General features: G+C 59.9%; 59 protein-coding genes and 1 pseudogene (1 of these 60 only partly in view). 45 read left to right on the top strand and 15 right to left on the bottom strand.

Annotation, left to right across the window (positions count from 1 at the left end; all coding sequences use genetic code 11):
- Window positions 1–261: 261 nt before the first annotated feature.
- The 10 genes and pseudogenes from MHJ63_RS08680 to MHJ63_RS08720 all read left to right on the top strand — a co-directional run bounded on the left by MHJ63_RS08680 (window position 262) and on the right by MHJ63_RS08720 (window position 7,182).
- Window positions 262–540: a hypothetical protein gene (locus MHJ63_RS08680; protein ID WP_239447185.1), complete on the top strand. Its 279-nt coding sequence runs from the start codon at window positions 262–264 to the stop codon at window positions 538–540.
- A 468-nt stretch (window positions 541–1,008) separates the two neighbouring features.
- The gene (locus tag MHJ63_RS08685) at window positions 1,009–1,701 is read left to right on the top strand and encodes a Rossmann-fold NAD(P)-binding domain-containing protein (protein WP_239447186.1); all 693 of its coding nucleotides are present in this window, start codon (window positions 1,009–1,011) and stop codon (window positions 1,699–1,701) included.
- A gap of 172 nt (window positions 1,702–1,873) precedes the next feature.
- Window positions 1,874–2,134, top strand: a complete 261-nt coding sequence (locus tag MHJ63_RS08690; protein WP_239447187.1) for a type II toxin-antitoxin system Phd/YefM family antitoxin — start codon at window positions 1,874–1,876, stop codon at window positions 2,132–2,134.
- Window positions 2,135–2,389: a Txe/YoeB family addiction module toxin gene (locus MHJ63_RS08695; RefSeq protein WP_035755506.1), complete on the top strand. Its 255-nt coding sequence runs from the start codon at window positions 2,135–2,137 to the stop codon at window positions 2,387–2,389.
- Between the two features lie 504 nt (window positions 2,390–2,893).
- Window positions 2,894–3,022, top strand: coding sequence for a hypothetical protein (locus tag MHJ63_RS09980; protein ID WP_275436180.1), 129 nt, complete (start codon window positions 2,894–2,896; stop codon window positions 3,020–3,022).
- Window positions 3,023–3,385, top strand: a pseudogene (locus MHJ63_RS08700) (transposase); the annotation flags it as partial.
- Between the two features lie 186 nt (window positions 3,386–3,571).
- A complete protein-coding gene (locus tag MHJ63_RS08705) occupies window positions 3,572–4,114 on the top strand; it encodes a hypothetical protein (protein ID WP_035755505.1) in 543 nt (180 codons plus the stop codon).
- A gap of 366 nt (window positions 4,115–4,480) precedes the next feature.
- A complete protein-coding gene (locus MHJ63_RS08710; protein WP_035755498.1) occupies window positions 4,481–4,723 on the top strand; it encodes a type II toxin-antitoxin system Phd/YefM family antitoxin in 243 nt (80 codons plus the stop codon).
- Window positions 4,720–4,986 (top strand): Txe/YoeB family addiction module toxin, encoded by a 267-nt coding sequence (locus tag MHJ63_RS08715; protein ID WP_035755496.1) that lies wholly within the window; start codon window positions 4,720–4,722, stop codon window positions 4,984–4,986. Before MHJ63_RS08710 ends, MHJ63_RS08715 begins: the two co-directional genes overlap by 4 nt.
- A 249-nt stretch (window positions 4,987–5,235) precedes the next feature.
- Window positions 5,236–7,182, top strand: coding sequence for a heavy metal translocating P-type ATPase (locus tag MHJ63_RS08720; RefSeq protein ID WP_239447189.1), 1,947 nt, complete (start codon window positions 5,236–5,238; stop codon window positions 7,180–7,182).
- Between the two features lie 40 nt (window positions 7,183–7,222).
- Here MHJ63_RS08720 and MHJ63_RS08725 read toward each other — a convergent pair whose 3' ends face one another.
- Window positions 7,223–7,501 carry an aspartate dehydrogenase domain-containing protein gene (locus MHJ63_RS08725; RefSeq protein WP_239447190.1) on the bottom strand — a complete coding sequence of 93 codons (279 nt, stop codon included), beginning with the start codon at window positions 7,499–7,501 and terminating at the stop codon, window positions 7,223–7,225.
- Between the two features lies 1 nt (window position 7,502).
- The gene (locus tag MHJ63_RS08730; RefSeq protein WP_239447191.1) at window positions 7,503–7,859 is read right to left on the bottom strand and encodes a hypothetical protein; all 357 of its coding nucleotides are present in this window, start codon (window positions 7,857–7,859) and stop codon (window positions 7,503–7,505) included.
- Window positions 7,860–8,078: 219 nt separating this feature from the next.
- Between MHJ63_RS08730 and MHJ63_RS08735 the strand changes: the two genes are divergently transcribed.
- The 15 genes from MHJ63_RS08735 (at window position 8,079) to MHJ63_RS08805 (ending at window position 20,641) form a co-directional block, all read left to right on the top strand.
- A complete protein-coding gene (locus MHJ63_RS08735; RefSeq protein WP_035755491.1) occupies window positions 8,079–8,447 on the top strand; it encodes a DUF488 domain-containing protein in 369 nt (122 codons plus the stop codon).
- Between the two features lie 36 nt (window positions 8,448–8,483).
- Window positions 8,484–8,882, top strand: a complete 399-nt coding sequence (locus MHJ63_RS08740; protein WP_070492356.1) for a GNAT family N-acetyltransferase — start codon at window positions 8,484–8,486, stop codon at window positions 8,880–8,882.
- 102 nt (window positions 8,883–8,984) lie between these two features.
- Entirely contained in the window at window positions 8,985–9,491 is a 507-nt protein-coding gene (locus tag MHJ63_RS08745; RefSeq protein ID WP_239447192.1) for a 2'-5' RNA ligase family protein, read from the top strand.
- 211 nt (window positions 9,492–9,702) lie between these two features.
- Window positions 9,703–11,070: an ABC transporter permease gene (locus tag MHJ63_RS10070; RefSeq protein ID WP_239447193.1), complete on the top strand. Its 1,368-nt coding sequence runs from the start codon at window positions 9,703–9,705 to the stop codon at window positions 11,068–11,070.
- A complete protein-coding gene (locus MHJ63_RS08755; protein ID WP_239447194.1) occupies window positions 11,067–12,359 on the top strand; it encodes an ABC transporter permease in 1,293 nt (430 codons plus the stop codon). The genes MHJ63_RS10070 and MHJ63_RS08755 overlap by 4 nt, the downstream gene beginning before the upstream one ends.
- Window positions 12,360–12,367: 8 nt before the next feature.
- The gene (locus MHJ63_RS08760) at window positions 12,368–13,009 is read left to right on the top strand and encodes an ABC transporter ATP-binding protein (protein ID WP_239447195.1); all 642 of its coding nucleotides are present in this window, start codon (window positions 12,368–12,370) and stop codon (window positions 13,007–13,009) included.
- 47 nt (window positions 13,010–13,056) lie between these two features.
- Complete coding sequence (locus MHJ63_RS08765) at window positions 13,057–13,401, top strand: non-heme iron oxygenase ferredoxin subunit (RefSeq protein ID WP_239447196.1); 345 nt, start codon at window positions 13,057–13,059, stop codon at window positions 13,399–13,401.
- Complete coding sequence (locus MHJ63_RS08770; RefSeq protein WP_239447197.1) at window positions 13,401–14,744, top strand: NAD(P)/FAD-dependent oxidoreductase; 1,344 nt, start codon at window positions 13,401–13,403, stop codon at window positions 14,742–14,744. Before MHJ63_RS08765 ends, MHJ63_RS08770 begins: the two co-directional genes overlap by 1 nt.
- Before the next feature lie 218 nt (window positions 14,745–14,962).
- Entirely contained in the window at window positions 14,963–15,640 is a 678-nt protein-coding gene (locus MHJ63_RS08775; protein ID WP_239447198.1) for a hypothetical protein, read from the top strand.
- Complete coding sequence (locus MHJ63_RS08780) at window positions 15,637–16,146, top strand: OmpA family protein (protein WP_239447199.1); 510 nt, start codon at window positions 15,637–15,639, stop codon at window positions 16,144–16,146. The genes MHJ63_RS08775 and MHJ63_RS08780 overlap by 4 nt, the downstream gene beginning before the upstream one ends.
- Before the next feature lie 176 nt (window positions 16,147–16,322).
- Window positions 16,323–17,000 (top strand): hypothetical protein, encoded by a 678-nt coding sequence (locus MHJ63_RS08785; RefSeq protein ID WP_239447200.1) that lies wholly within the window; start codon window positions 16,323–16,325, stop codon window positions 16,998–17,000.
- Complete coding sequence (locus MHJ63_RS08790; protein WP_239447201.1) at window positions 16,997–17,542, top strand: OmpA family protein; 546 nt, start codon at window positions 16,997–16,999, stop codon at window positions 17,540–17,542. The genes MHJ63_RS08785 and MHJ63_RS08790 overlap by 4 nt, the downstream gene beginning before the upstream one ends.
- A 75-nt stretch (window positions 17,543–17,617) precedes the next feature.
- The gene (locus MHJ63_RS08795; RefSeq protein ID WP_420876149.1) at window positions 17,618–18,340 is read left to right on the top strand and encodes a response regulator transcription factor; all 723 of its coding nucleotides are present in this window, start codon (window positions 17,618–17,620) and stop codon (window positions 18,338–18,340) included.
- Window positions 18,337–19,341 (top strand): sensor histidine kinase, encoded by a 1,005-nt coding sequence (locus MHJ63_RS08800; protein ID WP_239447203.1) that lies wholly within the window; start codon window positions 18,337–18,339, stop codon window positions 19,339–19,341. The genes MHJ63_RS08795 and MHJ63_RS08800 overlap by 4 nt, the downstream gene beginning before the upstream one ends.
- A gap of 85 nt (window positions 19,342–19,426) precedes the next feature.
- Window positions 19,427–20,641, top strand: coding sequence for a multidrug effflux MFS transporter (locus MHJ63_RS08805; RefSeq protein WP_239447204.1), 1,215 nt, complete (start codon window positions 19,427–19,429; stop codon window positions 20,639–20,641).
- Between the two features lie 46 nt (window positions 20,642–20,687).
- Here the strand turns inward: MHJ63_RS08805 and MHJ63_RS08810 are convergent, their stop codons facing one another.
- Window positions 20,688–20,882, bottom strand: a complete 195-nt coding sequence (locus tag MHJ63_RS08810) for a ZIP family metal transporter (RefSeq protein ID WP_239447205.1) — start codon at window positions 20,880–20,882, stop codon at window positions 20,688–20,690.
- A gap of 287 nt (window positions 20,883–21,169) precedes the next feature.
- Between MHJ63_RS08810 and MHJ63_RS08815 the strand changes: the two genes are divergently transcribed.
- Window positions 21,170–21,973: a patatin-like phospholipase family protein gene (locus MHJ63_RS08815; RefSeq protein ID WP_239447206.1), complete on the top strand. Its 804-nt coding sequence runs from the start codon at window positions 21,170–21,172 to the stop codon at window positions 21,971–21,973.
- A gap of 63 nt (window positions 21,974–22,036) precedes the next feature.
- Here the strand turns inward: MHJ63_RS08815 and MHJ63_RS08820 are convergent, their stop codons facing one another.
- Both MHJ63_RS08820 and MHJ63_RS08825 read right to left on the bottom strand, forming a co-directional pair.
- Window positions 22,037–23,707, bottom strand: a complete 1,671-nt coding sequence (locus MHJ63_RS08820) for an APC family permease (protein WP_239447207.1) — start codon at window positions 23,705–23,707, stop codon at window positions 22,037–22,039.
- Between the two features lie 110 nt (window positions 23,708–23,817).
- A complete protein-coding gene (locus MHJ63_RS08825; protein ID WP_232219256.1) occupies window positions 23,818–24,795 on the bottom strand; it encodes a potassium channel beta subunit family protein in 978 nt (325 codons plus the stop codon).
- Between the two features lie 511 nt (window positions 24,796–25,306).
- Between MHJ63_RS08825 and MHJ63_RS08830 the strand changes: the two genes are divergently transcribed.
- The 6 genes from MHJ63_RS08830 (at window position 25,307) to MHJ63_RS08855 (ending at window position 35,568) form a co-directional block, all read left to right on the top strand.
- The gene (locus MHJ63_RS08830) at window positions 25,307–27,703 is read left to right on the top strand and encodes a hypothetical protein (RefSeq protein WP_239447208.1); all 2,397 of its coding nucleotides are present in this window, start codon (window positions 25,307–25,309) and stop codon (window positions 27,701–27,703) included.
- 39 nt (window positions 27,704–27,742) lie between these two features.
- A complete protein-coding gene (locus MHJ63_RS08835; RefSeq protein WP_239447209.1) occupies window positions 27,743–28,648 on the top strand; it encodes an alpha/beta fold hydrolase in 906 nt (301 codons plus the stop codon).
- Window positions 28,649–28,891: 243 nt separating this feature from the next.
- The gene (locus MHJ63_RS08840; RefSeq protein WP_239447210.1) at window positions 28,892–30,724 is read left to right on the top strand and encodes an ABC transporter family substrate-binding protein; all 1,833 of its coding nucleotides are present in this window, start codon (window positions 28,892–28,894) and stop codon (window positions 30,722–30,724) included.
- 196 nt (window positions 30,725–30,920) lie between these two features.
- On the top strand, window positions 30,921–32,453 hold the full coding sequence (locus MHJ63_RS08845; protein WP_239447211.1) for an ABC transporter permease: 1,533 nt from the start codon (window positions 30,921–30,923) through the stop codon (window positions 32,451–32,453).
- Between the two features lie 80 nt (window positions 32,454–32,533).
- Entirely contained in the window at window positions 32,534–33,742 is a 1,209-nt protein-coding gene (locus tag MHJ63_RS08850; protein WP_052048348.1) for an ABC transporter permease, read from the top strand.
- A complete protein-coding gene (locus tag MHJ63_RS08855; protein ID WP_420876150.1) occupies window positions 33,739–35,568 on the top strand; it encodes an ABC transporter ATP-binding protein in 1,830 nt (609 codons plus the stop codon). Before MHJ63_RS08850 ends, MHJ63_RS08855 begins: the two co-directional genes overlap by 4 nt.
- Before the next feature lie 92 nt (window positions 35,569–35,660).
- Here the strand turns inward: MHJ63_RS08855 and MHJ63_RS08860 are convergent, their stop codons facing one another.
- Window positions 35,661–36,293, bottom strand: a complete 633-nt coding sequence (locus tag MHJ63_RS08860; protein ID WP_239447212.1) for a hypothetical protein — start codon at window positions 36,291–36,293, stop codon at window positions 35,661–35,663.
- Window positions 36,294–36,417: 124 nt separating this feature from the next.
- Here MHJ63_RS08860 and typA point away from each other — a divergent pair, with 124 nt between their 5' ends.
- Entirely contained in the window at window positions 36,418–38,316 is a 1,899-nt protein-coding gene (gene typA / locus MHJ63_RS08865; RefSeq protein ID WP_035755457.1) for a translational GTPase TypA, read from the top strand.
- 43 nt (window positions 38,317–38,359) lie between these two features.
- Complete coding sequence (locus MHJ63_RS08870; protein WP_239447213.1) at window positions 38,360–38,815, top strand: hypothetical protein; 456 nt, start codon at window positions 38,360–38,362, stop codon at window positions 38,813–38,815.
- Here the strand turns inward: MHJ63_RS08870 and MHJ63_RS08875 are convergent.
- A complete protein-coding gene (locus tag MHJ63_RS08875; protein WP_239447214.1) occupies window positions 38,760–39,107 on the bottom strand; it encodes a hypothetical protein in 348 nt (115 codons plus the stop codon). The genes MHJ63_RS08870 and MHJ63_RS08875 overlap by 56 nt on opposite strands.
- A 212-nt stretch (window positions 39,108–39,319) precedes the next feature.
- On the opposite strand from MHJ63_RS08875, the gene MHJ63_RS08880 reads away from it, so the two are divergent.
- The 4 genes from MHJ63_RS08880 (at window position 39,320) to MHJ63_RS08895 (ending at window position 43,584) form a co-directional block, all read left to right on the top strand.
- Window positions 39,320–40,393, top strand: coding sequence for a DUF2332 domain-containing protein (locus MHJ63_RS08880; RefSeq protein WP_239447215.1), 1,074 nt, complete (start codon window positions 39,320–39,322; stop codon window positions 40,391–40,393).
- Between the two features lie 108 nt (window positions 40,394–40,501).
- On the top strand, window positions 40,502–40,825 hold the full coding sequence (gene fdxA / locus MHJ63_RS08885) for a ferredoxin (RefSeq protein WP_035755451.1): 324 nt from the start codon (window positions 40,502–40,504) through the stop codon (window positions 40,823–40,825).
- A 21-nt stretch (window positions 40,826–40,846) separates the two neighbouring features.
- On the top strand, window positions 40,847–42,064 hold the full coding sequence (dapC, locus tag MHJ63_RS08890; RefSeq protein WP_239447216.1) for a succinyldiaminopimelate transaminase: 1,218 nt from the start codon (window positions 40,847–40,849) through the stop codon (window positions 42,062–42,064).
- 242 nt (window positions 42,065–42,306) lie between these two features.
- Entirely contained in the window at window positions 42,307–43,584 is a 1,278-nt protein-coding gene (locus tag MHJ63_RS08895; RefSeq protein WP_035755449.1) for a citrate synthase, read from the top strand.
- Window positions 43,585–43,655: 71 nt separating this feature from the next.
- Here MHJ63_RS08895 and MHJ63_RS08900 read toward each other — a convergent pair whose 3' ends face one another.
- The 5 genes from MHJ63_RS08900 to MHJ63_RS08920 all read right to left on the bottom strand — a co-directional run bounded on the left by MHJ63_RS08900 (window position 43,656) and on the right by MHJ63_RS08920 (window position 48,634).
- Entirely contained in the window at window positions 43,656–45,077 is a 1,422-nt protein-coding gene (locus tag MHJ63_RS08900; RefSeq protein ID WP_239447217.1) for an MFS transporter, read from the bottom strand.
- A gap of 128 nt (window positions 45,078–45,205) precedes the next feature.
- Window positions 45,206–46,060, bottom strand: a complete 855-nt coding sequence (locus MHJ63_RS08905) for an amino acid ABC transporter permease (RefSeq protein WP_052048345.1) — start codon at window positions 46,058–46,060, stop codon at window positions 45,206–45,208.
- 2 nt (window positions 46,061–46,062) lie between these two features.
- Complete coding sequence (locus MHJ63_RS08910; RefSeq protein WP_070491473.1) at window positions 46,063–46,746, bottom strand: amino acid ABC transporter permease; 684 nt, start codon at window positions 46,744–46,746, stop codon at window positions 46,063–46,065.
- Between the two features lie 187 nt (window positions 46,747–46,933).
- On the bottom strand, window positions 46,934–47,839 hold the full coding sequence (locus MHJ63_RS08915) for a glutamate ABC transporter substrate-binding protein (protein ID WP_141742494.1): 906 nt from the start codon (window positions 47,837–47,839) through the stop codon (window positions 46,934–46,936).
- A gap of 33 nt (window positions 47,840–47,872) precedes the next feature.
- Window positions 47,873–48,634, bottom strand: a complete 762-nt coding sequence (locus MHJ63_RS08920; protein ID WP_035755444.1) for an amino acid ABC transporter ATP-binding protein — start codon at window positions 48,632–48,634, stop codon at window positions 47,873–47,875.
- 103 nt (window positions 48,635–48,737) lie between these two features.
- On the opposite strand from MHJ63_RS08920, the gene MHJ63_RS08925 reads away from it, so the two are divergent.
- The 3 genes from MHJ63_RS08925 (at window position 48,738) to MHJ63_RS08935 (ending at window position 50,373) form a co-directional block, all read left to right on the top strand.
- Window positions 48,738–49,601, top strand: coding sequence for an LOG family protein (locus tag MHJ63_RS08925; RefSeq protein ID WP_239447218.1), 864 nt, complete (start codon window positions 48,738–48,740; stop codon window positions 49,599–49,601).
- A gap of 107 nt (window positions 49,602–49,708) precedes the next feature.
- Window positions 49,709–50,050, top strand: coding sequence for a hypothetical protein (locus tag MHJ63_RS08930; protein ID WP_052048344.1), 342 nt, complete (start codon window positions 49,709–49,711; stop codon window positions 50,048–50,050).
- 155 nt (window positions 50,051–50,205) lie between these two features.
- Window positions 50,206–50,373, top strand: a complete 168-nt coding sequence (locus tag MHJ63_RS08935; RefSeq protein ID WP_070491469.1) for a DUF3117 domain-containing protein — start codon at window positions 50,206–50,208, stop codon at window positions 50,371–50,373.
- 203 nt (window positions 50,374–50,576) lie between these two features.
- Here MHJ63_RS08935 and MHJ63_RS08940 read toward each other — a convergent pair whose 3' ends face one another.
- Window positions 50,577–51,212, bottom strand: coding sequence for an O-methyltransferase (locus MHJ63_RS08940; protein ID WP_035755433.1), 636 nt, complete (start codon window positions 51,210–51,212; stop codon window positions 50,577–50,579).
- Window positions 51,213–51,448: 236 nt separating this feature from the next.
- Here MHJ63_RS08940 and MHJ63_RS08945 point away from each other — a divergent pair, with 236 nt between their 5' ends.
- Together MHJ63_RS08945 and MHJ63_RS08950 are read left to right on the top strand one after the other, a co-directional pair.
- Window positions 51,449–52,141 (top strand): hypothetical protein, encoded by a 693-nt coding sequence (locus MHJ63_RS08945; RefSeq protein WP_141742493.1) that lies wholly within the window; start codon window positions 51,449–51,451, stop codon window positions 52,139–52,141.
- A gap of 59 nt (window positions 52,142–52,200) precedes the next feature.
- A complete protein-coding gene (locus MHJ63_RS08950) occupies window positions 52,201–52,599 on the top strand; it encodes a twin-arginine translocase TatA/TatE family subunit (RefSeq protein WP_070491465.1) in 399 nt (132 codons plus the stop codon).
- Between the two features lie 54 nt (window positions 52,600–52,653).
- Here MHJ63_RS08950 and MHJ63_RS08955 read toward each other — a convergent pair whose 3' ends face one another.
- Window positions 52,654–53,808 carry an Mrp/NBP35 family ATP-binding protein gene (locus tag MHJ63_RS08955; RefSeq protein ID WP_239447219.1) on the bottom strand — a complete coding sequence of 385 codons (1,155 nt, stop codon included), beginning with the start codon at window positions 53,806–53,808 and terminating at the stop codon, window positions 52,654–52,656.
- Between the two features lie 54 nt (window positions 53,809–53,862).
- On the opposite strand from MHJ63_RS08955, the gene MHJ63_RS08960 reads away from it, so the two are divergent.
- A complete protein-coding gene (locus tag MHJ63_RS08960) occupies window positions 53,863–54,828 on the top strand; it encodes a YflT domain-containing protein (protein ID WP_239447220.1) in 966 nt (321 codons plus the stop codon).
- A 109-nt stretch (window positions 54,829–54,937) separates the two neighbouring features.
- On the opposite strand, the gene MHJ63_RS08965 is transcribed toward MHJ63_RS08960, so the two are convergent.
- Complete coding sequence (locus tag MHJ63_RS08965) at window positions 54,938–56,509, bottom strand: aminopeptidase P family protein (RefSeq protein ID WP_420876151.1); 1,572 nt, start codon at window positions 56,507–56,509, stop codon at window positions 54,938–54,940.
- An 83-nt stretch (window positions 56,510–56,592) separates the two neighbouring features.
- Here MHJ63_RS08965 and MHJ63_RS08970 point away from each other — a divergent pair, with 83 nt between their 5' ends.
- On the top strand, window positions 56,593–56,877 hold the 5' end (the start) of the coding sequence (locus tag MHJ63_RS08970) for a PHP domain-containing protein (RefSeq protein ID WP_239447221.1). 597 nt of this gene lie beyond the right edge of the window; only the first 285 of its 882 coding nucleotides appear in the window; it begins with the start codon at window positions 56,593–56,595; its stop codon lies off the right edge, out of view.

Here is a 56,877-nt window from a genome sequence, read left to right on the forward strand (position 1 = left end):
TTCGATACGTGTCGACATTGAGACCACACCCTTGTTCATACTTGTTCAGCGTAGGAGTACGCGCTCAAAGTATGTGAGGCACGACTGTAGCTACGCGATCAATATATGTAAGGTACGCCGGGGGCTTGATCTGAAACATGTGCGAAGTGTACACTGGGATCAATACGACAGACTTGTTTCTCGCGATGAGAGGCAAGTCTGTTCTCTTTTCTACTCCTGCCCGGAGTCGTTGAACTCGGGGAACACCAGGATGGTGGGTACATGAAAGATCCGCACAGCACCTATGCGAAACCGTTCTTGATAGTCCCTGAACAGGTACGCCGGCTACGCGAGCGCGGCATGGACTGCGGTGACGTCGGGAGAACAGAGGTTGCTAAGGCGCTCCTTGACTGGTGGCAGGCCCCGCATGTTAGTTCGCTTCGAGGAGAGACAGTCGAATATCGATCACCGCTCGACCTGCTACATGAGCTTTCAGAGAAGGACTTCGAAGAGATTATCGAGAACGGAAACGCGTTGAGTCGGTTCGTCGCACCTGGCTAAGGTCGGTGCCCGTGTCGGCTGGTCGCGGCGGCAGGTTCTCGCGGGGCTGTTAGCGGCTCCTCAAACGAATCCTCAACTGAGAGCCACGAAACTGCCCACCTGTTCCGTTCGCTCACCTGAAATTCTCCCAGCTGTGCCGAAAGCGAAACCGTTCGACGGGGGGGGGAGTAGCATGCAATGCTTTTGGCATGGATATTTTATTGCTTGGCGGTACTGGATTTCGGACAACATATTGCGCAGGAGGCGCTTGAGAGAGGACATAATGTTACTTGCCTGGCTCGCGGCACTAAGCAGCCGCCGGGAGGGGTTGAGTTCATTAGCTCGGACCGGGATCGCACCAATGCGTACGGCACGGTTGAAGGGCGGACCTGGGACACCGTTATTGACCTGACGAGTCAGCCGAAACATGCCTCGGAGGCTGCAGGGAATCTGAAATCTAAGCACTGGGTGTTTGTGTCCTCGAGTAGCGTGTATGAGAACCAGGGAAATGTTTCTTCCGAACTCGACCCCGTGGTTGACCCGCTCGATGGGGACTACATGGAGAACATGAGTCAATACCCGGCAGCCAAATCCGCTTGCGAAGCGACATATCGGGTTGCGGAGGAACCGGTCTTCATTGTCCGTCCCGGGCTCCTCGCAGGCTACGGTGACGAGACCGGGCGCAGCGGCTACTATCCATGGCGCTTCGCACACCCTACAGGCGATGATGTGATTGTCCCTGACCCTACGTTCCCTATCGCTATGATCGATGCGGAAGATTTGGCCGCATGGATAGTCAGCTCCGCAGAGGATCGTAGGGGCGGGACCTACAATGCGACCGGGCACGCCGCCACCTTGGCGGAGGTATTCGCGATCTCACGTGAACTCAGTAGCGCGCAGGCATCGGAACGGCCCGTCGCTGATGAGATGTTGCTGGCATGCGATGTGAACCCCTGGATGGGACCTAAATCATTGCCACTGTGGGTACCGGGTCACCAGTGGCGCAACATGGCGCTACTCGAATGTAGGGCTGCCTACGAAGCGGGACTCCGGATTCGGGCGTTGAAAGAGACGCTAATGGCAGCCTTGCAGTACGAAGAGCAACGGCAGGGAGAAAGGCCAGCTGGACTTCGCGATGAGGAAGAAACTGAGCTTCGCGAGCGCCTAGCTTCTGCTCAATAGACGCCTCGGATGAAGGCAAGATGCGTGGCTGGGGCAGGCACCTCGCACGGGATCCTGCAAAAGGAATGCTCATGCTGTCGAACTCTGTACGGTACGGCGGCACGCTACGCACACCGGCAGTGACTGGTACCGTTAAGCTGTACCATTCATTCCATCGAGGGAGGTCCTCAATATGTCTATCAGTGCAAGCGAGGCACGCAAGAGACTTTTTCCCTTGATCGAGCAGGTCAATGAAGACCGTGACGCTATAGAAATTGCTTCCCGCAAAGGGAACGCCATCCTGATGCCAGCCGACGAGTATGCAGCCTGGCAAGAAACTGCCTACCTGTTCCGTTCACCGGCCAATGCTCGCCGATTGCTTGATGCATATGAACGAGCCCGCAGTGGAAAAGTCGAAGTTCATGAACTGGATCGTACAGACGAGGAGCACTGAGTGCGTCTGGTCTGGGACGAATCGGCGTGGGAGGACTACAAACACTGGCAGATAGCCGACCGGCAGATCTTGAAACGCATCAATAAACTTATTGACGCTTGCCTGCGTGCCCCATTCACCGGGATTGGCAAGCCCGAACAGCTGAAGTACGGAGCGCAGGGTTCATGGTCGCGTCGCATAACCAGCGAGCAGCGACTGGTCTACCTTGTGGATGGCGAGGAACTTATCATCCTTCAGGCCCGATATCACTACTGATCGGCCGGCCACTTGGAATGCCTACACAGCCAGAGTGGCGATTGCCGAGTACCGACACCATGCCCACACCGGACCGAACTTTGCGCCCATCGGAACGTCTTTACTGATGGTTCCGTGGGAAAATCATGTTGCGTTCCAATAAGCCGGTGCGGTTGCACCAGGGAGCGCGCCGTGCAGGCACAAGACTCAAGGCAGATGCCCCATGACTGACATCGAGAACAAACCGGTGACAGTTGTCATCGAAGCCACACTACGCGAACCCCTAGACTACTGTCCCGACTACGGCACTGAAGGCCGCCTGCGTGACGATGTCATCCGTCGCCTGACGGATGTCCCGATCACCGGCCACTCGACCCGCCTGCCCCGCTACCAGTGTGTCCGCCCCCGTGTCGGCGCTCGATCTTCCAGCACCAGCTCGATGCCGCACGATCCCCCGTCTACGCCGATCCCGCGCATCTGGCCGGGGTCCGTGTCCTGGGTATCGATGAGCACAGCTGGAAACACGTGCGCGGACACGGTGAGGACTCCTTCGCGACGATCTTCCTCGACCTGACTCCACTGATCGATGGGACCGGTCGAGCCCGTCTGTTGGATGTGAAAGGCGGACGTTCCACGAATGTCGTGACCACGTGACTGCAGGAACGCTCCCAAGCATTCCGTACCGAGGTCAGGGTCGTCACGATGGGCGGATTCGCCGGCTACCTCACCGCCACCACGAAGGCGCTACCGGACGCGGTACCGGTGATGGATCCGTTCCATGTCGTCCAGCTCGCCAGGCGGAAGCTCACGCAGGCAGTGGTCAACCTGTTGCGCAGAGATCTGCCGGCAGGGCTGGACGAGCTTGCTCAGTTGGGGCGGACGTTGTGGCGGAAACGGGCTCACGTGCTGGCGTACTTCGATCGCGGTGGCGCGTCGAACGGTTCGGTCGAAGCGATCAACGGACGCTTCGAGCACCTGCGCGGTATCGGGCTGGGGTTCAGGAACTTCGGGCACTAAGCGCTGCGCTGCCTGCTCCACTCCGGGCACCTATCAGCCCGACTCAACGCACTCTAAAACCGGAAGAGTGGGTAAAGTGAGGGGAGGGTCAGCAGGCACCAGTCGCTATTCGAGGCGTGTTGCCTGCCAACCTTCCTAGTTTGACACTATTGGCAGAGTGCTAGTCGGGCGGTTTGGATCAAGGTGGTGAAAGCATTGAACATAGGGTCGCTTGCTGAGTGGGTCGGATCAATCGGGGGCATCTTGGCCGTGATTGCTGCGTTTGTCGCGTGGCGTGTGAGCTCGCGGTTGCTGGCGGTTGAGCAAAAACGTGATGAAGATAGGAAGAAAGCAATTGAACGCGAGCAGGCAGAACTTGTCTTCGCGCTCGGGGCGAGGCTGTCTCAACGCGAGAATGAAGAGAGTTGGGCCATCTTCCTGTACAACGGCTCGACCAAGCCAATTTACGATGTCAAGGTCTATAGCCAGCGATTGGACGGCAGTGTCCAGAACCGGCCTCTTGAGCTAGGAGCGCTTCCTCCCGGTAGGTTCGTCGTGCCAAGCCACCCCAAGTACCACTGGGGAGCCCTCATTGATCTTGACCGGTCGAACGAGGCCCCAGACTTCCTTGTTAAGGGCAAAGGTCGGAAGATGATTACAGAAGTTGCGTTCGTAGATTCGGCTGGGAAGGAGTGGTGCCTCAGCGGCGGCACGAAACTGGAGGAGAAGAACACCTCGCTCCAGGGGTGAGTCAAGCGCGCCGGCACCTGTTGGCAACAGCCTGATGAACGCGTCCACGCAGACGTTCGGAAGGCAGGAAATCTCTCGCTCACATCTGCTCCGCACCCGGCTGGGCTGAATTTGCGGCAGGGTTTATGGTGTCTTATCCAGTGCTCAACGCGCTCATCAGTATTGTGAGTGCGGCGTCCAGTCTCATTTTCCTAGCCGCTTGATATCGGTCAAAGAAAATGATCTCGCGCCCTGCATCGCGGAAGGCTAGTGGACCTGATGTGCTGATGTGGCAGTGATGTGCTGAGTTGACAGTGTTGCCTGCAAGAAGCGCCTATTGCCTTCCCGTACGTAAAGGCGTACGGTTGGTCTTGAGGTGATCGACGAATGACTGCTGTAAACGCAACATCGGCACGCAATAATCTGTACCGTTTAATCGATCAAGTGAATGACGAGTCTGAGCCGGTGACCATAACAGGGCAACGCGGCAATGCAGTCCTAGTGGGCGAAGAAGACTGGCGTGCGATTCAGGAAACACTGTTTCTGGCCTCGATCCCAGGAATGACTGAGTCCATCCTTGCTGCCCGGGAGGAAGGGATCGCGTCGGGCTCTGAGGAGCTTGACTGGTGACCAACTGGCGCTTGGTTTACTCGAAGCAGGCTCAGAAAGACGCAAAGAAATTAGCGTCGTCGGGGCTAAAGCCTAAAGCGCGAATGTTGTTGGACTTGCTCTCCGAAGACCCATTCGCCAGTCCACCCCGTTTCGAAAAACTTATCGGCGACTTAGCCGGTTGCTATTCGCGGCGGATCAATATTCAGCATCGCCTCGTTTATGAGGTCAATGCCGAGGCTCGCACCGTCCACGTTTTGCGGATGTGGACTCACTACGAATAAGCAAGCCCCGCTAGGCACCAAAACTCCAGCACCGCACCCCCAAAAACCCTCCTGAAAATCACTGTCATTTTCAGCTACCAAGCGCCCGAAAAAGTAAGTTACACATGTTTCTTACATTGTGGCCCGCATCACGTAAAAATGCCCGTTTCCCGCCTCTGCGGGGCTAGCCTGGAAACAGGTTAACCGGCCATTCATGAACCGGATCCCCGTTCGGTTTCATCAGCCGGTCTCGACAAGGAGAAGGGTCATATGAGCTCAGCGTGCGGTTGCGGCGGCGACATCGTCATGGAAGGCATCGACGTCAAAACAGTCCCGTGGTGGCGGGACATCGAAATCCTCGTGCCACTCACCTCGGGCCTGCTCCTCGTCGCCGGGTTCATCACCGGCCTACTCGGCTACGAAACGGCCGAACAGGTCCTCTACTGGGCCAGCCTCATCATCGGCGCGGCAACCTTCGTACCTGATGCCCTCAAGCGCCTCACCAAAGGCAAAATCGGTGTCGCACTCCTCATGACCATCAGCGCCGTCGGCGCCGTCATCCTCGGCTACGTCGGGGAAGCCGCAGCACTCGCGTTCCTGTTCTCCATCGCTGAAGCCCTCGAAGAAAAAGCGATGGCCAAAGCGCAAGGTAGCCTACGCGCCCTCCTCGACCTCACACCAGACCAAGCGACCATCCGCCGCGGCGACACCACCCACACCATCCCCACCTCCGAACTCACGGTAGGGGACCACATCCTCATCCGCCCAGGTGAACGCGTCCCCACCGACGGCACCCTGATCAGCAGCCGCGTAGACATCGACACCAGCGCCATCACCGGCGAATCCATGCCGTTCACCATAGAACAAGGCGACCACGTCAGCGCCGGCTCCATTGCAACCACAACGCCACTGGAAATCCAGGCCACCGCGCCAGGAACCGATAACTCGCTCACGACCATCGTCTCGCTCGTGCAAGGAGCGCAAAACGAACGCGGGGAACGTGCGCGCATCGCTGACCGCATCGCTACACCGCTCGTGCCGGGCGTCCTCGTCCTAGCGGCACTCATCGCGGTGATCGGTTCGCTGGTGGGCGACCCAGAACTGTGGATCACCCGCGCCCTCACCGTGCTCGTGGCAGCGTCCCCATGTGCACTCGCCATCGCCGTCCCACTCACCGTGATCGCCGCAGTCGGCGGAGCCAGCAAATACGGCGTGATCATCAAATCCGGTGCCGCATTCGAACGGTTCGGAACCATCCGCCACATCGCGATCGACAAGACCGGGACCCTCACCCGCGGCAAACCACAGGTCGCCGCCGTCCGCTCCGTCCCGAACGTCAGCATGGACGTCGCCCTGGAATGGGCCGCCGCCCTCGAACAACACAGCTCCCACCCGATCGCCGCCGCGATCACCACCGCCGCACCCGTGGTCCCCACCGCAACCGACGTCACGGAACAGGCCGGCCACGGCATCGAAGGCTGGGTCGACGGCGACCGCATCGCGATCGGAAGCCCACGATGGCTCAGCCCCGGCCCGCTCAGCGCAGACACCACCGAGCTTGAAGAAAACGGCATGACCACCGTGGTTCTGCACGTCAACGACGAACCAACCGCGGTGATCGGTGTGCGCGATGAGCTCCGCGAAGGAGCGGCCGATGCGGTGGCTGCGTTGAAGAAACAGGGCATCGGGATCACGATGCTGACCGGCGACAACGCACGCACCGCGAACGCGATCGCGGCCCAAGCCGACATCACGGATGTCCGCGCCGAGCTGCGCCCCGAAGACAAAGTCGCCGCGGTCCAAGCGCTCAACCACGTCGCGATGATCGGCGACGGCATCAACGACGCGCCAGCGCTCGCCGTGGCTGACATCGGTATTGCAATGGGCGTGGGCGGAGCCGATGTTGCAATCGAGTCCGCTGACATCGCCTTCACCGGCACGGACATTCGCCTGCTTCCGCGGGCTTTCGCCCACGCACGCCGCGGCCGGCGGATCATGAACCAGAACCTCGCGGTATCGCTTGCGTTGATCGTGCTGTTGTTGCCGCTTTCGTTCTTCGGGGTCATGAGCCTCGCCGCGGTGGTGCTCGCGCACGAACTCATAGAGGTCCTCGTGATCCTCAACGGTCTGCGGGCATCGCACCAGCCCCACATCCACATTCACGCGGGGCACACTCACGCGAGACGGACCGATAGCCACGAGGTCGGCGCGGTTTAGTCGGTGCCGGTTGGTGATGGTGCGGTTTAGTCGGGACGGTCTAGACGGCGACTCCGGACGCCCCTGCGATGGTCCGGATCCCAGTGATCACCGAGTTCACGACGATCCCGCTGGTTGCCAGGGAATCCGGTAGGGGATTGTTGGTGATCTCGAACCGGTAGGTGCCCGATGCGCCACTAGCTGTAATGGTGTGCTTGGTTTGTTGTGCGGCTGGGTCGGCGATGAGTTTCACGACCGTCTCATCCCACATTCCCGTTGTATGCGCGAGCGCGACAGCCACGTTGAGGTTGGCTGGGAACTTGTCGATAGCCCCGGCCACGTCACCCTCGTAGAGCACGCCGCAGCTGCGGGTCAGCCAGCGCGCCAACGCTGGTTATCAGTAGGTCTCTACCGGCCGCGACGATGCGCGGACCATACTCAGCCACGGCAGGAACCCCGGCGGCCTCAACGAACAAGTCCACGGGCCGCCCAGGTGCGCCGTCCGCTGGCACACTGTCCGCCTGCACATCCTCCGCCAACGCATCCTCCAGGTTGAGCTCGGCTACACCGTCGTCGGCTGCTGGCCCTGGTGTGCGCACGATCGCCCCCACGAGCTGGACACCATCCATAGCCAGGACCGCTGTGGCAACACGGGAGGCGATCCCGCCGTATCCGATCAAAGCGATGTTCAGCGCCATGTGGCCTCCTTGTCCATTTGCACTCCTTGCTCGGAGGTTTTCCTCGCGTGGGGTGTAGCTGGTTCGATCCTATGCTGTGCCGCGCCACCCCCTGACGTGGGGGACGGCTACTAAGGTAGATAGTGGCCGGCATAGCGCTGGTTGAAGCCTGTGCCGATACAAGACTGTGCCGGCGTCAACAAAACTGCTCCGGCGTCAAAACACTGCGGGAAGGTGATCATGAGCTCGCTGAGTGCTAAGTGGACGTTTCGTCGTGTCTATGAGGAGTCAGAGCCGACTAAGGGTACCCGCGTTTTGACTGACAGACTGTGGCCTCGCGGGATCAAGAAGGAGGCCCTCGACTATGACGTATGGGCTAAGGACGCGGCCCCGAGCAGTGCCTTACGCACCTGGTTTCATGAGGCGCCGGAAGAGCGTTGGGATGAGTTCAAGAGCCGCTACAGTGCCGAACTTGATGAGAACGATGCGGCCGCTGAACTCGCGGAGGAACTGTCACATAGCGCTCACGTGACGTTACTGACGGCGGCTAAGGATGTTGAGCATTCTCACGTCCCGGTTCTGGCGGCCTGGTTGCAAGAGCATGCGTAGGGAAACCGCAACGCATGAGGAAGGCAGAGCGACCGCATGATTACGTATCGTGATGAGCCAGGCGCGGTTCAAGCCGAGCAGCTTGAGGGGTTCTTCGTCGGCTGGCCCACCCCGCCGAGTGCTCAACAGCTCGTGGATGTCATGGATGGCTCGTTCCGACGCGTGTGGGCGCTCGATGGCGAGCGCGTGGTCGGTTACATCAACGCGATTAGCGACGGTGTTCTCACCGCGTTCATCCCGTGGCTTGAGGTGCTGCCGGAGTATCAGAATCAGGGGATCGGGCAGGAGCTGGTGCGCCGCATCGTAGCCAGCCTCGAGGGCATGTATTCGATCGATCTGGCCTGCGACGATCACCTGATTGGCTACTATGAGCGGCTTGGTTTCTTCAAAGGGACCGCGATGGTGATGCGCAACCGACGCGTGTTGCGCGGCTAGATCGGCGCCGGCGGGTAAGCACCAACAGTTGCTCGGCGTCAACAGTTGCTAGATCCTCAACATTAGCTAGTTTCTCAAAAATGCATGCGTGAGGGGTTTTTCGTGGCGTCACCGCAGAACATTCTGTTGTATTTACCGCCTGAGCAGGAGCGGCAGGTGCGCGAGATTTTCGATGCCCTCGAAGCCCGCGGTTTCCCGCGCCAAAACCAGACCCCACACATCACTATCTCTTTTTCACACGATATGGCGCCGGCAGCCGTGGAACGCGCCGCCGAGGTTTTACCAGCCGTGATCCCCGCGGAGTTTCAACGAGTCGGCACCGTGATATTCGGTACGCGCCGCAAACAGACGGTCGCATGGCTTTTGGAAACGGGGGAGCCGATGCGGCAAGCAGTCCGCGAGATCAGCGTGCTTAACCCGGAGGATCACCGCACGGACTGGATCCCACACCTCACGATGGGCCTGCGGCTGCCGCGCGAAGCCGTGCCTGAATATGTTGCGGCACTGGATGAGGTGACTCCGCGGCATTTCAAAGAACTGCTAGCGCACCGGGCGGGCTTCTGGAAACCAGTAACCCGGGAATATCGGGCGCTCGCCGGGGCTCACTGAAACTTCCTCGCGTTCCCTCAGCTTGGGTGCAGAGGACCTTCAGACTCGTTTCAGAATCGAATTATAAGTTTCTTTCGGACCTTATCGGCGCGCTGCATTCTGCGAATCAGATTTCGCTCACCACTATGCATCCCACTGTGGGTAGCCTCGCGGTTATTCTTGCGATCAGCGCCATGGACGCGCCAACCGTTTTCACCTTGAAAGGGAAACTGTGTCGTTTCTAGGAAGAGCGTGGCGCTACTGTGCCCGAAAACCAGTCAAGACCGTGATTATTCTTGCTGTTCTCGCAGCTATGGGGACCGTGGTGATGTCCGCGGGCGCTGTGACCCGTTCCGCGGACCAGGTCTCGCAAGAGATTGACGCGAAAACCGGTAGTGGCTTCGTGTTGGAGAATAACCCTCACTACAACATGGGTACCCCGCGTGGGGCGGGCAACGTGAAGCCTGCCGATATTGAAAAGCTTGCGAGCTTGGATGGTGTGGTCTCCCATGTCGCCCGCCAGAACGTCACTGCTGATCTTGTGGGTGCGAAGGTTCTCAAGCCTGACCACGCTGACTATGACCAGCAGCGCGAAGCCCAGTTCGGTAATGCCGTGAACGTGTGGGGCGTCAACGAATCTGAGATCGCTAACGCGTTCCGTAGTGGTTCGTTGAAGCTCGTCGAGGGCCGGCACTTGAGGTCTGAAGACAAACACAAGTCCGTGATTCATGAGGACCTTGCGAAAGCGAACAACCTCAAACTTGGTAGCACGCTCACGTTGAAGGGCAATAAATACGACGTCGATAACCAGCAACAGTCCACCAAGGAAGTGAAGACTGAGGTTGTCGGCATCGTATCCGGCAAGAACACCCGTCCAGTCGCGGTGCGTAGCGAACTGTACGCCAACACGGTTTTCACTGACTTGGATACGACGCGGACGCTGTATCAGTTCACACCTCAGACTGAGATTTATCAGGACGCGAACTTCTTTGTGGCCAAGGACGCCAATTTCGAAGACGTCGTCAAGGCCGCTGCAGCTCAGGGGATCGACTGGAATAACTACCAGCTTTCACGTTCCACCCAATATCTTGCTGGTATCACTGGGGCAGTGGATGGTGTCACGAGCATCATGAATAACACGACGGTGGGTGCGACGATCTTCGCCGCCGCCGTTGTAGCGCTCGTGTTGTTCTTGTGGCTTAACGAACGCAAGAAAGAAACCGGGACCTTGCTCGCCATCGGCGTCAATAAGGCCAACATCACCGCTCAGTATTTCGCTGAGCTCATCCTGATCGCTATTCCGGCGTTCATCGCCGCGTATTTCGCGGCGAGCGGTTTCGCTCAATGGATGGGGGACACGACGCTCGCCAGCGTGAATAAGTCCGCTGAACAAGAGATGGCGCAAGCCGGTCAGTTCGGTGCGGACATGGAATCATCCGCATCCGTTCAAACACTGGATAGTCTCGCGGTGGGGCTCTCGACGGCTTCAGTGGTCCAAGCGGTGATCATCTGCGTGGCTGTGGTTGCGGTGGTTGTTGCTATTACCTCGCTACCGATGCTGCGTAGGAGCCCGCGCGCGATCCTCGTGGACACCAAATGAGCAGCCCTTGGCCCCGAGCGGTCCGTAGCGTGATCCGCAAACCGCGGCGCAGCATCCTCATGACACTCATCATGGCGGTCGTGTTCACCGCGCTCGTCGCCCAGTCCGGCGTTCGGTCCTCGATGGCGGAAGTCAAGAACGCGATCGGCACCAACGTTGGCGCTGGCTTCACCGCAACCGCCGCCGCTGTACCCGGCACTAACCCTGATGCTGGTAATGCCCCTAATACTGGCAACGGTACTGCCCAGACGCCTACCGAGCTGCCTGCCGATCAGGCCGGTATTGATGAGTCGGTGCTCAAGCGTTTGGCTGGCTTGCCGCAGATCGCTAAGCACAGTGTGGAAGCGGTGACGATGCCGCAACTTGAGGGTGCTAAGCCGGTCGCTGGTGGGCGTGGGGTCCAGTTGGATCCTGAATTCGCTGGCGCAGTGACCGCAACCGGAGTCAGTGATTCGGAGTTGAACCCGGGGTTTCAGGGCAAGCTGTATCAGCTGGTTGAGGGGTCCCACGTGGGGGAAGGCGCATCGCAGGCGCTAATCCACCGGGAGTTCGCCCAGCTCAACAACCTCAAGCCGGGATCCACTCTCGCCCTCGCTCAAGACACAACGAAAATCACGGTGAAGGTTGCGGGAATCTTTGACGGGAAAACAGAAAACCCAAGCGGGATGCCGGCGGGTGCTTCAGAGAACCAGGTTTTCCTGGACCTCGCCTCAGCCCGGAAGCTCGGAGCACCGCTGACCACCGGCCGGTACTTCACCCATAACGCCCAGGAACTCCCGCAAGCTCTCAAAGCGGCTCAGCATGCCGCGCCAGAGCTTACGTTGGAGGACAATTCCGCACAGTTCACCCCGGTTCTCCAGGCGATCGCGGGCGTGGACAAGCTATTGGCGGTCCTGCTGCTGGGCTTGAGCATCGCGGGTGCGTGCGTGCTCACGCTCGTGAGTACGTTCTGGGCACGGGGCCGCATCCACGAGGTAGGCATCTTGCTTTCGCTCGGGAAATCGAAGAGCAATGTGCTCTCACAGTTCGGGATAGAGGCAAGTATTTTCGCCGCCGTCGCCGCAACCATCTCAACCGTAGCCGGGACGGTCCTATCCGGCTATCTCGGGCGGGCAATCATCGCCCAGGCAGGGGAAGACGCTCTGGCATCAATCCACCTCACGGCCAGCGCAAGCGGCACGGTTGCCGCGCTTGCGTGGGGTTTCGTCATCGTGCTGATCGGCGTTTCGGTAGGCGTTCTGCCTCTCATCATCCAACGCCCCAAACGCATTCTTTCAAAACGTAGTTAGGAAAAATCATGTCCATCATGCAGCTAGACCACGTCGGATACACGTACGGCAGCACAGCCCAGCGGGTCCTGAAAAACGTGAGCTACGAGTTCGAAGTCGGCACGTTCTATGCGATCGTAGGCTCGTCCGGCGCCGGAAAAACCACGATGCTGAGCCTGCTCGCAGGCCTGGACGCACCCACTGATGGTGTTGTGCGTTTCAACGGTAAAGACATAGCCACCACAGGCTACACGCGCCACCGGCGCGACCAGATCGCGTTGGTGTTCCAGAACTACAACTTGATCGACTACCTCACCCCTCTCGAGAACCTGCGGTTGGTCAACTCGAAAGCCACGGTCGAGGACCTGACCCGCCTTGGGGTCGATGCGGCCGCAGCTCAACGGAACGTGTTGGCTTTGTCCGGTGGGCAGCAACAGCGCGTCGCGATCGGACGAGCGCTGGTTTCCTCGGCGCCGGTGATCCTCGCTGATGAGCCGACGGGTAACCTGGATGAAGAAACCGCGGAAGGTGTGATCGAGATTTTGCGTGATGCCGCGCATCAGCAAAATAAATGCGTGATCGTGGTGACTCACTCCAAACAGCTTGCGAAAGCTGCGGATGTCACGTTGCGTCTTGAGCGCCGCAATCTCGTGGAGCAACGCACTGAATAGAGAACCGCACCAAGCTTGAGTCCATCGAGTACAGAGGAGAGGCACTCATGAGCGATACCGTCAAAATCCCTGTCAGCGAGATCCCGGAGGCGGAAGCTTTCTTAGTTCCGGGGGATGAGAATGTAACCGGCGAGGACATCGCGGTGTTCCATGCCGAAGATGGCTCGTTCTATGCGCTCAATGATGAGTGCACTCATGAGGTAGCGAGCCTCGCAGACGGCTGGATCGAGGGAACCGAGGTCGAGTGCCCGGCGCATGCGGCCAGGTTCTGCCTCAAGAACGGTAAGGCGTTGTGCTTGCCGGCCACTGTGGATGCCCGGACGCACAAGGTCGAGGTTGAAGGCGACACCGTGGTCCTGTACCCGGGTGTGCCTGCCATTGACGCTGACTGATGCCAGTGAATTCTGTTGCGATCATCGGCGGTGGCGTCGCCGGTTTCACTGTAGCGCGCCAGCTACGCTCGCGTGGTTTTGAAGGTGAGATCACGATGGTGGAGCCGCAAGGCTTGCCGCATGATAGGCCGCCGCTGTCGAAGGGCTACCTGCTGGGCACACAGACGCTGGAACAGATCCAGTTCGAGCCACAAGAGTGGTTCGACGAGAACCGCGTGAAGCTCATCGAGGCCACAGCCGTCCCGCTCGGCGCAGCGGCCGAGACCGACGGCGCGACTAAGACAGACGGCACGATCAAGACTGACGGCGCGGTCAAAGCCAACGACACGGTCAAGGCCGCCGGCGCAGCGTCAGCTGTGCGGCTGAGCAACGGCGAAGCGGTAGTGGCTGACCGCATCGTGCTAGCAACCGGTGGTAGCGCCCGCAAGCTCCCGGTCCCTGGCGGTGAGTTGGAAGAGGTCCTTCAGTTGCGTACCCGCACGGATGCTGACCTCTTGCGTGAAAGCATCAGCCCAGGTACCCGTGTGGTCATTGTGGGTGCGGGGTTGATCGGTGCGGAAGCGGCATCGACGTTGCTGGAACTCGGCGCTGATGTGACGCTCGTGGAGCCCGCGCTGCCGCCGCTGGTTCCCGCTGTTGGGCCGGTGCTGGCCGAGCATCTGCACGCGATGCACGCTGGGCATGGGATCGACGTCATCCACGATGCACCCGCGCGCATCGACCTGGATGGCACCGAACGCGTTGTGACCCTCACAGATGGCACGCAGGTGAGGGCGGATCAGGTTCTGGTGGGTATCGGGATCACCCCGAATACCGCGCTCGCCGAACGCCTCGGCTTGGAAGTCAACGACGGCGTGCTCGTCGATGAGTGCCAACGCACCTCGAACCCCGCGATCTTCGCGGTGGGGGATGCCGCGCGCATCCGCACCGCGGAGGGCGAACTGCTGCCGCGCGCGGAGCATTGGGAGAACGCGATGAACAGCGGCGCGAGGGCCGCCGCCGCGATTCTGGGGCAAGAGCCTAGCCCGGCCGAATCCGTGCACGCAGCAGCATGGTTCTGGTCCGACCGCCACGGGGTTCACGTCGAAGGCGTCGGTTCGCTGGTCGCCGGTAGTGAGAACGGAACCCAGTTTGTTCACCGTTTCAACGAGGACGGTTCTCCGCAGGCGACGTTCCTCCTCAACCCGGACGGGACCATGGCTGGGTGTGCAGCGGTCGATGGCGGGCTCACGGTGCGTGCCGCGCGCCGGATCATCGATCAAGGGCTTGTTGTCCCGCCCGATGCGCTGGCTGATCCATCTGTTCCGTTACGCAAGCTTGCCCGCCCGGCCCGCAAGAGCTAGGCGAGGACGCTGAACCGCTAGCGGGGAACCTGACCTCTGAGGCAAGCGAAGCTGCCGTCAACGCGTACGAAGGTTTTGCGGCTGTCGCGGATCCGGTACAAAAATCCTGCGGTTAGAGACAACGTTGCGATAGTTTGAGCGCTTTTATCCGTAATGTTGCTAATGACAGGGATGCACACAACTTCCCGTGCAGGTTTTATAGAGGCGAAAGGTTTGCCATGAACAAGTCAACTGCTAGCAAGATGATCCTGGGTTTGGCGCTCGCCTCCTCCATTGGTTTGGCTGGTTGCTCGGTTGGAGTCAGCGATGAGGGCCAGGACAACACCCAGAACGCTGAGCAGGCTTCGACTCAGCGGCAGGGGGCGCAGCCGCAGGACGGTGGCTCGATGACTCAGGAGAGCGAGCCTGCTGAAAGCGCTGAGGCGAGCGCCACCGCCTCGGGCGAGGATCAGGACAGCAACGCTGAGGGTGCTTCATCGGGCGACGGCGTCACGGCTGATTCGTTGGATTCGTTGGCAAGCACTACGGTTCGCACACAAATCGGTGACGATAAGGATGCGGCCCTGACTGTTGAGTTGCTCTCGGTTGAACGGCGAGGCGAACTGATCGAGGCGATGTATGGCTTCACCGCGAACACGGACACAACTGACCTCACGTCTTCGGTATTCGATGTGAATGACAACTCGCAGTTCTGGCCTTACCTGGTTGACCAGAAGAACTTGAACCGCCATTCGCTGGTCCGGGACGCTTCGGATAACGCCGGGAAGATCAAGCTGATGCCGAATAAGCGGGTCACGGGTAAGTTCGTGTTCCCGGCCCCTCCTGAGGATGTTCACGAGATGGACTTCCAGCTGTGGGAGGGCGCTGAGATGGCGAAGGATGTGAAGATCGATTGAAACGCAGGAAGGTAATTGCAGCAGCGGCTGTGGCGTCGATGCTTGCGTTGACGGTCCAGCCGGCGTGGGCGAATGACGGCGAGATCTCGCCTCTCGATATCAACATCACGCCGCTTGATATCAACATCAGCTCGGTAGAAACCAAGAAGAAAGACGGCAACGCGGATGTTGTGGCGTTGTCTTCTGACGTTCTTTTCGACATCGATAAGCATGAGCTTTCGGATAACGCGAAGAAGAAGATCGGGGACTTGGTCAAGGACATCCCGAAGAACGCGAAGATTTCGGTGGGTGGCCACACGGACAACGTGAAGTCGAAGGTCGGGAACAAGAAACTTTCCGAGTTGCGTGCAAAGTCTGTGGCCGATGCGGTCAAGGCCGCCCGCAAGGACCTCAAGGTAGATGCGAAGGGCTTCGCAGATACGAAGCCGGTAGCGGATAACGGTTCGAACGCTAAACCGAACCTAGAAGGCCGCGCTAAGAACCGCAGGGTAGAGATCCGGTACTGAACCGCCGCGTTGAGATCCGGTACTGACGGGTTTCCGGGTTGTCGCAATATCGATACGAAGAACGGACCACTTGAGACAAAGCTGCGAAAAGACGTCTCCTGATTATTCGTAAAGTTGTAAACGAGACGGAGGCACACAGCTTTCCGTGCAGGTTCTTTAGAGGCGAAAGGTTTGCCATGAACAAGTCAACTGCTAGCAAGATGATCCTGGGTTTGGCGCTCGCGTCCTCCATTGGTTTGGCCGGTTGCTCGGTTGGAGTCAGCGAGGAAAGCCAAGCCAACAACGCGAACCAGGCCTCCGCGCAGCAGAGCGCTGAAGGCGAGAACACGAACTCGGAGGAGCAAGCCCACACCACCTCTGGTGACTCCACCTCGAACAACACGAACGCATCAGACAACGGCGCCGAACAGGGCAACGACTCCGGCGAGGGTAACCCGGATGGGCAGCAAGACAATCGAGAACCGATCCTCTCGGTCACCACGGGTGTGACCGTGGAAGGGGATAAGGACGCCAAGCTGACCATCGACATGCTTGAGGCAAAGCGCGAAGGTAAGTTCGTCAAGGTCGTCTACGGCTACACGCTCCACACCACCGCGGAAGACACCAACAACCTCAACCTGTGGAAGGTCGCGGGGAATCAGCATAATGTGTTTGAGTACGCGATCGATCAAACGAATCTCAACAAGCATGAGCGGTTGAACTCCGGCGCGGTAACCAACCAGGGTGTGCATCTGACCCCGGGCAAGCGCACGTATTCAACATCCGTGTTCGCGGCGCCGCCTGAGGACGTGCACACCATGGACTTCAACATGTGGAACAACACGGAGATGGCTCAGGGGGTTGAAATCGATTGAAACGCTTAACAGGTGTAGCGGCTTCGCTGGTGACACTCGCCCTGGTGGCGGGAGCACAGCCGGCGCTCGCCGATGACAATAAACACGAAAAGCTCAGCGATAAAGAAATAGCGAAATCGATCAAGCCCATCGATCCCAAGATCGAGAAGATGGATATGGGCATCAAGAAGCTTGAAACTGAGCGGAAGGAAGACGGCAAGGACATTGTCAGCTTGTCTTCTGACATCCTCTTCAAGATCGACGCCCACAAGCTTTCAGATAACGCGAAGAAACGCATCGGTGAGCTTGTCGAGGACGTGCCGAAGAATGCGAAGATCGCGGTGGGCGGCCACACGGATAACGTGCCGTCTAAGGTCGGGAACAAGAAGCTCTCTGAGCTACGCGCCAAGTCTGTTGCCGATGCGATCAAGGCCGCACGCAAGGACCTCAAGGTTGAGGCGAAAGGCTTCGCGGACACCAAACCGGTTGCAAATAACGGCACCAAGTCGAAGCCAAACTTCGAGGGCCGTGAGAAGAACCGGCGGGTCGAGATCCGCTATTAGCGGCTAGGCTGGGTTCATCGCGTGGTGTGTACCGCGTGGTGGGCCCGCTTGGCTGTTGTGAAGGGTAGGAACTTTATGGGCGGCGTGTCGCCTCGTCCACAGATCTTGTTAGTTGATGATGATGCCACCATCAGGGAACACTTGGCTCCCGTTTTAAGCCGGAACGGCTTGGACGTGGATGTCGCTGTGGACGGGGCTGACGCGCTCCGTAAGATTGAGCACCGCCGCCCGAGCCTGGTCATCCTCGATGTTCTGATGCCGCGGGTTGATGGCCGTGAAGTTTTGCGGCGCATCAGGGCCGATGACGAATGGTTGCCAGTGATTCTGCTGACCGAGGTCGGCGAATCCTTCGAACGCGCAGCAGCCCTTGATGACGGCGCCGACGACTACCTGACCAAGCCGTTCGACCCGGTCGAGCTGATGGCTCGGATCCGTGCCGTGCTACGCCGCAGCGGGCAAGGCAACGCCCCACTCAGTGCAGCTGAATCTCTGGTTGCCGGCCCGTTGAAGCTGGATCGACCGGCACGCCGCATCTTCGTTGATGGCCGCGAGAAGTCCCTGACCCCGCGCGCGTTCGCGTTGCTCGAGTTTTTGATGAGCCACCCGGATGAGGTGTTCTCGCGTCAACGCCTACTCGAAACGGTGTGGGGTTTCGAAGCGATCGTGACCACGCGGGCCGTGGACCATCGCGTGGCTGAGATCCGCAAGGTCCTCGGTGATGTAGCTCCGGGGCAGTCGATGATCGAAACGGTCTCCGGTGAAGGGTACCGTTTTGTGGCTGAGGTGGAGCGCGCATGAACCAGCCAGCGTACCCACCTGCGCCTGAGTCCCCGTCTGCGCCCAAAGCTGTACAGCGTCAACGTTCCAGACCGTCCTCACCGGATTCTCAGCCCGCGCAGCGTCGCCGCGGGAAACTGAACTGGACGCTGGTTGTAGTGTTCGCGCCGGTGCTGGTGGGCCTGGTGGCGAGCCTGATCTGGGCGTCGGTGGACAGCAAGAAAGTCTTGACGGTCGCGACCACGTTGGCGTGGGTCCCGTTGATTCTGGGTGTCACCGTGACCGTTGTTTTCCTGATCGGCTGGCTTGCCGTGACCTGGTTGCGCTGCAGCGAGGTGCGCGCGGTTCGCCGCGAACGCGAGGAGCAGACGCAGCGTAGGCAACGACTCATGGCTCGGCTGGATCACGAACTAAAGAACCCTATTCAGGGGATCCGTGCGGCTCTCGCGGACGAGCCCTCGCAACGGCAGCTGGACAACATTGGTGCGCAGGCTCAGCGGCTCTCTAGCTTGTTGAGTGATCTGCGTAAGATCAGCGAGGTCGAGCACGCCGAGCTTGAGCTGAGCAGCGTGGACTTGACGGAGCTGGTGGAAGAAGCTGTCCAGACCGTGTTGGAGATCCCGGGTGCTCGCGAACGCCACATCGAGGTCGCACTCCCGCGCGCCCCGAGGCCGTTGCCGCGTATTCAAGGGGACTCAGACTTGCTGTTCCTCGCCATTTCTAATGTGCTCAGTAACGCCGTGAAGTATTCGGACCCTGGCGCCCGCATCGAAATGCACGGCCGTGAAGCGGACGGTTCGGTGTATATCGACTGCGCGGATACGGGCCGCGGTATCGCTGCGGACGAGCTGGAGACCGTGTGGGAGGAACTTGGCCGCTCACGTGAGGTGCGCGGAACCGAGGGGAGCGGCTTAGGCCTGCCAATGGTCCGGGCGATCATCGAACGCCACGGAGGATCCACATCGTTGGAGTCTTGGCACGGCCAGGGCTCTAAAGTCACGTTGCGACTACCTGTCGCTTAGCACGCCGGCGCTGCGCCGCAATACTGTTGCGCCGTAACAATGCAGCGCCGTTACGCTGCTGCGCCGCGTCGTAGCATGGACACCGATGAGTCAGGAACCTTCTGTGAGCCGCCCGCGCCCGTTGCCGCGCCGCATGATTGCGGTGTTGGCGTTGTGCGGCGGGCTCGCGCCGTTTGCGATCGATGCGTACGTTCCCGGTCTGGATCAGATTGCACGCGAGTTCGGTGCGAGCGCGTCAGTGACGCAGCTGTCGCTGACGGGCTTTCTGATCACGATGGGTCTGGGCCAGCTTGTGATTGGGCCGTTGTCTGATCAGCGCGGCCGGCGCACGTTGCTCTTGCTCGGCCTAGTTGGCTCAGGGATTGCTTCTCTGGTTTCGGCACTGGCTCCAAGCATTGTTGTGTTGATTATTGCGCGATGCTTCCAAGGGGTATGCGGTGCTGCTGGGGTGGTGCTTTCGAAAGCGATCATCGCTGATGTGGGTCGCGGTAAGGGGATCGCGAAGGCGTTGTCCACGATCATGGCGATTCAGTCGATCGCGCCGGTGATCGCGCCTGCGGTGGGTGGGGTGTTGATCCCGTGGTTGTCCTGGCGTGCAGTGTTCGTGATGTTGGCGTGTGTTTTCGCGCTCGCTGCGCTAGGCGTGTGGTGGGCTGTCCCGGAAACGCTACGTAGCGAGGACCGGCATACCGGAGGGATCGCGAAGGCGTTTGCGAACATGGGGGAGTTGCTGACCCGTGGTTCCTATGTGTTCCCGACCCTCATGTTCGTTGCGGGTTTCGCCGTGATGTTCGCCTATATTTCCGCTAGCTCGTTCATCATGATCCGCATGAACGGGTTTACCGAGCGTGAATATGCGCTCATGTTCACATTCAACTCGCTCACGCTGGTGTTGGCGAGTGCCGTGAACCCGCGGATTATTGACCGGATTCCGGCGCGCCGCTGGGTCACGATCGTGGGGTGCACACAGGCGGCTGGTGTCGCGTGGATCGTCATTTCGGTAACGCTGCTCGGGGCGGCGGCGTGGCCGCTCATGGCGGGTTTCGCGGTAGTGGTGTGCTGCAACGGTTTCTTGCTACCGAATCTGGTGGCGCTCTCGCTTGAGGCCTCGGCGGGTCGCACGGGTGCGGGGTCTGCGATGTTGGGTGCGGCTCAGTTCGGTCTGGCGGCGGTGGTCGCCCCGTTGACCGGCATCGGTGATGGCGCTACGGCACTGCCGATGGCGCTCACGATGGTCATAGCCTCGTGCGTGTTGCTTGTTGCGTTGATGGGGGTGCGTCGGACCCACCCCGATGCGTGAGGACCCTTGCCGGGAAGGCATGAACCTAGCCCGGGTGCCAGTTTAGTTAGGTCGCAACGCAGTTGCCCATGATTCGTCGGGTGGGGACGCCGGCTGATTTCATGTCGGAGGCTGAACCGACGGATTCGGGGATGTTGGCTAGGCAGATCGCGATCAACAATGCGATGCTGACGTCGTTGCCGGCCCCCATTCCTACACCGAGTACGGTTTGTTCCGGAATGCCGTCGAGGATGGCCCCCATGACGAGCACCATTCCTGCGTTGCCGGTGCCTTGTCTACGCCGATGAGTCGCGGCGGCCAGGGGGTGATGAGCCCTAGGATCGCGCCGATCGTGAGTGAGGATGCGGCGATGATTCCCCAGATGGTGGCGGTGAGCATATGTGTAGTTTCGCATGTTCACAGCGGGGCGGTGTCGCATTTCTCATTGGTGCTGGCGATTTTGGTGTTGATGCGGAATTGTAGAAGAAGATGTGTCGCTGTCGGTGCGGCACCGTGTCTCGTGTACAGCGAGGATTGTTGGAGGTTTGTGTGCTTGGTTTAGCGTTGGGTGGCGGTGGTGCCCGAGGTTTGTGCCATGTGGGGGTGTGGCATGAGCTGGAGCAGCTCGAAGTGCGCCCGGAGGTGATCGCTGGGACGAGCATGGGCGGGATCATCGGCGCGTTGATCGCCGCTGGTCATGATGCGGCGAAGATCCGCGAGATCAGTGAGAGCGTGGACTGGTGGAAGGTGTTGAACTGGGGTCTCAGCGGCCGCGTGCTCTCAACTAAGCGTCTGCGGTCTTTCTTAGGCCAGTATTTGCCCGAAACTTTCGAGGAGCTCGAGACTCCGCTGGTTGTTGTCGCCACGGATGTCGCTAGCGGAACCACCCGTTACCTGCATTCGGGGGACCTGCTTGCTGCAGTGCACGCTTCGGCCGCGTTCCCTGGGGTCTTGGAGCCAGTCCGGGTCGGTAATGACCTGCTGATGGATGGCGGGATGCTGAACCAGCTTCCGGTGGATGCGGCGCATTTCTTCGGCGCCAAGAATGTAGTTGCGGTGAATGCGACCGCGCTGGAAGCGGTCGATATGACTAAGGATTCTCAGCCTGTGCCCACCGGCAGGTTCATCAAAGGCACGTTCAAGGAGGCGGTGCGCGGCATCGAGATCATGCAGGCACAACTGATCAAAGTGCGGTTGTCTTTGTTCCCTCCAGATGTGCTGATTGACCCGCAAATGGACGATGTGGGTTTCACAGCGTTCAATAAGTTCCAACGTGCCGCTGAGGCGGGGGAGAAAGCAACACGGGATCAAGCCGAACAACTGAAAGCGCTCGTCTCTAAACCCGCGCCATAGTCCCGCAGGTTGACACATGCATTAGCCTGCCACGCTGTAGTGTGTGGCAGGCTAATGCATAGGCTACTTCATCGGCTTGGCAGGGTCTGGGTCATCCGGTTCTTGTTCCGCGAGCGTTTCTGCGGCCGCGGCGGTGTGTGGTGCCATGTTGGAGGTGTCGGCTCCAGGCATCGGCACAATCGGGATTGCGCCGGTGATGCGCTCTACCTCTTCGTCAATGTGGTCCTGGTCCAGGTAGACGTCCTGGTGTTCACCCAGCATGACCTCGCGTGTTTCTTCTTCCGTGAGGGCTTCGAAGCGTGGCCGGCGGACCAGGAAGAACCCGACACCCAGAACAAGCCACACGATCAGCGCAATGAGCGATGGCGTGCTGAGCGCGCCAGGGGAGAACGGCAAGAACAGCAACAAGAGGAACAGCACAGAAATCGCGGCACCCAGTAGCGCGACCGGGCCGGAAAGCGTAATCAAAAACGGTACGCGTTCCCCAGCAGCACGCATGAGGGAACGGTCGCGGTGCATGACCTTGAACGCGCACAAGCACGTATAGAAGTACGCGATGGTGACACCCACCGAGCTCATGTCCACAACCCAGCTGAGCGCGGCACGCCCGAACCATGGGGTGATCAGGCACAGCGCAACCACCACGATGAGCGCAACGTGCGGGGTGTGGAAGCGTGGGCTGATCTTTGCTGTGGCTTCCGGCAGCATGCGTGCGCGGCCGAGGGCAAGCACTACACGGGATGCGGACATCGTGAAGCCGTTGAGGCCGGTGAAGATACCCATAGAGACACCGATGACCAGCAGGACCACGCCGAACTGGCCGAGGACGCCGGCGATCACATCGGCAGGTGCCCACGTGTCGTCACCGATATTTTCGATGCCTGGACCGGCAGAGAGCGATACCGCCATGATCATGAGGACGTAGATCGCAACAGCCGCGAAGATCGCGAACATGATCAGCCCCAAGGCCTTACGTGGGGAGAAGTTGAACTCACCTGCAACCTGCGGGACGTTATCGAAACCGATGAACGCCCACGGGGCGATCGCAACGAGCGTGATGATCGCGGCCATCGGAGGAACATCGGTTGGGAAAGCCGGGCCAAAGCTCAGCTCGTTGCGGCCAGCCATAGCGACTACACCGATCACGATGAGCACAACAGCAATCAGCATCACGACAACCGCGACGAACTGAACACGGCCACCGAAAGCCGCACCACGAATGTTGAGCCAGCCAAACAGGATGAGGCACGCGGACGCGAAGATGACTTCGGGGAGGTAGACATCGAACCCTGCGATAGTCCACAAGTGGACTTGCTCCATGATCCCGGGCGCTAGACGCCTGGCCACCAGGGCCATCGCAGACGCATTCAGCGCGACGATACAGAGGTAACCGAGGGTCAGGAACCAGCCGACAACGAATGCGTGACGCCGCCCGAAAGCAACCAGGGCATAAGCGACCTCGCCACCTGTGACAGGCAGGGCCTTGATAACGATGCCGTAGCTCAACGCAATGAGCGCGATAAGGCTACCGCCGATAGCCATACCGAGTGCCGCGCCGACCACACCACCTTGATGGAGCCAATCGACGGGGAGCACGAACGCGCCCCAACCAACTGCGGAACCAACAGCTACCGCGAAAACCCATGCAGGTTTCTGCGTCTTTTTAAGTTCGCCTTCTTGCGGGGCATTTGCACTCGCCGCGGTGGCAGAACCACCGTGAGTTTCGGTACTCATCTCAAATCCTCAGACATGCGTTGAAAGCATGTGTTGACATCATTTTCTTATGAAAATGTGATTCACCCTACAGGAGTTGGGCAGGGTTTGCGAGTTACCGGACAACGCGGCTAGGCGAAAATCTGGTCCAATTCCGCTTTAGCTTCCTCGGTGAGGGCGGCTTTCGCATCGAGCGCTCCGAGGTTTTCGTTGAGCTGAGCAAGCGAGGTTGCGCCGGTGATGACGGTGGAGACGTTCGGGTTCTTCAAAAGCCATGCCAGCGAGAGCTGAGCGGGAGTCACATCGAGCTGCGCGGCCATTTCAACGAGCTTGCGGACCCGATCCTTCTGTGTCTCATCTGCGATAGCGGATTCGAGGATCTTCCCGTACCGGCCAGCGGCGCGGGAGCCTTCCGGGATGTCGTTTAGGTATTTACCGGTTAGGATGCCGCCAGCCAACGGTGACCACGTGGTCAGGCCCAGGCCAATGTCCTTATATAGGCGCGCGTATTCTTTCTCGACCTTGGTGCGTTCCAAGAGGTTGTACTGCGGCTGCTCCATGTAGGGCTTATGCAGATGGTGGCGTTCAGCGATCTCGTAGGCCGCGCGAATCTCATCGGCTGACCATTCCGATGTGCCCCAATACAGTGCCTTGCCGCTAGCGACGATGTCGCTCATCGCCCACACGGTTTCCTCAATCGTGGTTTCCGGGTCGGGGCGGTGGCAATAGATGAGGTCCACGAAATCCAGGCCTAGGCGTTCAAGTGAGCCGTCGATACCCTGCATGAGGTACTTGCGGTTCAGGGTGTTGGTCAGATTGACCTTGCCGTCTGAGATTCCCCAGAACAGTTTGGTGGAGATGATGTACTCGGAGCGCCTCCAGCCAAGCTCTTCGATGGCCTGCCCCATGATCTCTTCGGATTTTCCGCCCGCATACACTTCAGCGTTATCGAAGAAGTTCACGCCGGCATCGGCGGCTGCCTGCATGCATTCCTTAGCAAGCCCGGTGTCGATGGTGTCTCCGAAAGTGACCCAGGATCCGAAGGAAAGCTCGGAAACTTTGAGGCCTGCGCGTCCAAGGCGGTTGTATTCCATACTGTTCTCGCTCATGTTTTAAGCCTACTCTTAGCAGAGAAAATATATGCCCCCACAGATTCCGCTATAGAACTACTGTATGGCCGTATATGTACGTAAATGCATAGTAAACATACGCCCCTACGGGATGATGTCTCATTTACATTCGATCTGTGGGGTAATGGTGGCTAATTATGCGGATATGCGAATAACTCAGTGTGGTGACGAATTATTTTTGACCCCATAGACGCGGTACAATAGAAGCAGACCTGGTGTTACTTCACAGTTCGAGTTCAGGCGCCGCTACGCAATCTTGTAGAGAAATGAACGAAGCGCGCCTGAAGAACCTGACTACCAAGCGAAACTCTGTGTGAGCTCTGTGTGGTTCGTGGTGCTCGAAACCGCGAGGGTTCATGACTGGCAGAGGATCTATGTGTGACACTAGTCTGCGCACCAATGACTGAGGCGAGGAGGTAAGGGTATGCGTGAAAGTCATCCGTTGTTGCCCCTAGGACCTTGCTCGCATTCGAGCCAGGAAGAACTCCGCGTGCAAACGCCTGGAGCTAAATCACAGCGCGAGGCGAAGGCGGCTGGCCGCATCAAGCGGTTCACCGTTGGGTCCGCAGCTTTTGCTTTGGCTGCCGGCATGGCTTTTGCTCCGGCTATCGGCTCCGAATCGGCACATGCTGCTCCTGGAATGGGTGCAGATAGGGCAGGTATCGCTCCTGCTTATCAGTCTGCAGCTAAGGCAGCGGTCAAGCCGATGCTGACCCCCATCCCACTTGACGGGTTGGATGAAAACTCCGCCTACATTGCTCAGTTGTTTAATAACGCAGACTGGTCTGAGCAGGTGGCTTCCATGCCAACCGGGTGGGTTCAGTTGCGCAGGTTTGATAAGCGTGTGCAAGGAACCTTCAGGGGCGTTGTGACTCAACCGGCTTCAGGGGATGTCTCTGAACAGGACGCGGCACCTGCTGCCGGCGTCACGGTGGTTGGCGCGTATGTCAATGACTGGGTTGCTAAGGGCATGGACCGTTTCATGTTGCGCAACCCTGGTGTTGGGCGCGAGGCCGCGCTAGCTGAGCAGGTGCGTCTGCTCAAGCAGTATGAAGAGATCACGGGCAAATCTGGCCTCGCTGAAACCAAGATGACCTGGACTGACGACCAGGGGCAATACGTTCTGGCATTCAACGGAACGTTTAATAAGAAGCCGTCCGAAGACAAACTTATCGGTGAGATCGCAGAGAGCGCCCATGACGGCTGCTTCACGAGCGCGCTGGGTAACTCCATCTGCAAGGTCAAAGAGCGCCGCAAGCACGTCAACTTCAAGTACTCGATGGTTTTTGTTGGGCAGGCAGAGAACACCAATTTGACGTGGTCTAGCCCAGCACTCTTGCCGCAGTACGATCTCCCTAACCCAGGGTTGACCAACGTTGCATGGGGCGCATATGGCTCCTACACGGTAGATTTCACGCTCCCTGCTCCTGAACAGCCAGCGGAAGAACCGACCCCGGTCGCTGAACCATCTGGCGTACCTGAACCAGGTGAGGCAGCACCGGGAGAGAACGAGCCAGGCGAAGAACTCGCTCCAAGCGAGCCTGAGACGGCCGAGGAAGCACCAGGCGAGGCAGAACCATCCGAGGAAGCGCCAGACGAGGTTGCGCCTACCCCGGAGCCTACCGAGCCTGCTACGTCTGAGTCCGCTGAGCCAGCGCCATCCGAGGACGAGCCAAGCGAAGAAGCGGCTCCATCCGAGCCAGCTCCAAGCGAAGCAGACCCAACTGAGGAAGCTCCATCTGAGCCTGCACCGGGCGAGGAAGGTCCAGCTGAACCAGAACCATTCCCAGCACCAACTGACCCGTTCCCGGAAGAATCGGACGCAAACGAGCCAGTGGATGAGACGGAAATGCGGCCGATCGATCCGCCGCCGCCTTTCTCGCCAGGTGGTTTTAAGCGGCCGCCACGGCTCTCGCCGGATCTGCTGGACGTACCTGAATGGTTCAGGCCAGGACTGTTTGATCCTCCGCATTCTTCCGGCCCGTGGGGTGCCCGCCCTTCAGTGCCGCAAGGCCACCGCCCTTCGGCGCCTCTGGGCAACCGTCCAAACGTGCAGCAGGGCCACCGCCCGTCTGCGCCTCTGGGTAACCGCCCGTCCGCACCCCTGGGCCGTGTTCCGTCTGCACCACAGATTCAGATTCCGCTAGCACCAGGGTTCCCGGCCGAACCGGCTCCTATGCCTTTGCCTGAAACTGCGCCAGGCCGGCCACTGGACCCTCTGCCAGCTGTCCCATTGGCGCCACCAGTCGCTCCGGCGCCATCGGCCGCCCCGGGTCCGGCAGATGTTTCTCCTGGAGAACCGGAGGCTCCACAGCCATCGGAAGCTCCTGCACCGTCTCAGGAAGATCAAACGCCGGAGGACTCTACGGATAGCGGCGGCGGTGCAGGGGATGCACAGCCAAGTGGTGAGGCCCCTCTTCCGGGTGAACGGCCTGGCGAGCACGGCACTGACCAGGGTGCAGGAGAAGGCATCATCGTTCCAGGATCGCCTAACGATCCAGCAGGCTCCGATGTGCCAAGCATTTTCGAACCGTTCTTCCCTGGAAGCCAGGGCTGGGATGGAAGCAGCCCTGAGTCTCGTGACGGCTCCGCTGGTGATGGCGAACGCCCAGCGCCTGTTCTGGACGAACATGGCAATCCCATCGAGCCTCCGGCTGCAAGTGACTTCGGCTGGGTTGAACACCAGGGCCAGCAAAACCGCCCACAAGGACCGCTCGGTAGGGTGACCCCGCGCACCAAGGGGCAGGCCGAAGCATGGGATGCGGAAGAAGCCGTGGGTATCCCATGGGTTCACCGTGGAACCCAGACTGCAGGTGTTGTAGTAGCTGTGGTCGGTTTGGGGATGCTCGGCGGCGTAGGCCTCATGGTGATGCGCCGCGGGCTCTAACAGAGCCCGGAGAGTAGCCGCGTTAGCTAGGGTGACATTATGGCTGAGTCTGAAGCACCCGATGCGAAATTAACCGATACCAACCTGCCTGACGCTAACCTCCCGGTCCAGGTTGTGGGGGAGGGGCCCGTCCCGGTCGTATTCCTGCACGGTCTGATGGGGCGCGGTCGCAACTTCATCTCGATTGCGAGAGCTCTATCTGAGGTTGCGACTTCGTATCTGGTTGATCTGCCGAACCACGGCGTTGCCGATTGGACTGACGATTTTTCCTACGACCAGATGGCTGATTCGGTGGTCGCAACCCTCAAAACCCGCGGCGTTGACTCTGCCGTGGTTGTGGGGCACTCGATGGGCGGCAAGGTCGCCATGAAGGTCGCGTTGCGTCACGGTAGCTGCGCGGCAGACGGCGGCGAATCGGGCGGCAGGGCCTCCGCCACTGATGGCACGCCTTTTGTGCGTGCGCTCGCGGTCATCGATATATCGCCGCGCCCTGCGGACTATGAAGCCAACAAAGCACCCTTCAAACATTTGCTGGATAGCGTGCTTGATCTAGACCTTTCGCGTATTGAGAGGCGCGCTGATGCCGATGCGGTATTGGCATCAGAGGTCGAGGAGCCGGGGGTGCGGGCCTTCCTGTTGCAGAACCTTCAGCGTGATGGCAATGGATGGTCCTGGCAGCCCAACGTAGCGAGCCTGCGCAGCTGGCTGAGTAGGATCGGTGACTTCCCACTCACATCTGAGGACCTCCCGTTTGAGGGTCCCGTTGTGTGGGTTGGTGGCTCCGACTCCGGATACATCACGGATGAGGATACTGCGCTGATGCGGGGACTGTTCCCGGGCATGCGCAAGGTCATGGTCAAAGGAGCCGGACACTGGGTGCATGCGGACCGCCCTGACGTGGTTATACAGATCCTGTCACGACTCATACAGGAAGCCGCTGAGTAGAAGCGATTCCTGCCGATGAGAAGGCACAGCGGCGTATAAAAATCCATGTGGTCTTACCACAATTCGCGCGTTCAACCATCATCTGGGCGTAACCATGGAGAATCTGAAAATTTACCTTGATATTCATTTTGAAAACAGGTTGTATAGTATTGAGCACGTGATCTAGCTAACAACGATCATGAATCCTCACGGCAACCGGCGCCGCCGAGTTGTATGCACCATTTGAGAATGACAGGAGTGGACATGCGTCTGAAGCGTATCTCCATGGCAGTTGCGGCAACCGCAGCTGCATCTCTGGCACTGACCGCTTGCTCCCCGGGCGGTAGCCAGGATAAAAAGAAGGACGACAAGGGCGGCGATAGCCAGACCGTTGGCGATGCTAAGCAGTTCGAAGGCTCGGGCCGTTTTGAACTCAGCGACGTAGAGACCCAGAACAAGGAAATCAAGATCACGGTAGGTTCCATTGAATACGGTGGCTACAACGGTCTGACTCCAGATACCTACTCCACTTACACCTCCGCTGTTGCCGATACCTACATGCCAGGCTTCATGTACTACGGCACGGATGGCAAGGTCTACCAGAACAAGGACATGGGCTCCTACAAGCTCATCTCCGAGGACCCGATGAAGGTCGAATACACCATCCACGAGGATGCTGTATGGTCCGACGGCACGCCGATCACCGTAGCTGACGCAATCTCCGCATGGGGTACCCAGACCACCTTGTCCTCCCCAGACGCAGAGAAGGATGGTGACGGTAACGCCCCACCGCTGTTCGACAACGTCTCTAATGACCTCGTCGACCAGGTTCCAGACGGCCCGCAGGGCGACCCTAAGGGCAAGAAGTTCACTGTGACCTTCAAGGAACCAAACCCAGACTGGGAGCTGCAGACCTGGTTGTCCTTCCCAGCACACGTCATCGCTAAGAACGGCGGCTTGTCCAAGGAAGAGTACATCAAAGCTCTCCAGGACCAGGACGGCAAGAAGCTCGAGAAGGCTGCAGAGTTCTGGAACAAGGGCTGGAACCGCGGCGCAGGCAAGTTGCCGAAGGAAGAAGATAACGTCTCCGGTGGACCATACATCCTCGATTCCTGGCAGCAGGGCGAGTCCGTGACCGTCAAGGCCAACCCTAAGTACTGGGGCGAGAAGCCAGGCGTTGAGAAGCTCACCTTCCGCTTTATCGATGACTCCGCCATGGTTCAGGGCTTGAAGAACAAGGACCTTCAGGTCATCTCACCTCAGATCACCCCGGACATCGCCGACCAGCTCAAGGGCCTCGAAGGCTCCAACGAGGCCAAGCTCTACTCGGGTAACCAGCTCACCTGGGAGCACCTGGACTTCAACTTCCGCAAGGGCAACGTGATGGAGGACCTTGACGTCCGCAAGGCGTTCGCCATGTGTGTTCCACGTCAGGAAATCGTTGACAAGCTGGTCAAGTCCATCAACCCAGACGCGACCGTGCTCAACGCACGTGAGATCTTCAGCGATGACGAGAACTACGAGAATGTTGTCTCTGAGGCATACAAGGGCGAATACGACGAGGTCGACATCGAAGGCGCCAAGAAGCTCCTGAAGGACAAGGGCAAGGAAGGCGCAACCGTACGTATCGGTTACTCCGCACCAAACCCACGCCGTAGCCAGCAGTTCCAGCTGATCAAGAACTCCTGCGAGAAGGCCGGCTTCAAGGTCGAAGACGTCTCCTCCAAGGACTTCTTCGATCCGGGCGGCACCCTGGATACCGGTAAGTACGAGGTAGCACTCTTCGCATGGGCAGGCTCCGGCCAGAAGACCTCCGGCTGGAACATCTACCACTCGAAGGGTGCACAGAACTACGGTAAGTTCAAGAACGCCGATGTTGACGCCGCATTCGACAAGATGAAGAAGGCGACGGCTGACGACGCACACCTTGAAGCAGTCAAGGAAGCAGAGAAGGCTCTGTGGGATAACCTCTACGGCATCCCGATCTTCCAGCATCCAGGCATGCGTGCAGCTGATCCAAAGATCGCTAACATCGCGCACACTGTGACCCAGTCCGGTATTACCTGGAACGCTGACCAGTGGCAGTACGTTAAGTAAGTCACTGGCTTCTATAACTACATCGCAACGCGTTGTGCCCGACCCATAACTCAAGATGAACGCTGAGCGCACGCTCGGCACTTGAATGGCGTAACGTGTAGCCAAGGGTAAGCGGGCCCGGAGTCGGAAGACTCCGGGCCCGCTTACCGAAAAACGCTTACCGTCCACTTCGCACGAAACCGAAAGGTCTTCGACCGTGCTGACATTTATCCTCCGGCGTCTGGGTATCTCAGTCCTGATCTTGCTGCTAGCCACCTTCGTGGTCTATGCGCTGATCCAATTCTCAGGTGACCCGCTAGCAGGGATGCGCGAACTCGCATCCGACCCTAAGGTTCGCGTGGCCATGGAAGCCCGCATCAGAAACCTTCAACTCGACACCCCATGGGGTCTGCGATACCTCGACTGGCTCAAGGGTACATCGGCCTGCCTCATCGGTCAGTGTGACCTCGGCGTTGATGTCAACGGCAACGACGTTGGAGCCCGCCTCGCGGCAGCAGCTGATTCGACCCTGCGATTGGTAACCCTCTCTGTGATCCTCGCGATCGTGATCGGCGTCGGCATCGGTGTTCTGACCGCTGTGCGGCAGTACTCCGACCTCGACTACATCGTCACCTTCCTTGCTTTCGTGTTCTTCTCCCTGCCAGTGTTCTGGGCTGCTGTGTTGCTCAAGGAATACGCGGCTATCAACTACAACAACTGGATAGCGGACCCAAGCTTTTCAACCATGCAAGTGGTCCTCACAGCGCTATTAGCCGGTTTCGTGATCCAGCTCTTCATGGGAGGCGCCTGGAAACGCCGCCTGTTCAGCTTCCTCGCAACCGCGGTGATCGTCGGTGTTGCGATGGTCGCCTTCACTGCACAAGACTTCTGGCGCTACCCGTCCCTGCCACCGTGGGTCATCGCGCTCATCGTGATCGGGGTTGCTGTCTTCGCGACCTCCTCGACCGTCGGTATCAAGAACAAGGAAGGCCACCGCCACGTACTGTTGCCAGCACTCATCTGTGCAGTGCTCGTCATGGTCGTCTTCTACGCCGGATACAACATCTTCCTTGAGCCAACCGCGCTGATCCTGTTCATCGGCTTCTTGCTCGCGATCGCCGTCCCGTGGCTGCTCGGCTTCTTCCTCGGTGGGCGCCTGCGCGTCCAAGCCATCAGCGCATCGCTGGCAACCGTCGGCGTAGGTGTAGCGCTGACCATGATCTGGCACATCTTCAACGCGTGGCCAGAATTCCTGGAAGCCAAGCCACGCCCGATCTCCACGATCGGTTCCCAAACACCGAACTTCGACGGCGGCTTCTGGCTCCAAACCCTCGACCGTGGTTCGCAGATCCTGCTACCAACCATCCTGCTGACCGTAGTTTCCGTCGCCTCCTACTCGCGCTATACCCGCGCAACCATGATGGAAATCAACTCGCAGGACTACATCCGCACCGCACGCGCTAAAGGCCTCCCAGAGCGCACCGTGATCCTGCGCCACGCATTCCGAAACGCGCTCATCCCGATCGTGACGATTGTCGTGATGGACTTTGCGGCACTGATCGGTGGCGCGATCATCACCGAACAAGTCTTCGGTTGGAAGGGCATGGGTGAGCTCTTCCAGACAGGCCTGAACAACGTTGACCCCAACCCCGTCATGGCTTTCGTAGTTGTCACAGGTGGTATCGCCGTCCTGTTCAACCTGCTGGCTGACGTGATCTACGCCCTCATCGACCCGAGGATCCGAGTATGACGCCCCCGCGTACAGCACACCGCCCAGCGGATGCCCACGCACACCGTCACCACCGGACCCGCACGGAAAGGGGATAGGACATGACTCAGAACACCCCAGAAAACAAGAGCAATAAAACCATCGAAGCCTCAACGGATGAGCGCGTCTCGATCTCCGCAATCGAAGATGCCCGCCTCGCGAGCAAAGAAACCAAGTCCCTATCCCAAGGGCAGCTGGTTCTACGGCGCTTCCTGCGCCATAAACCAGCGATGATCTCCGCGGTCGTTCTCGCGTTCATCATCATCGTCTCCGTCACCTCGATCGGCATTTCCGTATTCGGAATCACGATCCCGGGCTGGTGGCGCTTCGACTACGTCGAACAAGGCGACATCATCGACGGCGGGGCACCATCGGCAACCCACTGGTTCGGGCAGGACGCCCTCGGCGTTGACTACTTCGCACTCGTGATGCGCGGAACTCAGGTTTCGCTCATCATCGCGGTTCTCGTTGGCGTTGTCTCGACCGCACTGGGAACCCTGCTCGGCGCGATCTCCGGCTACTTCCGCGGATTCATCGACGGCCTCATCATGCGTATCGCGGACATCTTCTTTGTTGTCCCTCTGCTGCTCATCGCAGCGATTGTCGGTCGCATCGCAGGCTCGGCGGTGAACTCGCCATGGTTCCTCGGTCTGCTGCTCGGCTGTGTTTCGTGGGCTGGTCTTTCGCGTCTGGTGCGTTCCCAGGTGCTCTCGCTGCGTGAACGCGAGTTCATCGACGCGGCGCGTGCGATGGGTGCCTCGACCAACCGCATCGTGATGAAGCACCTCATCCCGAACACTGTCGGCACGATCCTCGTGAACGCGACCCTAGCTATCGCTGCGGCAGTGCTGTTGGAAACCTCGCTGTCCTACCTCGGCTACGGCGTACGTCCACCACAGTCCTCGCTGGGCCTGTTAATCTCGACCTACCAGAACTCGTTCACGACCCGTCCGTGGCTGTTCTGGTGGCCGGGCCTGATGATCCTCACGATCGCTTTGACTATCAACTTCATCGGTGATGGTCTGCGTGACGCGTTCGACCCACGCCAGGGTGCAGGGCGCCGCAAGCGTTCGTTGTGGTCCTTCATCTTCCCGGGCAGCGCACACCGCCGTGGCGCATGGGAGACTGAGACCGCAACCGCAGGTACCACCAAGACTGAGAAGGACACGGCCGAAGAGGTCTCTGAAGTGCCGATTGCGCACGAGCCTGACCAAGGGACACCTACACTGGACGACGTCAAACCAGACACCCCAGAAGGAGACAAGAAGTGAGCAAGCACGCGGACCCAAACAAGCCCGTGGACAGCACTGCCGTCTCCGGAACGCCACTGAACGCTGACGCGACGGCCGCAACTGACAGCGCGGCCACGACCGACAGCACGGCACATGCAGTTGCGCCTGGTGGTGCCCGAAAGAGCCGTGACGGTGAAGTTGTGTTGTCGTTTGACAACCTCAAGGTCGACTTCATCACCAGCGAATCGCACGTCAAGGCAGTCAAGGGCGTCACCCTCGACGTACGCCGCGGCGAAGTCTTGGCTCTGGTGGGCGAATCCGGTTCCGGTAAATCCGTAACGAGCCTTTCGGCTATGGGCTTGCTCGCTGACACAGCAGAGATCCGGGGTAAAGCGCACGTTGCGGGAACCCAGGTGATCGGGTTGCCTTCCGAGAAGATGCGCCGCATGCGCGCAACCAAAGTAGCGATGGTCTTCCAGGAGCCGATGACCGCACTGAACCCGGTGCTCACGGTCGAGAAACAGCTGACTGAGGCGATGGAAGTTCACAACGTCGCATACGGTCAAGCAGCCACTGAGAAAGCTGTCGAGCTCCTCGACCGCGTAGGTATCCCGGATGCGGCTAAGCGCATCAAACAGTACCCGCACCAGTTCTCTGGTGGTCAGCGTCAGCGCATCGTGATCGCTATGGCTCTGGCGTGTGACCCTGAGGTCATTATCGCGGACGAGCCGACCACCGCACTCGACGTGACAGTTCAGGCTGAAGTCCTGGACCTTCTGCGTGAGCTCAAAGACACCCTCAATGTTGCGATTCTGCTGATCACCCACAACATGGGTGTTGTTGCGGACCTCGCAGACCGTGTCGCGGTGATGTTCATGGGCGAGCTGGTGGAACAGGGTGAGGCACGTGAGATTCTCACGAACCCGAGCCACCCGTACACTCAGCGTCTGCTGGCAGCGGTTCCGCGCCTCGAAGACGTCAACATAGACAGCTCCCACCTGGGGGATGAGATCGCGGAACTTACCGCACGTATCGAACAGGAACGTGCCAACGATGAGGTTGTGGTCTCGGTCCACGACGTCGCTGTTGAGTATAAAGTTCGCCGCGGTAAGTTCCGCGCCGTTGAAGGCGCTAACTTCAACGTCGCAAAGGGCCGCACCACGGCCCTGGTGGGGGAGTCCGGTTCCGGTAAATCTACGCTTGCTAAGGCTGTGCTCGGCCTGCTGCCGATAGCGGAAGGCGAGCTACACATCGGTGGCAAGGACCTCACCAAGCTACGCGGACGCGAAGCTAAGGAGATGCGCCGGAAGATGGGCGTGATCTTCCAGGACCCTGCCGCCTCGCTGGACCCACGGTTCCCGATCGGTGACTGCATCACCGAGCCGATGGTTGTGCACAAGGTAGGGGACAAGAAGTCACGCATCGAGCGAGCCAAAACGCTGCTGGATGCCGTGAAGCTGCCGGCCGACGTCATCAACCGGTACCCGCACGAGCTCTCAGGCGGGCAGAAGCAGCGTGTCGGTATTGCCCGTGCTCTCGCTTTGGACCCAGCCTTGCTGATCGCTGACGAGCCGACATCCGCGCTCGACGTATCGGTTCAGGCCGTGGTCCTGGAGATGCTGACCGAGCTACAGAAGGAGTACGGCTTCGCGTGCCTGTTCGTATCCCACGACCTCGCGGTTGTGGATCACCTCGCTGACGATGTCGTGGTGATGCGTGCAGGCAAGGTGGTTGAACAAGGTCCTGCCGACCTCGTGTTGCACTACCCTCGCGAGGAATACACACGCGAACTACTCGCGGCAGCGCCGGTCCCAGACCCCGACGTGCAGGCGGCACGCCGCCGTGCACGCCTGAAGCTCGGCTAAACGAGTACCCGCCGGAGCATAGTAGCCAAATAAAAGGCGGTTAAACCATGGCGCGGCCCCTCCGCGGGGCCGCGCCATTGGTCTAAGCCAGCTTAAGCGATGATCAACATCACGATGGTGGCTAGCGCAACCACCCCGAGCATGATCCACTGAAGTGAAAGCCAGGTTTTCGTGACTTCGGCGTTGACCGCATCGGCAACAAGATCACCTGCATCGACGGCTTTCAGCTGCGCATCTTTATAACGCATCACCTGCGCCGAAATACCCTTGCCGTCACGCAGCCTAGCCTCGCGATCCTTAATCTGCTTCGGATCAACGCCGTGCCGCAACAAATCAGCATCAGAGGCCTTGGCGCGCAAAGCCTTCCGCCGCTGACCCATGCCCTGGACAGGGGCAGACCACACGCGAGTCACCACACCATCGGTATCCGTGAGCTCAACAAAATACACATCCTGAGCCTCCCGCAACTGACCCCACGGGATCCTCACCACGCACGTCGCGTTATGGACCACAACCGCCTCCGGCTCCACCACAAGCCTCGGCAAAATCAACGTCCACGCAATCAACATGACCAACGCCATCGTGCCGAAAGACGTCGCAACACCCGTATAGAAAAACCCGCGCGCAAACGCATCGATCGCGGCAAAAGCGCCGAAAGCAAGCACCACAATGCCAAGAATCCAGCCAGACACGCTACGGGTCAACGTCATCGGAGAAGTGATCATAAGAATAATCGTGCCATGTATCCCGCACCTGATGTGCAACACCAGAGTAGACTTGCAAGCACGTTGACAATAGACGCTGGTTGCCGGAAGGCGGCCTACCGAACAAGCTGACAAGGAACCCCTTATGGCACGTGCCTCACGCGAGGACCTCCGCAACGTTGCGATCGTTGCACACGTTGATCACGGCAAAACCACTCTGGTTGATGCCATGCTCCGCACCACTGGAGCGTTCGCTTCACACGGCGAACAAGAAGACCGCGTGATGGACTCTGGCGAACTCGAACGTGAAAAGGGGATCACCATCCTGGCTAAGAACACCACGGTGTTCTATAACGGCCCGGCCTCGGATGGTCAGGACGTCACGATCAACGTGATCGACACCCCCGGCCACGCGGATTTCGGTGGGGAAGTAGAGCGCGGATTGTCGATGGTCGATGGCGTGGTCCTGCTCGTGGACTCCTCCGAAGGCCCGCTGCCGCAGACTCGCTTTGTGTTGCGCAAGACCCTTGAGGCACGTAAGCCGGTGATCCTGGTGGTCAACAAGACAGACCGCCCGGATGCCCGCATCGACGGCGTTGTTGCTGAAACGATGGACCTCTTGCTCGGCTTGGCCTCCGATATTTCCGAGGAGGTCCCTGACCTCGATATTGACGCGATCCTGGAGCTACCGGTCGTGTACGCGTCCGGTAAGGCCGGCCGCGCCTCGCTCGAACAGCCAGCAGACGGTGAACTTCCCAACAGCGAAGACCTCGAGCCGCTCTTCGAGACCATCATGAAGCACGTCCCGGCACCGTCCTATGAAGACGACGGCGTGCTCCAGGCGCACGTAACCAACCTTGATGCCTCCCCGTTCCTGGGACGTCTAGCACTTTTGCGCATTCACGGCGGAACCCTGAAGAAGGGGCAAAACGTCGCCTGGATCCATCAGGGCGAACAGCGTTCGGTCAAGATCACCGAACTGCTGGAGACCCGCGGGCTCGAACGCGTCCCAGCTCAAGAAGCCGGCCCGGGCGAGATCGTCGCTGTAGCCGGCATCGAAAACATCATGATCGGTGACACCATCACCGACCCTAACGATCCACGCCCGCTACCGGCGATCCACATCGACGATCCCGCGATCTCCATGACCATCGGTATCAACACCTCGCCGCTGGCAGGCCGCGTCAAAGGCGCGAAAGTCACCGCCCGCCAAGTTAAAGACCGCCTCGACCGTGAACTGATCGGTAACGTCTCGCTCAAGGTCCTACCAACCGAACGCCCAGATGCGTGGGAGGTCCAAGGCCGCGGCGAGCTCGCGCTTTCGATCCTCGTGGAGCAGATGCGCCGCGAAGGCTTCGAACTCACGGTCGGCAAACCCCAGGTTGTGACACGCGAGATCGACGGCAAGGTCCACGAACCGATGGAAGAAATCACGATCGACACCCCGGAGGACTACCTCGGCGGCGTGACACAGTTGCTTGCCGCCCGTAAGGGACGCATGCAGGAAATGACCAACCACGGCTCCGGCTGGGTCCGCATGGTTTTCACCGTGCCAGCCCGCGGGCTCATCGGCTTCCGTAGCACCTTCCTGACACTGACCCACGGCGCCGGCATCGCTAACACCATCTCCGCAGGCTACGAACCGTGGGCAGGGGACATCGAATACCGCAACACCGGCTCGATCATCTCCGACCGCGCAGGGGTCGCCACCCCGTATGCGATGATCAACCTGCAAGAACGCATGACGTTCTTCGTCCAACCAACCCAGGAAGTCTACGAAGGCATGGTTGTGGGGGAGAACTCCCGCAACGAAGACATGGAAGTCAACATCACCAAAGAGAAGAAGCAGACCAACATGCGCGCTGCTTCCGCTGACTCCTTCGAAGGCCTCACCCCGCCACGCATGCTCACGCTGGAAGAGTCCCTCGAATTCGCTGCCGAAGACGAATGTGTCGAGGTGACCCCGGAAGCGATCCGCATCCGCAAAGTGACCCTCAACTCCGCTGACCGTATGCGCGAGGCCCGCAAACGTGCAAAGAACTAACCACACGGACCGAGCATCAACCCCAACCGTGAAGGGCCCAACCGTGAAGGGACCGTCAACCATCGTGACTGTGGTCATGACGGTGCTGTTGGGGTTGATGTCCGGTATCTCCGCGGTACTGTGGCACACCCACTATTGGGCGGGCCTGGTGAACGAAACGCTCGTGGTGCTCCCGTGGGGTTCCGTGCTCTCAGCGTTCGCAGTGTTCGCCGCGAGCCTGTGGTGGGGTAGCTTCGCCGGCCGCACCTGGGTACCCGGAGCTATCGGGGCCATAGCGTTCGCGACCAACGGGGCGCTCTCGCTTTCGACAACCAACGTTGTGATCGCCCCGATCAACGAGTTCGCACGCCAAGCCGCACCCGGCGCCTACATCGCCGCACTGACCCTGTTCATCGGCGTGATCCTGGCCACCGTGCTCGCCTCGCTTGCCGTGCTGAAAATCCTCAGCCGCCGTGCGCGCGAGGCCCGCGTCTTTGAGGTGGAGGCGGAACAGGCTTAGCGTGAGTGATGCGCGAGGTCGGCACCACCACATCGCCGCGCCGCGTACGCACCACAACAACCCTGCCCGCACCAGCGGGAGCGGACGCTTGCTTGTCAGCGTCGAGGGCAGGCGCATCAGCGTGAGGGGTTTGTGCCTCTGCCGCGTCATGACGGTCGGCATCGGGCACATAGTCCTCGCCCGCCCCGATATAGACGATCTCACCCAGCGCATCCGTCAGCACGCCATCCGGCAAGTGATAGCGTGCAACAACACGCGCACCAACACCGAGGGCATCAAACAGATCAGCCATGCAGCGATCATCTCACAGCCGCGCTTTGCCTCATGCCGGTGCATCGTCGATGCGGTGCCGGTGCATCACCGGTGCCGGTGAGTCAGGACGGTGTCGGTGCGTCGGCAGGGTGCGGCTGGTGGCGCACGATGCGCGGCGGGCAGATATTCCCAAAAGAACAAATATTGCACCCGGGTGGGTTCTAGACGGCTAGGGAACTTACCCTGGTGGGCATGCATGCCACAATTGCGGAAACCTACCGCCACTTTGCTGAGGCCGAGGCTCGGGGAATCTCCGCAACTTATGACCAATGGGCGCAGGGAGTAGCCCAGGACCCTGCTGTGTTGCAGTTGATCGCCCAGCTGCCAGGTTTGAAGACCCAACCGAACCTCGTCTTCGCATCCGCCCGGCTACTCGGTGCCCCGGTAGGGGACTACGAACAGTTCCGTACCTGGCTGTTGAAGAACTGGGAACAAGTCAAGCCTGAAGTTCTGCAACGGGCAACGCAAACGAATGAGGCGAACCGATGCGCCGCGATGCTACCGATACTCTCGCGGCTCCACCGGCTGGATGCCCCAGCAACCGCGACCTCTGGAGCCAACACAGCCGCGGCCTCCGATGCGGGTTCCCGGCCCGCTGACAAGCAGGAGCCGCTCGCCCTGATCGAAGCCGGCGCGAGCGCCGGGTTGTGCCTCTACCCGGACCGCTACTCCTACGCCTACACGACCACTGCGGGGCAGACAGTCGAGCTCCACCCGGACGCTGGGCCATCCACTGTAACCCTGCCGTGCGCTATCGACGCGGACTGGGTTCCAGACCATATCCCGGAGGTTGCCTACCGTGCAGGGGCAGACCTCAACCCGCTCAACCTCGCACGCGACGAGGAGCTCGCGTGGCTGGAAACCCTCATCTGGCCAGAACACCAGGAACGCCGGCAACGGTTGCACGCCGCCGCTCAGATAGCGCTGGCCGAACCCGCCCGAATCATTGCCGGTGACCTCGTTGAAGCGATCCCGGATCTGATACGGCAAGCGCCACGCGAGGCCCGCATCGTGGTCTTCCACACCTGGGTTTTGTACTACCTCAGCCCAGACCGCCGGGAAACCTTCCGCACAGCACTGGCCGAATTCCCAAACATCACCTGGATCTCGTCGGAACCCTACGGAGTTCTGCCGTGGGTTGATCAACGCCATAAAACCCCTTTCGACCACCGCATCACCCTGGCCGTCAACGGCAAGCCTGCGGCACTGGTGGGCACCCACGGGCAAAGTTTCCAAGCATTACGCCGGGTTGACCCTTTCCTCTGAGCGCACCTTAGCGGCGGGGAAGCTTTAGGCATCAACGGCGCAGGCTACTAAACTGAGGCTCAACAGTTTCAACCGCTATCCCAGTCGTGGAAAGGTAAGGCGACCAGCGTGACCTACATCATTGCGCAGCCCTGTGTAGATTTGAAAGACAAGGCGTGCATTGACGAATGCCCAGTGGACTGCATCTATGAAGGCAACCGCATGCTCTACATCCATCCGGATGAGTGCGTTGACTGCGGCGCGTGCGAACCGGTCTGCCCCGTGGAAGCCATCTACTACGAAGACGATGTACCCGAAGAATGGGCGGAATACTACAAAGCCAACGTCGACTTCTTCGACGAGATCGGCTCCCCAGGCGGTGCGGCCCGTTCGGGTGCCTTCGATTTCGACCACCCGTTCATCGACGCGCTACCTCCGCAAAACCAAGACTGAACCGCTCAGGACAAGGAACACATGAGCACATCTGAGCGGTCAACAGCCCAGCCATCCGCATCGTTCGGGTTGCATCTTCCTGACTATCCGTGGGAGCTTCTAGCGCCGTATCGTGAGCGCGCGCACGCCCACCCCGACGGTGTGGTCGACATTTCGATCGGCACCCCGGTGGACCCGACGCCCCAGATCCTGCAGGACGCGCTCGCCGAGGCCACGAATTCGCCGGGCTACCCAACAACGCAAGGCACGGCCGAGCTACGGGAGGCGATCGCGCAATGGTGGCGCCGCCGCCGCAACGCCACGGATGTGACCGCGGATATGGTGATGCCCGTGGTGGGCTCCAAGGAGTTCATCGCGTGGCTGCCCCTCATCTTGGGGCTGGGGCCTCACGGTCGCGAGGAGGCCGCCGCTGGCGCAGATGCCGCCGCTGGCGCAGATGCTGCCGCTGGTCATGGAAACACTGATGTGGTGGTGTGTCCCCGCGTTGCGTACCCGACGTACGCGGTGGGAGCCACGCTTACTGGTGCTGAGGCGGTCTCAGCTGATTCTTTAGATGAGCTGGATGACGCGACACGTTCCCGCGTGAAGCTGATCTACCTGAATTCCCCGGGCAATCCGACCGGTTCGGTGCTCAGCCGTGGCGAGCTCGCCCGTTGGGTGCGTGATGCCCGCGAGATCGGCGCGGTCATCGCCTCGGATGAATGTTATGCCGAACTCGGCTGGGGCGAATGGGAAGACTCTGTTCCCTCGATCCTGGACACGGACGTCAATGGGGGAGACCTCACCGGGCTTCTGGGGATCTATTCGATGTCCAAGCAGTCCAACCTCGCCGGATATCGCGCTGCGTTCGTCACGGGTGCCCCGGAACTCATGTCCGATCTCATCAACACCCGCAAACACGCGGGCATGATGATCCCCGGCCCGGTCCAGCACGCGATGACGGTAGGTCTTGCCGACGATGCGCACGTTACGCAGCAGAAGAACCTCTACCGTGCCCGCCGTGAGCTCTTGAAGAACGCGCTCGAGGCGGCCGGGTTCAGCATCGAGCATTCAGAAGCCGGCCTGTACTTATGGGCCACACGTGGTGAGGACTGTTGGGACACCATAGGCTGGCTCGCCGAGCGCGGGATCATCGCCGGCCCCGGCGCGTTCTATGGACCGCACGGAACCCAGCACGTGCGCATCGCGCTCACCGCACCAGATGAACGGATCCAAGCCGCGGTAGAGCGGCTAAAGTAACCTCGATGCGGGCGGGCAGTCTGAACCAACCTGGGCACCTCCAGAACTAACACGGGTACCTGCAGAATTGCGCTGGAGTGCTTAGCGTGCGGCAAAAGAGCGCTTAGCCTGTGGCAAAATTAGCGCGCTCAGCTCGCAGCCGTGGCGCGGACAGGATACGGTATAAAGGAGCCACCCGTGTGCCCGGAAGTGACCGGCGCTACACGCGGCACGTCAACTATCTCACTCAGGAGGCACTCCACATGACTGATGCGAATGCACAGTTGAGCTATGCCGGGAAGCAGCTTGACCTCGGCGTTGTGGAAGCGGCAGAAGGCAACGAAGGCCTGGCAATCGCTCCGCTGCGTAAAGAAACCGGCGCAGTCACGTATGACCCGGGGTACATGAACACGGCCTCGACGAAGTCGGCCATCACCTTTATCGACGGTGAGCAGGGGATCCTGCGTTACCGCGGCTACCCGATCGAGCAGCTCGCTGAGAAGTCGAACTTCCTGGAGACCTCCTACCTGCTGATCAACGGCGAACTCCCGAACGCCGAGCAGTATAAAGAATGGGATCAGAGCATTCGCCGCCGCACCCTCCTGCACGAGGAGATGCGTAGCTTCTTCGACGGCTTCCCACGCGACGCCCACCCGATGCCGCTGCTGTCCTCGGCTGTTTCCGCGCTGTCTACGTGGTACCAGGATTCTCTGGACCCCTTCGATGAGGAACAGATCGAGCTGTCCACGATCCGCCTCATGGCAAAGGTTCCGGTCATCGCCGCATACGCTTTGAAGAAGTCGACCGGCCGAGCGTTGCTCTACCCGGATAACTCGCTGAGCCTTGTGGAGAACTTCATCCGCTTGTGCTTCGCTAACCCAGCTGAGCCATACGAGCTGGACCCGGAGACGGTGCGTGCACTCGACCAGTTGCTGATTCTGCACGCTGACCACGAACAGAACTGCTCGACCTCCACGGTCCGCATGGTCGGTTCCGCTGACGCGAACCTGTTCGCTTCCGTATCCGCTGGCATCAACGCTCTGTTCGGCCCGGCCCACGGTGGCGCGAACGAGGCGGTTCTGCACATGCTCAAGCAGATCCAGACCGAAGGCCTCGAACCGTCCGAGTTCATGGAGAAGGTCAAGAACAAGGAAGCCGGCATCCGCCTCATGGGCTTCGGTCACCGCGTCTACAAGTCGTATGATCCTCGCGCGAAGATCGTCAAGGAGACCGCACACCGCATCCTCAAGAAGCACGGCTCCAACGAGCTGCTCGACATCGCGATGAACCTGGAAGAGAAGGCGCTCAACGATGATTACTTCATCGAGCGTAAGCTCTACCCGAACGTGGACTTCTACACAGGCCTGATCTACAAGGCGATGGGCTTCCCAGAGAAGATGTTCACCGTCCTGTTCGCGATCGGCCGCTTGCCGGGCTGGATTGCTCAGTGGCGTGAAATGATGCAGGACCCAGAGCGTAAGATTGGCCGTCCGCGTCAGCTCTACACCGGCTACACACAGCGCGACTACCCGAACGCGTAAGCTAAAGCCTCAACGAGAGGGCGCCACCACGGTTTTCGTGGTGGCGCCTCTCTCGTTATGTGGAGAGCTAGTTATGCCCCGTAGCGGTTCCGGCGTTCTTTCCGGGACTGGTAGAGATCCAGCATGCTGAGCGCGGTAGCCAGTGAACCGATCACGAACACGGTTGCGAAACCGATCATTGTGGCGTGGTCCCAGTTGCCGGTTGCCGCCACACTCGCGAAAACGATACCCGTGACCAGCGCGAGCCCGATCGCGGTGCCGACGCGCTGGCCGGTCTGCATGACCCCGCCGGCGGAACCCGCGTACTGGACTGGCACATCGGCCAGTGTGAGGGTCTGGTTCGGGCTGATCACGGCACCTTGGGCGCCGCCGGTGAACGCGAGCGGCAGCATGAGCCACCACACTGAAATGTCCCAGGTTTCGATCATCCAGATCACCAGGATGCTCCCGAGCAGGCCACCGAGCACCACGAACTGCGCAGTCAGCACCAGGATGCGGCCTAAACGCACGATGTGCCGGCCAGCGATCGCGGACGTCACCGCGGAGATGATCGCAGCTGGCAAGCCGATTGAGCCGGCCGCGAGCGCGGATTCGCCGTGGCCGTTCTGCATATATACCGCAACCAACAACCAGATGGCCGGCATGCCGGTGAAATGTACGGAGATCAGCGCGGCGCCGTTGGCGAAAGAACGCGTTTTGAAGAGGTTGAGGTCCACCATGGGGGAGCGGCCGCGGCGTTCATAGGCGCGTTCCCAGAAAACCCAGACCACAAGCAACACGAGCCCTACAGGCAGCGCGGCCCAGAACCACGCGGAAGCGCGGGCCTCCATAAACGGCAACATGACCAGCAATACCGACAAACCGAACAGGGTGATACCCACCGGGTCGATGTCAGCTTTCGCGCGGCCACCTGAAACCTCCACGCCCTCACGCTGGATGCCTGCCGGTTGATCAGCTGCGGGAACAGGCTCCCAAGCGCCTGCCGGGAACCATTTCTTGGACATCAGGATCGCGAACGCCGCGATCGGGACGTTGATGAGGATCGAGGCGCGCCAACCCCATTCCGCGCCAAACACAGCAATCAGCACACCGCCCAGTACCGGGCCGATCGCCACGGAGACACCCACGACTGCGCCGAAGAGGCCGAACGCGCGCCCGCGTTTGCTTCCGCTAAAGAACTGTTGGATCAGCCCGATAATCTGCGGACCCAGTGCACCGGAGCCCAGTCCGGTTAGTGCGCGGGCAATGTTGAGCACCGCAGTGTTCGGGGCCAACCCCGCCAAGAGCGAACCCAGCCCGAACACGGCCAGGCCCGCCACGAACAGACGGCCGCGGCCGTACACATCGCCGGTCCGGCCAGCCGCAACCAGCAACACACCGAAGGCTAGCGCGTAACCGGAGACGACCCATTGAAGCTGGGAATCATCAGCTTCGAAGGTGTGCTTGATGGAAGGGAGAATGACGTTGACAATCGATACGCTCAGAAGCGTCATGAACATGGGGATTAACGTCACCACAAGCAAGTGGCGCTGAACGGTAGAGAATCCCTGATTGTCACTAGTCACGGACAAAGTATGTCACACAGCTCACATAAGAGCGCAGGCATAACGTCTGCATTCAGCTATGTGACTTGAACGTTCTCCATCTTCGCGCGAGCCTTCTTGGTGCCTGGCTGCTTGTTGATCCGGTATTCGGCGTAGCGGGCAACACCGGAGAGGATGAGGCACAAACCGATGTACATCACGGCGCCGACCATCGCCGCCGGGATCAACGGGTAGCCGAACGAGATCTGGTTGCCCACAAGCTTCACCTGATACAGCAGCTCCTGGTATGTGATCACGAAACCAAGTGCCGTGTCCTTGAGCGCCACCACGAGCTGGGAGATGATGACCGGCAGCATCGACTTCACGGCCTGCGGTAGCAAGATGAGCGTCATGACCTGATATTTACGCATACCGATCGCGTACGCGGCTTCCGCCTGACCCTTCGGTAGCGAAACAACGCCCGCGCGGATCGCCTCAGCCAGAACCGAGCCGTTGTAGGCGGTCAACGCGATCACGACAGCGGTGAACGGCGTCATCTTGATGTCCAACGTTGGTAGGCCGTAGTACAGCAACATCATGAGGATCAGCAGCGGGATGGCGCGGAACGTCTCAACGAGGAATGAGAAGATTGCGCGCACCCATGCGTGATCCGAGAGCCGCCCGACCGCAAGGATGAACCCGAGCGCGAGCGAAAGCACCGCCGCGAGCCCGAACGCGGTCAACGTATTCACAGCGCCTTGGATAAAGCCCTGCATGATGCGTGGTGACTGCAGGAACGCCCACTTTTGGGGCGCGAACTGCCCGGCCGCCGCGAACTGGCTGATGATGAACCACACGATCCCTGCAACCACAACGATGGTGGCCACCGCCAGGATGCGGTTGCGGACTTTGGCGCGCGGGCCAGGCTGATCGTAGAGAACTGAAGCCGCCATGGTTATGCCACCTTCCACTTACGTTCGAAGTACCGCTGCACTACGGAGAGAATCATCACGAGCGCCACGAAGATGATGGCAACCCAGATGAGGCCCTGCAGCTGCGGTTCGGAGCGTTCGGAGAGATACTGGCGGATCGTACCGGCCTCGACCACACCGAAAGCCGCTGCAACCGTCGTGTTCTTCAGCAATGCGATGAACACCGAGAACATCGGTGGAACGGTTGCCCGGAACGCTTGCGGCAAAATGATTTGGGTCATGGATTGGCCGAACGTGAGCCCGACGGCGCGGGCGGCTTCCGCTTGCCCCAACGGCACAGTGTTGATGCCGGAACGCAACGCTTCAGCAACATAGGTTGCGGTGTAGAGCGTCAAGCCGACGATCGCGAGCTGAACGAAATCCAACTTAGGCAGAATCGAGCTATCGCTGGATGCGAGCTTGGGGTAACCAAGCGCGAAAAACATGAGGATCAACGTCAATGGCGTGTTACGGACCGCGTTGACATAGAACGCACCCACCGCCCGCATCACAGGCACAGGGGAGACCCGCATCGCACCAACAATGGTGCCGAGGATGAGGGAACCGGCGCCCGAGACCACAAAAAGCCAGAGGGTCATCTGGAAGCCGCGGATATATATGTCGCTATTTTCGGTGAGTACTCGCCAGAACTCGGCTAGCGCATCCATCTAAGCGCTCCTTGTCTGCAAGGTAGGAGGGGTCTGCAAGGTGGGAAAGGTCTACAAGGTGGGGGAGAGTCCGTGTGAGCCCACGGCGTAGCGGTGTCCATAGGAAAGGCGGCTCGAGTTTTCAGCGCCCGAGCCGCCTTCCTTATGAGTCACGCACGACTAGCCGCAGGGAGTTAGTCGCACAGTGTTAGTCGCACTTGGCTGGGGTCGGCTGTTCAACCTTGGTGCCGGACTTGCCAAGCGTTGCGTCATAGACCTCGGTCCAGTGCTTCTTGCCGTCCTCGGAGGTCATCGCATCGGAGAGGGCCGTGCACAGCGCGGTGTCACCCTTAGGGATACCGACGCCGTAGAGCTCCTCAGTGAAAGGTTCGCCAACAACCTTGAGGTTGTCAGGATCGTTGGATGCGTAACCCAAAAGGATCGCCTGGTCGGTCGTGACAGCGTCAACGTTGCCGTCCATGAGGGCAGAGACACATGCCGAGTACTTGTCCATACCCACGGCCTTGGTGTCCTTGAAGTTCTCTTCGATGTTCTGCAGCGGGGTCGAGCCGGTTGCCGAGCAGACCTTCTTACCCTTCAAATCCTTCTCAGACTTGATGCTGTCATCGTCCTTCTTCACCAAGAGACCCTGGCCGGTCTCGAAGTACGGGCCAACGAAGCCGACCTGCTGCTTACGCTTATCGGTGATCGAGTAGGTGCCGACGTAGAGGTCAACGTCGCCGTTGGAGAGCGCCTGCTCGCGGTTTGCGGAGTCAACCACCTTGTATTCGATCTTGTCGGCCTCAACGCCGAGTTCAGCTGCCATCCAGCGCGCGATTTCGATGTCGAAGCCGGAGCGCTCGCCGGTTGCCGCATCGAGGTAGCCAAGACCTGGCTGGTCTTCCTTCACACCGATGACGACCTTGCCGTCCTTGGAGATCTTGTCGAAGGTCTTGGAGCCTTCGATCTTGACGTCCTTCTTAGCGTCGACGTCCACGTGCTCAGCCTGGCTGTCGCCGCCACCGCACGCGGTGAGGGCCAGCGATGCTGCAGCCAGGGTTGCGAAAACGGCGCTGGCACGCTTGGTGCTACGGCGTTTGAACATGAGAGCCATAATGGTTCCTTTCTGGGCCCCAGGGTGGGGTGGTTAATGGGTGATGAGCTTAGAGAGGAAGTCTTTAGCCCGGTCGGTTTGCGGGTTGGTAAAGAACTCTTCCGGTGTTGCTTCTTCAACGATCTCGCCATCTGCCATGAACACGATGCGGTCAGCGGCTTTGCGGGCAAACCCCATCTCGTGCGTCACCACGATCATGGTCATACCGGATTTAGCGAGCTGAACCATGATGTCGAGGACTTCGGTGATCATCTCCGGATCGAGAGCAGAGGTTGGTTCGTCGAAGAGCATGACCTCAGGTTTCATAGCGAGTGCGCGTGCGATAGCGACGCGCTGCTGCTGGCCACCTGAGAGCTGGGAGGGCATCTTGTTGGCCTGGTTGCCCACGCCCACTCGGTTGAGTAGTTCGAGGGCCTGCTTCTTAGCCTCTGCCGGCTTGACGCCACGAACCTTGATGGGACCAAGGGTCACGTTGTCCTGAATGGTTTTGTTGGCGAAGAGGTTGAAGGACTGGAAGACCATTCCGACGTCCGCACGTAGCTTGGCGAGTGCCTTGCCTTCCTCTGGCAGCTTCTTGCCGTTGATGAGGATCTCACCGTTGTCGATGGTTTCGAGGCGGTTGATAGTCCGGCACATGGTGGACTTACCGGAACCCGAGGGGCCAAGAACAACAACCACTTCGCCACGGTGAACGTCGAGGTTGATGTCACGCAGAACGTGCAGTGGGCCATAGTGCTTATTGACCCCTTTGAGGGAGACAACGGGTGTGGTGTCCGTCTCAACTGTTGATGTCATGAAAATAAAATAGCAGTTTTTGTGTGACCTATATCAACTCAGATGGAAGTTGAATTTTTTGTGTCAGCGTGCCAGTTGCGTGCGTACTGGATAGTGTTGAGACATGGACAGCTCTGACCGTTCGCCGCATCAACAGCCACAGCCTGGGGCTCAGCCGCAGCCCGGTACCCAGCCGCATCGCGAGTCTCAAGTGCACCGTGGGGCTCCATCCCACCGCGATGTTCCGTTGCCCGGCCGCAGGCAAGCCGACCACTTTGACCGAGATATGCTCAAGCGTTCTTCGCCGATCGATCGCGGCCGCGAAGCGTGGCGAGTTCTGCGGATGCAGTCCGAATTCGTGACCGCCTATGATTCGCTGAATGAGCTGGGCGGGGCGATCGCCGTGTTCGGTTCAGCTCGGCTCGGCGAAGGCACCCCGGAGTATGCGGCCGCCCGCGAGGTCGGGCGGCAGCTGGTCGAGGCAGGTTTCGCGGTGGTGACCGGCGGCGGTCCGGGAACCATGGAGGGCGTTAACCGTGGAGCTGCAGAGGCCGGTGGGCGTTCGGTGGGGCTGGGTATTAACCTGCCGTTCGAGACGGGCTTCAACGAGTGGGTGGACACCCCGGTTCCTTTCCATTATTTCTTTAGCCGCAAGGTCACGTTCGTGAAGTACACGGACGGCTGCATCGTGATGCCTGGTGGGGTAGGAACGCTTGATGAGCTCTTCGAGATCATGACCTTGTGCCAGACCCAGAAGATTAGCGGCTACCCGATCGCGTTGGTTGGTAAGGATTTCTGGAGCCCGCTACTTGAATGGATGCAACAGGTGCTTCTGGGACGAGGAACCATCAGTGAATCAGATATTCAGCGCCCGCTGATCACCGACGATGTTGCAGAAGCCGTTGAGTTCGTGACTGCGCACGCCCGCGGCCCAGCCGGGAAGCCACATGGCGATGCGGGTGGCAGCAACGACAACGCCGCATCGTAGCAACCGCATATCCTAGAGATAGCGGGCCCGACGCGAGCGGGCGCGGCAGACAAATGTTTTGAGTGTAAGTCGAGGCAGCGCACGCTGCGTTCTGTGAGGTTGATCTGATGCCGCTCTTTGTGGTGTTCATTGCGGTGGCGGCTGCGGCGGCGATCGCTATAGCCGTGTATCCGCGGCCGTCCCAGAAAACCGAACCGTTGGATGACACGCCTCCGATGTTTGGCCTGCCTGAACCTGACCCGGTGCTCCCGCCTGTTGTGCTTCCCGAAAGCCCGCAGGGTGCAGACGTTGAGGCTTTGCGTTTGCCGATCGGCTTCCGTGGATACCGCTGTGATGTGACCGATAAGGTGCTCGATGAGCTCGCGGCACGGATCGATGAGCTCGAGGTTGAGAACGCTCGCCTGCGTTCCCAGGCTTCTAAATCTGGCCGAAGCAGCTCAACGCACTAGAGGCTAAAAGTTACCAAGAGGTATCTAGGGCGTGGTCTGATTATCCTTCAATTGGTTGTGACACAGGTTATCTGGGATAATGAAGGTAACCCTTTAGGGGCTCGTACTTCGACGGGGTGAGCGATACCCCAATGGAACCTGAGGAGCGCACGAAAATGGCTGCGATGAAACCGCGTACGGGTGACGGCCCGTTGGAAGTTGTCAAAGAGGGTCGGAGCTTGATTATGCGGGTTCCGATCGAAGGCGGCGGCCGCTTGGTCCTTGAGATCAACGACGATGAGGCCGTGGCGATGCGTGATGCGCTCGTTGGAGTAACAGGCTAAGCCTTCACGTCACTAGTTTTGCAATGCTGGATGCGTCCACCACACCGGTGGGCGCATCCAGTGCTTAAACATTCAGCCTCCGCTAGGTGACATGCGGGTAGGCTAACCGTCAGATCCAGCGGGTGCGGAGGCTAACGGGCAACGCGGCGCTAGCAGCCAACGCAAGGCTAGTGGCCAACGCGGCCTTAGCAGTTAACGCGGTGCTAGCGTTGCTTGACGGCTAGCAGGACCCCGGAACCAGACGGAATGGTCACGGAGAACACGTCCTCGTGATCGCGCAGCCACCGTTGAGCCTTACGGGCCGCGATCGTTGAAGGCTTGCGTACGGCAGGTGCCAACACGCGGTCTGAATCCAGCGCATCGTTGATGATCAAAAGCCCACCCGGTTCAAGCAGCCGTAGCGCCTCCACAGCTTCTTTCGCGACCCGGTTAGGGTCACCATCGAGCAGTACGAGCTGATACGAGGAATCCGCGAGCCGAGGGAGGACCTCCTGGCTGCGGCCATTGATGGTGCGCACGCGGCGGCTGGGGATGTTCTCTTCCTTGAAGGCGTAGCGGGCGGCTTCGAGGTGATCGTAATCCTTATCGATCGTGGTGAGCACTCCGCTAGGAGCCATTCCACGCAGAATCGCGAGCGAACTGATCCCCACGCCCGTTCCGACCTCAACCGCGGCCTCCACTGCAGCGCTCGCGGAGAGTACTGTGATCAGTTGAGCCACGGCCGGGGTCACTGACTCCACGCCGAGTTCCAAGCCCCGGGCCCGCGCGGCGGTCAGCGCAGCGTCCTCGAGGGGAAGAGCCTCGGTATAAGACCAGCTGCTGTGCTTGGAAACTGACACGGAATCCCTCCGAGGATTGAAACGGGGCAGTGAAGGAAACAGGCGCGGAACTGCAAGGGCGTCTAAGACATCTTATGTCCAAGCGGTCAGCGGGGCCTCAACCTTAAAGGGGAGTGGCGTGCAACAACACCCAAGAGGGGGCAGTTCCTCTTGAGTTCTTTATCAGGTTTCGCTCAGGTGAACAAGGCAAAATGAGGGAGGATCCGGATCCAATTTAGAGCGGAGGTGGCACAGAGGTGACGAGCGAATCTAGCCACGAAGCCGCCTTCAACGCCACTTCCCGCGATGCGCAGGCGGGAACGGTAAGGGGATATTCGTCGGCTAGGCGTTGGGTTCCGCTCATGGGGGCGCTTGTAACGTTCTCTCTGTTGCTGGGAATGTTGGTTGCGGCATGGGCTGCTGGGGGAGTCCGGGAACCGCAACCGGTGACGTCGTCAGCGGCGCATTTCACGTCGCGTGGCGAGGCTCTAGGCGCCGAGCAGGTGACGAACTTACGTCACGCCGGCTGGCTGTGCACCGACTTACGCACTATCGGTTTCACGTGGGAGAGCGCATCGGGCCGCCACATCGGCAACACATACGAGTTGCAACAGACCTACTCCTCACCCGCGGGTACTGTGGTGATCGTTGAATCCCGCGACGCCCACGGCTCGGCAGTTCAAAGCCGTACACAATCGGAAGACGCAGACGCAAGCAACCAAGCGATCCACAGGTTGCGTGATGGACGAGGGCCGCTGTGGCAAGCCGAACTGAGCACCGACAGTGCCCGTTTCGTCATCGCGGCTGACCTGCCTTCGATCCACGAGAAGATCCTCGTGCACCAAGTCCGCACGCAAGCCACGGACAAGATCCGAGACCTCGAAGCCTCCAGAGCTGGCGGGCTGGAGCGGCTCACCCGTGGATTCGCTCGGCTCATGGAGCCGCGGTAAGGCTCGCTTAGAATACGTGTCAGATTCGTAAGCATCGCGTGAACAGGTAAGCTTCGGGCGTGGAGTTTTTTGGAATTAATGGTGCAGAGTTCCTGGTTCTGGGGATTCTTGCCGTTGTGATCCTCGGGCCAGACAAGCTGCCCGAGTACACCCGAAAACTCGCCGAATTCATCAAAGGGATCCGCAACTACGCGAGCACCGCTAAAGAACGCTTCCGCGAGGAAATGGGCGATGAAGTCAAGGACGTTGACTGGCGCAAACTCGACCCGCGGCAATACGATCCACGCAAAATCATCCGCGACGCCCTCTTCGAAGACGACGCTCCCGCTAACGCAACGACGAGCACCAACACAGAACCAGCCTCGGCACAATGGAAACCTCAAGCCCTACCGAATGTTGCAGGCCAGGATCGGCTGCCGGCGGACCAGCCGGCACCGTTCGATGACGAAGCAACCTAGGCTGTCCTGCTAGCGGTCTCACGCCGTGGCGTGGCTAGCGGTGCGGCGGCGTGGCTACCGCGGTGTGACGCCGAGCGATCTACCGGCAAGCCCGCGCGGGGCCGAGGCGAGCTCCTGCGCCAGCGCCCGGAGCGCATCGGCCGCCTCAGAAGCCTCAGGGTTCAAGACCACCGGGACACCCTCATCGGACCCGATCCGCAAACGCTCCTCGAGCGGGATCTGCGCGCGTACAGCAACCGGGTAGCCCACCTGCTCGCTCAGATGCTCAGCCACAAGCTGACCACCACCGGAACCGAAGATGTGGGACACGCTGCCGTCCGGCATCCGCATGAAAGACATGTTCTCCACCACGCCAAGCACCGTCTGGCCCACCTCATGCGCCATCGCCCCGGCACGCTCCGCGACCTCAGCGGCCGCGGCTTGAGGCGTAGTCACCACCAGAACACCGGCATGCGGCAACAACTGGCCCACAGAAATCGCGACATCGCCGGTGCCAGGAGGCAAATCCAGGAGCAAGAAATCGAGGTCACCAAAATGCACCTCGTTCACGAACTGCTCCAAAGCCCGGTGCAGCATCGGGCCACGCCACATGACAGGCCGGTTGCTGTCTAAGAACATGCCGATCGACATCACCTTCACACCGTGAGCCACCGGCGGCAAAATGAGGTCATCAACCCGGGTCGGTTTGTCCGTGACCCCCATCAAACCGGGGACCGAGAAACCCAAAACATCCGCGTCGATCACGCCGACCTTATAGCCTTCAGCCGCCAACGCGGCAGCAAGGTTCACCGTGACCGCGGACTTACCAACACCACCCTTACCCGAAGCCACAGCGATAATGCGGGTCAACGTATCCGGCCTCGTCAACGGTGAGCCCGTGCGTTTGAGCGAGCCCACCAACTCGGCGCGCTCTTGAGGCGACATGACATCCAAGACCACATCAACATCGGACACCCCAGCAACACCGCGCGCAGCTGCTTCGACGTCATCGGTGATCCGCGCCTTCATAGGGCAGCCAGCAACCGTGAGCTTGACTGTAACGCTCACCCGGCCGTCATCGGTGACCGTGACGTCACGCAACATTCCTAGATCAACCAGCGGGCGGCGCAACTCGGGATCCTGCACTGACGCGAGCGCTTCCCGAACCCGGTCAGAAAGATGGCCCCGGTCAGAATGGTTGCCTCGGTCAGAAAAGTCAGCTGTTGGCATACTTCCCAGGATAACTAAGGCCACGCACACACAAGGAGCGGTAAATTGGTGATCATGACAGCTACACCGCAGAGCTTCGGCAACATGTTCATGAGTATCCCGCGCGGGCCGGTCTTGGGACGTTTCAGCGACTACCAGGACGCCCAGAAGGTGGTTGACTTCCTCGCGGATAACGACTTCCCGGTCAACAACGTCTCCATCATCGGTAACGACCTCAAACTTGTTGAACGGGTCTCCGGCAAGCTGACCTACCCGAAAGTCGCGTTGCAAGGCGCGATGCAGGGCGCGATGATGGGCCTGTTCTTTGGGCTGATCATGATGCTGTTCTCGCCGCAAGGTGCCAACGTGGCGACGTTGATGTTCGCGGCCGTGCTGATCGGTGCGGTGATGTGGATGCTCTTTGGCATCATCCAGTACGCTCTACGCCGCGGCAAACGCGACTTCGCATCCACCCGGCAGGTGCTCCCGGCGAGCTGGGACGTGATCGTGAATCCACAAGTCGCAGGGCAAGCCCAGGCACTACTGCGGAAGCTTCAAGACCGCCCGGCGTCCCTCCCGATCAACGACGGCCCGAACTACAGCCAGGGTGGCTTTGGGCGGAGTGGCTATGGTCAGGGCGGCTTTGGACAGAACGGGGCCGGGCAAGGCGGTTACGGCCCGGGAACCAATGGTCAAGGAAGCAATGGTCAGGGCGCTGCGGGAGGCTACGGAGCGGGTCAGGGTCCATCGTGGCAAGGCTCTGCGGGTCAGGGCTCTTTTGGCCAGAATACGGACGGCCAGGGTTTCGGTGCTTCAGGCCAGCAGGGGAGCTCCGCTAGCGGTGAGCAAGGCGCTGAACAGTCTGCGGCATCGACGGCTCCGAGCGATCCGTTCTACGCCGACCTCGAAGACGGGCGTCCACGGTTCGGGGTCCGCCGCGAAGACCTCGCTGCGCAGAAACCAGTCGACGCTGACTCGAATGAGCCAGCGTCGACGGATTCCGAAGCCTCAGCGAAGCCTGAGGCAGAGCAACAGAAGTAGCTCTGCCGCGCCATCTTCACAGAGCGAGTTCACGGGGCGACTTCACAGATCAACTTCACAGAGCGACATGGACGGCGGGGCCTAGCTACGTTGGCCCAGCTACGTCGGCCTAGGTGCGTTTGAGCCAGGCTTCGACCTCGTCCACGGTACGTGGGATGTCTTTGGTGAGGGATTCCGCGCCGTCGGCGGTGACGAGGATGTCGTCCTCGATGCGTACGCCGATGCCGCGGTATTCCTCAGGTACAGCGAGGTCCTCAGCCTTGAAGTAGAGGCCCGGCTCGATCGTGAGGACCATCCCTTCGGCCACGATGCCGTCCTGGTACAGCTCCTGGCGGGCCTGCGCGCAGTCGTGGACGTCGAGGCCGAGGTGGTGGCTCACACCGTGCGGCATCCAACGGCGATGCTGCTGGCCGCTCGGCTTGGTCGCTTCCTCAGCGCTCACCGGCAACAGGCCCCACGCATCGAGGTGTTCAGCCAGGACAGCGGCGGCTTTATCGTGGATCATCCGGAACGTGATGCCGGGCTTGACGATCGCGAACGCCTGATCAGCGGCATCCAGGACCGCCTCATAGATCTTGCGTTGGACCGGGGTGAACGTGCCATCCACCGGAACAGTGCGGGTCACATCGGCGGTGTAGAGCGAATCAACCTCAACACCAGCATCGACCAGTAGAAGCTCACCAGAGTTCACCTGGCCGTCGTTGCGGATCCAGTGCAGTGTGGTCGCGTTGTTGCCTGAGGCCGCGATCGTGTCATAGCCGAGGTCATTACCTTCCTCACGAGCCCGAGCAAAGAACGAGGTCTCCACAACGCGTTCGCCACGCTTATGATCCACGGCGCGGGCAAGGTTGGCGATGATGTTTTCGAAACCGGAAGCCGTCGCGGCAACAGCCTCACGCATCTGCTCGATTTCCCACTCGTCCTTGATCAAACGCAGCTCAGAGAGCGCCTCGGTGAGCTTGGCGTCCTTCTTATCCTCAGCTTCAAGATCGGTGATGCCAGTGTTGATGCGGGAGGTGTCCACGAGCGCATCCACGGTGGGGTCCACGTCACGGACCACACGCACACTCAAACCGCCGAAGGCTGGGTGTCCAGCGTTCTCGGTGATCGCATCCTCAAGTTTCAGGTCCATGTGCTCGGTTGGCAAACCGGTCTGGGTCGCCATCGTTTCGAGCGTGTGGCGGGCACCGATCCAAAACTCGCCGGTGCGCGCGTTGGAATAGAACTCCTTGGAATCCCGGCCAGCCATCGGGCGGAAATACAGTGTGGAAACGTGCTGGGAGCCGTCATCGCCGGCGCCTTCTTCAACAGGCTCCATGACCAAGACAGCGTCCGGTTCTTGGTCCGTGCCCAGACCGGTCATATGAGCGAAACCGGAATGTGGACGGAAACGGTAATCGGTGTCATTCGAACGCACCTTGAGCGGGCCGGCTGGCAAAACCAGACGCTCACCCGGGAACATCGCGGACAAAGCGGCGCGACGTTGAGCGGCGTAATCGGCTGAGGCCGCGCGGGTCACACTGTGATCCGACTCTGCCCAGCTCGATGCCATGAACTCACGGAAAGCTTCAGAATTTGGTCGCATGGAACGGTTGTTAACCCTTTCCTCAATAGGCTGCTCAGAGCCCGCACCGGCAGCAGCTGCGGCGGGTGGCTGGGCAGGGGACTGCGATTCAGAGATCTCGTTACTCACACCTCTATCGTGTCACTCGCCTCTGACAGTTTCATCCTGAAACATGCGGGCTCTGCCGTAAGCTGAGGATCATGCGCATCGATCTACACACTCATTCGTGGGTTTCCGACGGTACCGAATCTCCGCAAGACGTCGTCAAACAGGCCTACGAGGCCGGCCTTGACGTGATCTCCCTGACTGATCACGATGCGGTTGAGGGCTGGGATGCCGCCCGCTCGGCCGCCCTTGAGGTGGGGATCGGCTGGCTCGGCGGCATCGAGGTCAGCTGCCGTGTCCCGGATACCGGCGTCACGGTGCACATGCTCGCCTACATGCCGGACCCGGAAGACGCGGCACTGGTTGCCGCGATGGAGGAA

Origin of the sequence: Pseudoglutamicibacter albus (genome assembly GCF_022346425.1) — a bacterium.
In the GTDB taxonomy this organism is placed as follows: domain Bacteria; phylum Actinomycetota; class Actinomycetes; order Actinomycetales; family Micrococcaceae; genus Pseudoglutamicibacter; species Pseudoglutamicibacter albus.

What these genes read in the sequence shown, in the direction of transcription:
- MHJ63_RS08680 (WP_239447185.1), top strand. Translation starts at nt 262, where the DNA reads ATGAAAGATCCGCACAGCACCTATGCGAAACCGTTCTTGATAGTCCCT.
- MHJ63_RS08690 (WP_239447187.1), top strand. Translation starts at nt 1,874, where the DNA reads ATGTCTATCAGTGCAAGCGAGGCACGCAAGAGACTTTTTCCCTTGATC.
- MHJ63_RS08710 (WP_035755498.1), top strand. Translation starts at nt 4,481, where the DNA reads ATGACTGCTGTAAACGCAACATCGGCACGCAATAATCTGTACCGTTTA.
- MHJ63_RS08720 (WP_239447189.1), top strand. Translation starts at nt 5,236, where the DNA reads ATGAGCTCAGCGTGCGGTTGCGGCGGCGACATCGTCATGGAAGGCATC.
- MHJ63_RS08730 (WP_239447191.1), bottom strand. Translation starts at nt 7,859, where the DNA reads ATGGCGCTGAACATCGCTTTGATCGGATACGGCGGGATCGCCTCCCGT.
- MHJ63_RS08735 (WP_035755491.1), top strand. Translation starts at nt 8,079, where the DNA reads ATGAGCTCGCTGAGTGCTAAGTGGACGTTTCGTCGTGTCTATGAGGAG.
- MHJ63_RS08740 (WP_070492356.1), top strand. Translation starts at nt 8,484, where the DNA reads ATGATTACGTATCGTGATGAGCCAGGCGCGGTTCAAGCCGAGCAGCTT.
- MHJ63_RS08755 (WP_239447194.1), top strand. Translation starts at nt 11,067, where the DNA reads ATGAGCAGCCCTTGGCCCCGAGCGGTCCGTAGCGTGATCCGCAAACCG.
- MHJ63_RS08760 (WP_239447195.1), top strand. Translation starts at nt 12,368, where the DNA reads ATGTCCATCATGCAGCTAGACCACGTCGGATACACGTACGGCAGCACA.
- MHJ63_RS08765 (WP_239447196.1), top strand. Translation starts at nt 13,057, where the DNA reads ATGAGCGATACCGTCAAAATCCCTGTCAGCGAGATCCCGGAGGCGGAA.
- MHJ63_RS08770 (WP_239447197.1), top strand. Translation starts at nt 13,401, where the DNA reads ATGCCAGTGAATTCTGTTGCGATCATCGGCGGTGGCGTCGCCGGTTTC.
- MHJ63_RS08775 (WP_239447198.1), top strand. Translation starts at nt 14,963, where the DNA reads ATGAACAAGTCAACTGCTAGCAAGATGATCCTGGGTTTGGCGCTCGCC.
- MHJ63_RS08785 (WP_239447200.1), top strand. Translation starts at nt 16,323, where the DNA reads ATGAACAAGTCAACTGCTAGCAAGATGATCCTGGGTTTGGCGCTCGCG.
- MHJ63_RS08795 (WP_420876149.1), top strand. Translation starts at nt 17,618, where the DNA reads ATGGGCGGCGTGTCGCCTCGTCCACAGATCTTGTTAGTTGATGATGAT.
- MHJ63_RS08800 (WP_239447203.1), top strand. Translation starts at nt 18,337, where the DNA reads ATGAACCAGCCAGCGTACCCACCTGCGCCTGAGTCCCCGTCTGCGCCC.
- MHJ63_RS08805 (WP_239447204.1), top strand. Translation starts at nt 19,427, where the DNA reads ATGAGTCAGGAACCTTCTGTGAGCCGCCCGCGCCCGTTGCCGCGCCGC.
- MHJ63_RS08810 (WP_239447205.1), bottom strand. Translation starts at nt 20,882, where the DNA reads ATGGGGGCCATCCTCGACGGCATTCCGGAACAAACCGTACTCGGTGTA.
- MHJ63_RS08820 (WP_239447207.1), bottom strand. Translation starts at nt 23,707, where the DNA reads ATGAGTACCGAAACTCACGGTGGTTCTGCCACCGCGGCGAGTGCAAAT.
- MHJ63_RS08825 (WP_232219256.1), bottom strand. Translation starts at nt 24,795, where the DNA reads ATGAGCGAGAACAGTATGGAATACAACCGCCTTGGACGCGCAGGCCTC.
- MHJ63_RS08835 (WP_239447209.1), top strand. Translation starts at nt 27,743, where the DNA reads ATGGCTGAGTCTGAAGCACCCGATGCGAAATTAACCGATACCAACCTG.
- MHJ63_RS08840 (WP_239447210.1), top strand. Translation starts at nt 28,892, where the DNA reads ATGCGTCTGAAGCGTATCTCCATGGCAGTTGCGGCAACCGCAGCTGCA.
- MHJ63_RS08850 (WP_052048348.1), top strand. Translation starts at nt 32,534, where the DNA reads ATGACTCAGAACACCCCAGAAAACAAGAGCAATAAAACCATCGAAGCC.
- MHJ63_RS08860 (WP_239447212.1), bottom strand. Translation starts at nt 36,293, where the DNA reads ATGATCACTTCTCCGATGACGTTGACCCGTAGCGTGTCTGGCTGGATT.
- typA (WP_035755457.1), top strand. Translation starts at nt 36,418, where the DNA reads ATGGCACGTGCCTCACGCGAGGACCTCCGCAACGTTGCGATCGTTGCA.
- MHJ63_RS08875 (WP_239447214.1), bottom strand. Translation starts at nt 39,107, where the DNA reads ATGGCTGATCTGTTTGATGCCCTCGGTGTTGGTGCGCGTGTTGTTGCA.
- MHJ63_RS08880 (WP_239447215.1), top strand. Translation starts at nt 39,320, where the DNA reads ATGCATGCCACAATTGCGGAAACCTACCGCCACTTTGCTGAGGCCGAG.
- dapC (WP_239447216.1), top strand. Translation starts at nt 40,847, where the DNA reads ATGAGCACATCTGAGCGGTCAACAGCCCAGCCATCCGCATCGTTCGGG.
- MHJ63_RS08895 (WP_035755449.1), top strand. Translation starts at nt 42,307, where the DNA reads ATGACTGATGCGAATGCACAGTTGAGCTATGCCGGGAAGCAGCTTGAC.
- MHJ63_RS08900 (WP_239447217.1), bottom strand. Translation starts at nt 45,077, where the DNA reads ATGACGCTTCTGAGCGTATCGATTGTCAACGTCATTCTCCCTTCCATC.
- MHJ63_RS08905 (WP_052048345.1), bottom strand. Translation starts at nt 46,060, where the DNA reads ATGGCGGCTTCAGTTCTCTACGATCAGCCTGGCCCGCGCGCCAAAGTC.
- MHJ63_RS08910 (WP_070491473.1), bottom strand. Translation starts at nt 46,746, where the DNA reads ATGGATGCGCTAGCCGAGTTCTGGCGAGTACTCACCGAAAATAGCGAC.
- MHJ63_RS08915 (WP_141742494.1), bottom strand. Translation starts at nt 47,839, where the DNA reads ATGGCTCTCATGTTCAAACGCCGTAGCACCAAGCGTGCCAGCGCCGTT.
- MHJ63_RS08920 (WP_035755444.1), bottom strand. Translation starts at nt 48,634, where the DNA reads ATGACATCAACAGTTGAGACGGACACCACACCCGTTGTCTCCCTCAAA.
- MHJ63_RS08925 (WP_239447218.1), top strand. Translation starts at nt 48,738, where the DNA reads ATGGACAGCTCTGACCGTTCGCCGCATCAACAGCCACAGCCTGGGGCT.
- MHJ63_RS08930 (WP_052048344.1), top strand. Translation starts at nt 49,709, where the DNA reads ATGCCGCTCTTTGTGGTGTTCATTGCGGTGGCGGCTGCGGCGGCGATC.
- MHJ63_RS08935 (WP_070491469.1), top strand. Translation starts at nt 50,206, where the DNA reads ATGGCTGCGATGAAACCGCGTACGGGTGACGGCCCGTTGGAAGTTGTC.
- MHJ63_RS08955 (WP_239447219.1), bottom strand. Translation starts at nt 53,808, where the DNA reads ATGCCAACAGCTGACTTTTCTGACCGAGGCAACCATTCTGACCGGGGC.
- MHJ63_RS08960 (WP_239447220.1), top strand. Translation starts at nt 53,863, where the DNA reads ATGACAGCTACACCGCAGAGCTTCGGCAACATGTTCATGAGTATCCCG.